Annotated in this window: 51 protein-coding genes and 1 pseudogene (2 of these 52 only partly in view); 25 read left to right on the top strand and 27 right to left on the bottom strand. The window is 33.6% G+C overall.

Features of this window, described 5'->3' with window-relative positions; genetic code table 11:
* From ACVCXO_RS15440 to ACVCXO_RS15410, 7 genes are all read right to left on the bottom strand, one after another.
* A protein-coding gene (locus ACVCXO_RS15440) for a prolyl oligopeptidase family serine peptidase (RefSeq protein ID WP_452230490.1) crosses the window boundary here: on the bottom strand, nucleotides 1-1,756 show its 5' portion. The gene continues 413 nt to the left of window position 1, outside the view; the window shows 1,756 of its 2,169 coding nt (coding positions 1-1,756); its start codon is at nucleotides 1,754-1,756; its stop codon lies beyond the left edge, outside the window.
* A gap of 87 nt (nucleotides 1,757-1,843) precedes the next feature.
* Nucleotides 1,844-4,303, bottom strand: coding sequence for an FG-GAP-like repeat-containing protein (locus ACVCXO_RS15435; protein WP_452230489.1), 2,460 nt, complete (start codon nucleotides 4,301-4,303; stop codon nucleotides 1,844-1,846).
* 11 nt (nucleotides 4,304-4,314) lie between these two features.
* Entirely contained in the window at nucleotides 4,315-5,406 is a 1,092-nt protein-coding gene (locus tag ACVCXO_RS15430) for a hypothetical protein (protein WP_452230488.1), read from the bottom strand.
* A gap of 98 nt (nucleotides 5,407-5,504) precedes the next feature.
* Nucleotides 5,505-6,494, bottom strand: coding sequence for an aspartate-semialdehyde dehydrogenase (locus ACVCXO_RS15425; protein ID WP_452230487.1), 990 nt, complete (start codon nucleotides 6,492-6,494; stop codon nucleotides 5,505-5,507).
* Nucleotides 6,495-6,665: 171 nt separating this feature from the next.
* Nucleotides 6,666-7,070, bottom strand: coding sequence for a large conductance mechanosensitive channel protein MscL (gene mscL / locus ACVCXO_RS15420; protein ID WP_452230486.1), 405 nt, complete (start codon nucleotides 7,068-7,070; stop codon nucleotides 6,666-6,668).
* An 86-nt stretch (nucleotides 7,071-7,156) separates the two neighbouring features.
* On the bottom strand, nucleotides 7,157-8,263 hold the full coding sequence (gene alr, locus ACVCXO_RS15415; RefSeq protein WP_452230485.1) for an alanine racemase: 1,107 nt from the start codon (nucleotides 8,261-8,263) through the stop codon (nucleotides 7,157-7,159).
* A complete protein-coding gene (locus ACVCXO_RS15410; protein WP_452230484.1) occupies nucleotides 8,256-8,903 on the bottom strand; it encodes a thymidine kinase in 648 nt (215 codons plus the stop codon). Before ACVCXO_RS15410 ends, alr begins: the two co-directional genes overlap by 8 nt.
* A 117-nt stretch (nucleotides 8,904-9,020) precedes the next feature.
* On the opposite strand from ACVCXO_RS15410, the gene ACVCXO_RS15405 reads away from it, so the two are divergent.
* The 4 genes from ACVCXO_RS15405 to ACVCXO_RS15390 are packed head-to-tail and all read left to right on the top strand — an operon-like array spanning nucleotide 9,021 to nucleotide 11,403.
* Nucleotides 9,021-9,749 carry a hypothetical protein gene (locus ACVCXO_RS15405; RefSeq protein ID WP_452230483.1) on the top strand — a complete coding sequence of 243 codons (729 nt, stop codon included), beginning with the start codon at nucleotides 9,021-9,023 and terminating at the stop codon, nucleotides 9,747-9,749.
* Nucleotides 9,749-10,426: a 16S rRNA (cytidine(1402)-2'-O)-methyltransferase gene (gene rsmI, locus ACVCXO_RS15400; protein ID WP_452230482.1), complete on the top strand. Its 678-nt coding sequence runs from the start codon at nucleotides 9,749-9,751 to the stop codon at nucleotides 10,424-10,426. Before ACVCXO_RS15405 ends, rsmI begins: the two co-directional genes overlap by 1 nt.
* 43 nt (nucleotides 10,427-10,469) lie before the next feature.
* Nucleotides 10,470-10,814 carry a HopJ type III effector protein gene (locus ACVCXO_RS15395; protein WP_452230481.1) on the top strand — a complete coding sequence of 115 codons (345 nt, stop codon included), beginning with the start codon at nucleotides 10,470-10,472 and terminating at the stop codon, nucleotides 10,812-10,814.
* Nucleotides 10,815-10,833: 19 nt separating this feature from the next.
* Nucleotides 10,834-11,403: a uracil-DNA glycosylase family protein gene (locus tag ACVCXO_RS15390; RefSeq protein ID WP_452230480.1), complete on the top strand. Its 570-nt coding sequence runs from the start codon at nucleotides 10,834-10,836 to the stop codon at nucleotides 11,401-11,403.
* 95 nt (nucleotides 11,404-11,498) lie between these two features.
* Here the strand turns inward: ACVCXO_RS15390 and ACVCXO_RS15385 are convergent, their stop codons facing one another.
* Nucleotides 11,499-12,089 carry a carboxymuconolactone decarboxylase family protein gene (locus tag ACVCXO_RS15385; protein ID WP_452230479.1) on the bottom strand — a complete coding sequence of 197 codons (591 nt, stop codon included), beginning with the start codon at nucleotides 12,087-12,089 and terminating at the stop codon, nucleotides 11,499-11,501.
* 141 nt (nucleotides 12,090-12,230) lie between these two features.
* On the opposite strand from ACVCXO_RS15385, the gene ACVCXO_RS15380 reads away from it, so the two are divergent.
* The 6 genes from ACVCXO_RS15380 (at nucleotide 12,231) to ACVCXO_RS15355 (ending at nucleotide 17,331) form a co-directional block, all read left to right on the top strand.
* The gene (locus ACVCXO_RS15380; RefSeq protein WP_452230478.1) at nucleotides 12,231-12,653 is read left to right on the top strand and encodes an OsmC family protein; all 423 of its coding nucleotides are present in this window, start codon (nucleotides 12,231-12,233) and stop codon (nucleotides 12,651-12,653) included.
* Nucleotides 12,654-13,265: a GNAT family N-acetyltransferase gene (locus ACVCXO_RS15375; protein WP_452230477.1), complete on the top strand. Its 612-nt coding sequence runs from the start codon at nucleotides 12,654-12,656 to the stop codon at nucleotides 13,263-13,265.
* A 26-nt stretch (nucleotides 13,266-13,291) separates the two neighbouring features.
* A complete protein-coding gene (recJ, locus tag ACVCXO_RS15370; RefSeq protein WP_452230476.1) occupies nucleotides 13,292-14,983 on the top strand; it encodes a single-stranded-DNA-specific exonuclease RecJ in 1,692 nt (563 codons plus the stop codon).
* Between the two features lie 3 nt (nucleotides 14,984-14,986).
* Nucleotides 14,987-16,255 carry an MFS transporter gene (locus tag ACVCXO_RS15365; protein WP_452230475.1) on the top strand — a complete coding sequence of 423 codons (1,269 nt, stop codon included), beginning with the start codon at nucleotides 14,987-14,989 and terminating at the stop codon, nucleotides 16,253-16,255.
* A 66-nt stretch (nucleotides 16,256-16,321) separates the two neighbouring features.
* Nucleotides 16,322-16,561: a nitrate/nitrite transporter NrtS gene (nrtS, locus tag ACVCXO_RS15360; RefSeq protein WP_452230474.1), complete on the top strand. Its 240-nt coding sequence runs from the start codon at nucleotides 16,322-16,324 to the stop codon at nucleotides 16,559-16,561.
* Between the two features lie 146 nt (nucleotides 16,562-16,707).
* On the top strand, nucleotides 16,708-17,331 hold the full coding sequence (locus ACVCXO_RS15355) for a hypothetical protein (protein ID WP_452230473.1): 624 nt from the start codon (nucleotides 16,708-16,710) through the stop codon (nucleotides 17,329-17,331).
* Nucleotides 17,332-17,338: 7 nt separating this feature from the next.
* On the opposite strand, the gene ACVCXO_RS15350 is transcribed toward ACVCXO_RS15355, so the two are convergent.
* From ACVCXO_RS15350 to ACVCXO_RS15340, 3 genes are all read right to left on the bottom strand, one after another.
* A complete protein-coding gene (locus tag ACVCXO_RS15350) occupies nucleotides 17,339-17,641 on the bottom strand; it encodes a DUF3784 domain-containing protein (protein WP_452230472.1) in 303 nt (100 codons plus the stop codon).
* Nucleotides 17,642-17,645: 4 nt separating this feature from the next.
* Entirely contained in the window at nucleotides 17,646-18,407 is a 762-nt protein-coding gene (locus ACVCXO_RS15345; RefSeq protein WP_452230471.1) for a UDP-2,3-diacylglucosamine diphosphatase, read from the bottom strand.
* A 129-nt stretch (nucleotides 18,408-18,536) separates the two neighbouring features.
* A complete protein-coding gene (locus tag ACVCXO_RS15340) occupies nucleotides 18,537-18,989 on the bottom strand; it encodes a 6-pyruvoyl trahydropterin synthase family protein (protein WP_452230470.1) in 453 nt (150 codons plus the stop codon).
* Between the two features lie 106 nt (nucleotides 18,990-19,095).
* Between ACVCXO_RS15340 and ACVCXO_RS15335 the strand changes: the two genes are divergently transcribed.
* Nucleotides 19,096-19,737 carry a 2OG-Fe(II) oxygenase gene (locus ACVCXO_RS15335; protein ID WP_452230469.1) on the top strand — a complete coding sequence of 214 codons (642 nt, stop codon included), beginning with the start codon at nucleotides 19,096-19,098 and terminating at the stop codon, nucleotides 19,735-19,737.
* A 110-nt stretch (nucleotides 19,738-19,847) separates the two neighbouring features.
* On the opposite strand, the gene ACVCXO_RS15330 is transcribed toward ACVCXO_RS15335, so the two are convergent.
* Both ACVCXO_RS15330 and ACVCXO_RS15325 read right to left on the bottom strand, forming a co-directional pair.
* Nucleotides 19,848-20,015 (bottom strand): hypothetical protein, encoded by a 168-nt coding sequence (locus tag ACVCXO_RS15330; protein WP_162838502.1) that lies wholly within the window; start codon nucleotides 20,013-20,015, stop codon nucleotides 19,848-19,850.
* A gap of 27 nt (nucleotides 20,016-20,042) precedes the next feature.
* Entirely contained in the window at nucleotides 20,043-21,377 is a 1,335-nt protein-coding gene (locus tag ACVCXO_RS15325) for an MATE family efflux transporter (RefSeq protein WP_452230468.1), read from the bottom strand.
* 84 nt (nucleotides 21,378-21,461) lie between these two features.
* Here ACVCXO_RS15325 and ACVCXO_RS15320 point away from each other — a divergent pair, with 84 nt between their 5' ends.
* The 3 genes and pseudogenes from ACVCXO_RS15320 (at nucleotide 21,462) to ACVCXO_RS15310 (ending at nucleotide 22,907) form a co-directional block, all read left to right on the top strand.
* A complete protein-coding gene (locus tag ACVCXO_RS15320) occupies nucleotides 21,462-22,256 on the top strand; it encodes a universal stress protein (protein ID WP_452230467.1) in 795 nt (264 codons plus the stop codon).
* Between the two features lie 132 nt (nucleotides 22,257-22,388).
* Nucleotides 22,389-22,535: a hypothetical protein gene (locus ACVCXO_RS15315; protein WP_452230466.1), complete on the top strand. Its 147-nt coding sequence runs from the start codon at nucleotides 22,389-22,391 to the stop codon at nucleotides 22,533-22,535.
* A 24-nt stretch (nucleotides 22,536-22,559) separates the two neighbouring features.
* A pseudogene (locus ACVCXO_RS15310) lies at nucleotides 22,560-22,907 on the top strand (response regulator).
* Here ACVCXO_RS15310 and ACVCXO_RS15305 read toward each other — a convergent pair.
* The 5 genes from ACVCXO_RS15305 to ACVCXO_RS15285 all read right to left on the bottom strand — a co-directional run bounded on the left by ACVCXO_RS15305 (nucleotide 22,904) and on the right by ACVCXO_RS15285 (nucleotide 32,623).
* Complete coding sequence (locus ACVCXO_RS15305) at nucleotides 22,904-23,746, bottom strand: alpha/beta hydrolase family protein (RefSeq protein ID WP_452230465.1); 843 nt, start codon at nucleotides 23,744-23,746, stop codon at nucleotides 22,904-22,906. The pseudogene ACVCXO_RS15310 and the gene ACVCXO_RS15305 sit on opposite strands and share 4 nt — an antisense overlap.
* Complete coding sequence (locus ACVCXO_RS15300; RefSeq protein WP_452230464.1) at nucleotides 23,746-26,493, bottom strand: PD-(D/E)XK nuclease family protein; 2,748 nt, start codon at nucleotides 26,491-26,493, stop codon at nucleotides 23,746-23,748. Before ACVCXO_RS15300 ends, ACVCXO_RS15305 begins: the two co-directional genes overlap by 1 nt.
* 70 nt (nucleotides 26,494-26,563) lie before the next feature.
* A complete protein-coding gene (locus ACVCXO_RS15295; protein WP_452230463.1) occupies nucleotides 26,564-27,952 on the bottom strand; it encodes an OmpA family protein in 1,389 nt (462 codons plus the stop codon).
* Between the two features lie 123 nt (nucleotides 27,953-28,075).
* Nucleotides 28,076-29,269, bottom strand: a complete 1,194-nt coding sequence (gene kbl / locus ACVCXO_RS15290) for a glycine C-acetyltransferase (protein ID WP_452230462.1) — start codon at nucleotides 29,267-29,269, stop codon at nucleotides 28,076-28,078.
* Nucleotides 29,270-29,473: 204 nt separating this feature from the next.
* Nucleotides 29,474-32,623 (bottom strand): UvrD-helicase domain-containing protein, encoded by a 3,150-nt coding sequence (locus ACVCXO_RS15285; RefSeq protein WP_452230461.1) that lies wholly within the window; start codon nucleotides 32,621-32,623, stop codon nucleotides 29,474-29,476.
* Nucleotides 32,624-32,745: 122 nt separating this feature from the next.
* Here ACVCXO_RS15285 and ACVCXO_RS15280 point away from each other — a divergent pair, with 122 nt between their 5' ends.
* The gene (locus tag ACVCXO_RS15280) at nucleotides 32,746-33,354 is read left to right on the top strand and encodes a superoxide dismutase (protein ID WP_452230460.1); all 609 of its coding nucleotides are present in this window, start codon (nucleotides 32,746-32,748) and stop codon (nucleotides 33,352-33,354) included.
* 563 nt (nucleotides 33,355-33,917) lie between these two features.
* On the opposite strand, the gene ACVCXO_RS15275 is transcribed toward ACVCXO_RS15280, so the two are convergent.
* The 4 genes from ACVCXO_RS15275 to purN form a co-directional block, all read right to left on the bottom strand.
* Nucleotides 33,918-35,816 (bottom strand): amidophosphoribosyltransferase, encoded by a 1,899-nt coding sequence (locus tag ACVCXO_RS15275; RefSeq protein WP_452230459.1) that lies wholly within the window; start codon nucleotides 35,814-35,816, stop codon nucleotides 33,918-33,920.
* A gap of 124 nt (nucleotides 35,817-35,940) precedes the next feature.
* Nucleotides 35,941-36,870, bottom strand: a complete 930-nt coding sequence (locus ACVCXO_RS15270) for a PfkB family carbohydrate kinase (protein ID WP_452230458.1) — start codon at nucleotides 36,868-36,870, stop codon at nucleotides 35,941-35,943.
* A gap of 56 nt (nucleotides 36,871-36,926) precedes the next feature.
* Complete coding sequence (locus ACVCXO_RS15265) at nucleotides 36,927-37,568, bottom strand: ribonuclease H1 domain-containing protein (protein WP_452230457.1); 642 nt, start codon at nucleotides 37,566-37,568, stop codon at nucleotides 36,927-36,929.
* 71 nt (nucleotides 37,569-37,639) lie between these two features.
* Nucleotides 37,640-38,209 carry a phosphoribosylglycinamide formyltransferase gene (gene purN / locus ACVCXO_RS15260; protein WP_452230456.1) on the bottom strand — a complete coding sequence of 190 codons (570 nt, stop codon included), beginning with the start codon at nucleotides 38,207-38,209 and terminating at the stop codon, nucleotides 37,640-37,642.
* A gap of 182 nt (nucleotides 38,210-38,391) precedes the next feature.
* Between purN and ACVCXO_RS15255 the strand changes: the two genes are divergently transcribed.
* From ACVCXO_RS15255 to pyk, 5 genes are all read left to right on the top strand, one after another.
* Nucleotides 38,392-38,625 carry an acyl carrier protein gene (locus ACVCXO_RS15255; RefSeq protein ID WP_013869581.1) on the top strand — a complete coding sequence of 78 codons (234 nt, stop codon included), beginning with the start codon at nucleotides 38,392-38,394 and terminating at the stop codon, nucleotides 38,623-38,625.
* A 12-nt stretch (nucleotides 38,626-38,637) separates the two neighbouring features.
* Nucleotides 38,638-39,888 carry a beta-ketoacyl-ACP synthase II gene (fabF, locus tag ACVCXO_RS15250; RefSeq protein WP_452230455.1) on the top strand — a complete coding sequence of 417 codons (1,251 nt, stop codon included), beginning with the start codon at nucleotides 38,638-38,640 and terminating at the stop codon, nucleotides 39,886-39,888.
* Between the two features lie 7 nt (nucleotides 39,889-39,895).
* Nucleotides 39,896-40,642, top strand: a complete 747-nt coding sequence (rnc, locus tag ACVCXO_RS15245) for a ribonuclease III (RefSeq protein ID WP_452230454.1) — start codon at nucleotides 39,896-39,898, stop codon at nucleotides 40,640-40,642.
* Nucleotides 40,643-40,760: 118 nt separating this feature from the next.
* Complete coding sequence (locus ACVCXO_RS15240; protein WP_452230453.1) at nucleotides 40,761-41,237, top strand: IPExxxVDY family protein; 477 nt, start codon at nucleotides 40,761-40,763, stop codon at nucleotides 41,235-41,237.
* A 44-nt stretch (nucleotides 41,238-41,281) separates the two neighbouring features.
* Complete coding sequence (gene pyk, locus ACVCXO_RS15235; RefSeq protein ID WP_452230452.1) at nucleotides 41,282-42,724, top strand: pyruvate kinase; 1,443 nt, start codon at nucleotides 41,282-41,284, stop codon at nucleotides 42,722-42,724.
* 182 nt (nucleotides 42,725-42,906) lie between these two features.
* On the opposite strand, the gene ACVCXO_RS15230 is transcribed toward pyk, so the two are convergent.
* Nucleotides 42,907-44,475 carry a T9SS type A sorting domain-containing protein gene (locus tag ACVCXO_RS15230; RefSeq protein WP_452230451.1) on the bottom strand — a complete coding sequence of 523 codons (1,569 nt, stop codon included), beginning with the start codon at nucleotides 44,473-44,475 and terminating at the stop codon, nucleotides 42,907-42,909.
* Between the two features lie 213 nt (nucleotides 44,476-44,688).
* Here ACVCXO_RS15230 and ACVCXO_RS15225 point away from each other — a divergent pair, with 213 nt between their 5' ends.
* Nucleotides 44,689-45,090 (top strand): hypothetical protein, encoded by a 402-nt coding sequence (locus ACVCXO_RS15225; RefSeq protein ID WP_452230450.1) that lies wholly within the window; start codon nucleotides 44,689-44,691, stop codon nucleotides 45,088-45,090.
* Nucleotides 45,091-45,292: 202 nt separating this feature from the next.
* Entirely contained in the window at nucleotides 45,293-46,300 is a 1,008-nt protein-coding gene (locus tag ACVCXO_RS15220; RefSeq protein WP_452230449.1) for a lipase family protein, read from the top strand.
* Nucleotides 46,301-46,429: 129 nt separating this feature from the next.
* Here ACVCXO_RS15220 and dinB read toward each other — a convergent pair whose 3' ends face one another.
* On the bottom strand, nucleotides 46,430-47,527 hold the full coding sequence (gene dinB, locus ACVCXO_RS15215) for a DNA polymerase IV (RefSeq protein WP_452230448.1): 1,098 nt from the start codon (nucleotides 47,525-47,527) through the stop codon (nucleotides 46,430-46,432).
* Between the two features lie 36 nt (nucleotides 47,528-47,563).
* Here dinB and ACVCXO_RS15210 point away from each other — a divergent pair, with 36 nt between their 5' ends.
* The 3 genes from ACVCXO_RS15210 to ACVCXO_RS15200 are packed head-to-tail and all read left to right on the top strand — an operon-like array spanning nucleotide 47,564 to nucleotide 49,243.
* Complete coding sequence (locus tag ACVCXO_RS15210; RefSeq protein ID WP_452230447.1) at nucleotides 47,564-48,226, top strand: lysoplasmalogenase; 663 nt, start codon at nucleotides 47,564-47,566, stop codon at nucleotides 48,224-48,226.
* Nucleotides 48,213-48,698, top strand: coding sequence for a CYTH domain-containing protein (locus tag ACVCXO_RS15205; protein WP_452230446.1), 486 nt, complete (start codon nucleotides 48,213-48,215; stop codon nucleotides 48,696-48,698). Before ACVCXO_RS15210 ends, ACVCXO_RS15205 begins: the two co-directional genes overlap by 14 nt.
* Nucleotides 48,699-48,709: 11 nt before the next feature.
* Nucleotides 48,710-49,243 carry a YciI family protein gene (locus ACVCXO_RS15200; protein ID WP_452230445.1) on the top strand — a complete coding sequence of 178 codons (534 nt, stop codon included), beginning with the start codon at nucleotides 48,710-48,712 and terminating at the stop codon, nucleotides 49,241-49,243.
* On the opposite strand, the gene pbpC is transcribed toward ACVCXO_RS15200, so the two are convergent.
* The 3 genes from pbpC to ACVCXO_RS15185 form a co-directional block, all read right to left on the bottom strand.
* Complete coding sequence (gene pbpC, locus ACVCXO_RS15195; RefSeq protein ID WP_452230444.1) at nucleotides 49,244-51,592, bottom strand: penicillin-binding protein 1C; 2,349 nt, start codon at nucleotides 51,590-51,592, stop codon at nucleotides 49,244-49,246. It lies immediately after the preceding gene.
* A 40-nt stretch (nucleotides 51,593-51,632) separates the two neighbouring features.
* Nucleotides 51,633-51,944: an antibiotic biosynthesis monooxygenase family protein gene (locus ACVCXO_RS15190; RefSeq protein ID WP_452230443.1), complete on the bottom strand. Its 312-nt coding sequence runs from the start codon at nucleotides 51,942-51,944 to the stop codon at nucleotides 51,633-51,635.
* A 210-nt stretch (nucleotides 51,945-52,154) separates the two neighbouring features.
* Nucleotides 52,155-57,671 carry the 3' portion of an alpha-2-macroglobulin family protein gene (locus tag ACVCXO_RS15185; RefSeq protein ID WP_452230442.1) on the bottom strand. It continues 51 nt past the right edge of the window, so only the last 5,517 of its 5,568 coding nucleotides appear in the window; its start codon lies beyond the right edge, outside the window — the gene reads right to left on this strand; the stop codon is at nucleotides 52,155-52,157.

Here is a 57,671-nt window from a genome sequence, read left to right as displayed (position 1 = left end):
GTAGCGCCACTTTCATTAGATCAGGACGTTGCGTCATGGTTGCTCCAACTAATAAACCACCATTAGAACCTCCTCGTATTGCTAAATAGTTGGAAGAAGTATATTTATTTTCTATTAGGTATTCGGCAGCAGCAATAAAGTCATCAAATACATTTTGTTTTTGCAATTTTGTTCCTGCTTTGTGCCATTCTTTTCCATATTCTCCACCACCACGAAGGTTTGGAACCGCGTAAATTCCGCCTTGTTCCATCCAAACCGCATTGGCAATACTAAAAGCTGGGTTTAAGCTAATGTTGAATCCGCCATAACCATAAAGAATGGTTGGGTTTTTTCCGTTGCGTTCTACACCTTTCTTGTAGGTGATTATCATAGGTACTTTGGTTCCATCTTTAGAACTGTAAAACACCTGTTCACTGGTATAGTTTTCTGGATTGAAATCGATGTTTGGTTTCCAGTATAATTCGGATACACCAGTATCTATATTGAATTTATAAATACTGGCAGGTGTATTGTAATTTGTAAAGGAATAGTAATCTACTTTCTCTTCCTTTTTTCCACCAAAACCACCAGCATTTCCTACTCCTGGAAGTTGGATGTCTCTAATGAATTTTCCTTCGTAATCATATTGCTTTATTTTTGAAATAGCATCTACCATGTATTCCGTAAAGAAATATCCACCTCCTTTTGAAGGACTTAAAACATACCCCGTTTCTGGAATTAAATCTACCCAATTATCTGGTGTTGGATTAGTTGCGTCCACAGTTACTATTTTTTGATTGGGTGCATTTAAATTGGTAACTAAGTATAACTTGCTTCCAATATTATCTATAACATAGGTGTCACTATCTGTATGATCTATAATGGTTACTAATGGATTTTTTGGATTGGATAAGTCTTTGATATAAAGTTTGTTTCCAGAGGTAGAAACTCTTGGTGAGATTAATAAGTATTTATCATCTTCGGTAACGCTTCCATAAATATATCTGTGTTTTTCGGAAGGAGTACCACCAAAAATAAGTGCATCTTCTTTTTGAGGAGTGCCAAGTTTGTGATAGTATACTTTATGCTGATCTGTTTTTGCAGAAAGTTCGCTTCCTTTCGGTTTATCATAACTGGAGTAATAGAACCCTTCGTTTTTATACCAAGACATACCGCTAAATTTAATATCGACTAAAGTGTCTTCCGTAATTTCTTTGGTTTCGGTATTCAGGATTAAAACTTTTCTCCAATCGCTTCCTCCTTCAGAAATAGAATATGCCAACGTTTTTCCATCTTTAGAAAAGCTTGTACCTCCTAAGGAAACGGTACCATCTTCCGAAAAATTATTAGGGTCTAGAAATACTTCAGCAGTATCTGGATTACTTCCTTTTTTATGTCTGTAAATGACATATTGGTTTTGCAAACCATTGTTTTTGTAAAAATAAGTGTAATCTCCTTCGGTAAATGGAGCGCCTACTTTTTCATAATTCCAAAGTTTTTCAAGACGTTCTTTTAGTTCGTTTCGATATGGAATATGGTCTAAATACCCGAATGTTGCTTGGTTTTGCGACTTAACCCAGTTTTCTGTTTCTGTGCTTTTATCGTCTTCAAGCCAGCGGTAAGGATCTTTTACATCTACACCAAAATAGTTTGTAATAGTATCTGCTTTTTTTGTTTCTGGGTAGTTAACAGAAATGTTTCTTTCTACTTGTTTCTTTTCTTCTTTACAAGCCATTATGGTAATTAGTGTAATTAAACAAAGGGTTATTTTTTGCATTATATGTAAAATTTAAATCGGTATAAAAATAGCATAAAAAAAGCTCTAATAAATGAATAGTAGAGCTTTTAAGAAAGATTTATCGTTTTACTCCTTGATTAATTTTTGTGTTTTGTGCTTTCCGTCTACGGTAATTTTTAAGATATATATTCCAGAATTTAATTTGGACACATGAATAGTATTCTCTTTTAAGTTTCCGTTTAAAATTTGTTTTCCTGTTATATCATATATCGTATACACAGCATTGTTTAATTCTATGGAAGAATTAATCGTAACCAAATCTTTTGCAGGATTTGGATAGATATTAAGGTCGGCTTCTAGCACATTATTATTTACACTAAGCGGGTTTTCACCCTCAATAACTGTGATAGTTTCATTAATATTTGGATTGAAAATTACATCTACTGTTCCAGAAGGCCAAGTAATAGTTAGGTTTGTAATTTCTGTGTCTGTTCCAAGTCCAAAATGCGCATTTAAAGTACTCATATATTGAAAACCTTCACCACTTCTTACATCTCTAATTTGATTTCCGGAAGGGGTTTGTATTTTAATTCTTGCGCCAATACCATTCGCATTACTTATATTTCCTTGCGTTCTTATTTTAATCCAATTATTATCATTCGGATTATTTAAATACAAACTTCCTCTAAATACATCTAGAAATCCATCATTATTAAGATCTCCAATAGCGCCACTTGGGGGCATACCACTATTCATAACAGAGAAAGAATTATCTCCATTATTTAGTAAAATTCTTCCGTTCGATAAAATATCGACATAACCATCATTGTTAAAATCTGCCGGAGCATTTTCAATTCCGTAAGGAGCGTCGCCTACATTTGCAGCAGCAGTAGCATCTGAAAAAGTACCATCTCCATTATTTATCATGTATTTGTGTCCTCCATCAGAACCAGAACTTGCACCAATATAGGCATCCATATCGCCATCATTATCATAATCTGCCCAAGCTGAAGACCAGGTTTGTACAGGATCTGCAAGGTTTACTCCAGGATCTCCAGCAACATTGTTAAATACACCATTACCATCATTTCTCCAAAGTTCATTAATTTTATGAGTAACGTTTCCTCCTCTGCATTTGGCAATAAACATATCGGAATCCCCATCATTATCATAATCTACCCACACCGTTCCATAGTTTCCGCCATTGGGATGTACTCCTAATCCATTTGGTAAAACACCAGCAGAAGCTCCTTGATAATAATCTAGTCCGCCAGCTCCATCATTAATAAAGTATACGTTTGGCTCGACATCATGACAAACAAATGCATCTAAATTTCCATCATTATTAATATCGACAAAATTAGACCGTTGCGAGAAAACATAATCGGAGGTATTAAACGTTTGCGAATATGCAGTACCATCGGCATTGGCTGTTATAAAGGATACGCCGTTTCCAGCAGCATATAATAAATCGTTGTAGCCATTACCGTCTAAATCACCAGCCGCGATGCTCCATCCTGGACCATAATTAGCAGGTGCAGAATAAACAACTTCATCAAAACAACTACCATCGTTTTGGTAGGTTATATTAAGTGTAGAGGATGATGCCGCAATTAAATCATCTAGGCCATCACTATTCATGTCTACTACCGCATAACTTGTTCCAGACATCGAAATACTATTATCTTGTGTAAATATAAAAGTTCCAGGTGTTGGCGGTGTGTTTTCTGTTGAAAACGGGATGCTGACCCAAGAACTAAAACCACTTCCGTCAAGACATTGCCCTCTAACATAAGCCTCGTAATTAGAATTAGTGGATAAAGCAGTAACCACATATGGGTTGTTAGTAGCTGTTGTTGTTCCAGAAGTTGGTATTCCAGAGCCTAATGTTTGTATTGCAATTTGATAAGAAACCTCATCACTTCCTGGAGTCCAATATATATCTGCGGTATTTTCTGTTAAATTACAAGCTCTTAAGTCCGCAATGTTTGGGCAATTAGGAGGTGGTACCGAGGAAATATTTGGAGAATCGAAACAAATTCCATAACCAAAAGAATCGTTGTCATCATAATAAATTCTATATCTAAAGTTTTGAAGCTGATTACTCGTAAAACTTGAAAAGTCTAATTCACCGCTGTTAAAAGCTTGAGACACACCAGCACAATAATCTACAATTGGCGCATTTGCTGTGTCATTGGTATATGTTGCTCCCCAATTTACCCAAGCATTCGCATCTGCATTCCAGTATTGCATCTGTAACGATTCATTATCATAAACGTTAAGAACATAAGTAGCGGATACAATTAAGGTTGTTTCTCCAGCATTAAATGCGTTCGTTAAATTAATGGTAGGAGATTGTACTCCTATATTATTATCTGAACTTCCACCTCCTTCGTCGTCGTCAAAAGAAAAGCTTGAAGCTCCTCCAGCTACCGTTGGGTTTCCAGTAAATATTAGAGGTGCTGGATTATAAGTGCCATCTAAATCCCAATTCGTGTTTGGCCAGTTTGCATTTTGGTTTAATACTTGACCTGTAGCAAAAAAGCTACATAGAATTAGTATAAGTACAAGTGTAATTTTTTTCATTTTTTTTGGTTTTAGTTACATTGTATAGTTAATGAGTTTATCCACGCTTCAACTAATTGAAGCCCTTCAATATGTCTAAGTGTTCTGCCTAATAGTGGCATTCTAATAGATTCTTCTGTTTCGTTTAATCTATAGAACAATACAGATTTTCTTATGTCTCGTGGTTCTACGATATGTGTTAATCCACCATCAATATTGTCATCTGGCACAACGCAAACCCCAAAATTTGTAGGGTTTGAAGTAGCATCGAAATTGAATCGAATAGGTCTATAAGCACAATGTGATTCTTCTGAATGGCAATGCGCGCAATTAATATCTAGATAGGCTCTTGCTCTCAAAGATGATGAAAGTGTTTCGTCTTCCCAATTAGGAAGTGTTGTTATATTAGAAGGATAGTTTTCTGCTAAGTAGCCAAATGCTGCCCATTTTTGTAATTGATTAATCGCTCCATTTCCATAATTATAAGCGATATTTAAATTTCTAGGTTTTGGGCCAATGGGTATAGAAGTGTCTCCTGTTTTGTGGCAAGTATGACATTGCGATGCGCTTGGTATTCTGTATTCTACGTGCTTTGTTTCTGCCCCTTCATTCCAGTCTGTGGGTACTACACCTCCAGATAAGTCGAAAATAGCTTCCGTTTGCGTGTCGTTCCAAATGTAATTTAAAAAGCTCCAACCATCTGCTTTATTGATCAGTAATCTAGTTTCTATTAGCTTTGTTTCATTACTAGGTAGCACGTTATTGTAATAGAAGTTTTTAATTAAGATGGTGCCAATAGGAAATTTAAGAATGTTATCGTCACCATTGTATGCTGCTTTCACATTTTTAGGCATCCAGATAAAGCGTTTTTTTTGTGCATAATCTGAAAAAAGAGCGGAACTTAAATCGTAGGGTAATACACCATATACTGGATTTAGGTTTTTTATATCTCCTTCAAAAAAATGATACTCAGAAAGTGTGGCATATGGTACTTGCGTAATATCAAAAACTACAGGTGAAATTTCTGGTTCTTCGTTTGGAATATAATTATCATCTGCCCCACAAGAATAAAAAAGTGTGCAGAGAAAAAAACAATAAAAAACAGAAAGTAAATTTTTAGCCATAGGTTTAAAAATGGCTATTAAGATAGTGCTTTTTCTAGAAACTAAAGATTAAACAAGTTGAATTACAGTAATTTATCTGTAAAAGTTGCTTTGCCGACTTAAACCAAATGATTTTCTACTAAATACTCAGCAATCTGAACCGCATTAGTTGCAGCACCTTTTCGTAAATTATCTGCAACAATCCACATGTTTAATGTATTGGGTTGTGTTTCATCTCTTCTAATTCTACCAACAAAAACGTCATCTTTTCCGTGTGCAAAAATTGGCATTGGATAGGTGTTTGTAGCTGGATTATCTTGAACAACAATACCTGAAGATTCACTTAGTAGTTGTCTAACGTCTTTTAAATCGAAATCTTTTTCAAACTCTACATTCACCGATTCTGAATGTCCACCAGCAGTTGGTATTCTAACAGCGGTTGCGGTTACAGAAAAAGTTCTGTCATTAAATATTTTTTGAGGTTCTCTAGCGAGTTTCATTTCCTCTTTTGTGTATCCGTTTTCTTCAAATACATCACAATGTGGTAATGCATTTCTGCCAATAGGATATGGATAAGCCATTTCTCCTTCAATTCCGTTTATTTCATTTTCTAATTGCTGTACCGCTTTAACTCCTGTACCAGAAACCGATTGATAGGTAGAGATAACAACGCGTTTCATTTTGTATTTAGCGTGTAATGGCGCTAATGCTAATACTAATTGAATAGTAGAGCAATTAGGGTTTGCTATAATTTTATCTTCTTTAGTAAGTTCTTTTGCATTAATTTCTGGAACTACTAATTTTTTTGTTGGATCCATTCTCCAAGCAGAAGAATTATCTATAACTACCGTTCCTACTTCTGCAAATTTTGGAGCCCAATCTAAAGAGGTGCTTCCTCCTGCAGAAAATATTGCAATGTCTGGTTTCATGTCTACAGCTGTTTGTAAACCAACAATGGTATAGTTTTTTCCGTGGAATTCAATTTCTTTACCAACAGATCTTTCCGATGCAACAGGAATAAATTCTGTTACTGGAAAATTACGTTCTACTAGTACTTGTCTCATCACTTCGCCAACCATTCCTGTGGCACCAACTACAGCTACTTTCATTTTAATACAATTTAGTATGCAAAATTATAGCATTTATTAATGCAAACACTTAATATACAAGGTTTTTTTTGTTAAAAATAGGGAGTAAAAAAAGCCCCATTTTAAATAAAAGGAGGCTTTTTTAGTAATTATATGAATATTATATAATTATGGTGTTTTTATTAAAATAGATTACTTTTTTAATAAATCTCTAATTTCTGCAAGTAAATCTTCTTGAGATGGTCCTGCAGGAGCAGCAGCTTCTACTGGTTTTTTAGTTTTATTGTATGCTTTTACAAGTAAGAACATTACAAAACCAACTACTAGTAAGCTAATAATAGTGTCAATCCATGCGCCATATTCTACAGCAGCAACACCTGCTTCTTTAGCAGCAGCAACAGTTTTGTATACTTCATCCCCAGGAGTCCAAAAGTTGTCAGAGAAACTTTTTCCTCCAGTTACTAAACCAATAAGAGGCATTGCAATTTTAGATACAAATCCGTTAATAACCGCGCCTAAAGCTCCAGCCATGATTACCGCAACTGCGAAATCAATAACGTTTCCTGTCATAATGAAATTCTTAAATTCTTTTAACATGATATGTGTTTTATAGTTAATTATTTAATGTAAAATTAGTTAAAATTTTAACAAAATATAAGAATTTAATTCGCTACAAGCAGTTTTTAACGATGAAATACTCTTTTTACACGTTGAGATATAGAAGTTAGTAACTCGTAAGAAATAGAATTGGTTTTATTTGCTAAAATTTCGGCAGTTGGGTGCTTTCCAAAAACAATAACTTCATCTCCTTCATTACAGTTTAAATTGGTTACATCTACCATGATCATGTCCATACAAACATTACCTACAATAGGCGCTTTTTGGTCGTTTATAGTAACAAAACCAACGCCATTTCCATATTGTCTACCAATACCATCTGCATGACCAATTGGTATGGTTGCCGTGTTTGTAGTTTTAGTTGCTGTATATGCTCTGTTATAACCCAAAGATTCTCCTTTATTTATAGTGTGAATTTGTGAAATGACAGATTTAAGGGCAGAAATAGGTTTAAAATTTTGGTTCTCTTTTTCCGAATTACCAAAACCATATAAACCAATTCCACTTCTAACCATATCAAAATGTGCTTCTGGATAATTTAATATTCCGGAAGTATTGCACATATGAAGTAAAGGCTGATATTCTATTTTTTTACTGAAAATTGCAGCAATATTTTTAAATTTCTCTATTTGATTTAAAGTAAACTCCTTTTCATTTAAATCTTCGCTAGCAGCTAAATGCGAAAAGATAGAGGTTACTTTTACCGAAGCATTACTTTTTAATAGCGGAATGATTTCATCTATTTCTTCGGCATTAAAACCTAATCTATTTAATCCGGTATTGAATTTTATATGAATAGGATAATTTTGTTGTTTTTCTTCGGCAGCAACCGCTATAAATTCTTTTAAAATTTTAAGGCTATAAATACTGGGTTCTAAACAACGATCCAAAAGGGTTTGAAAATTTACAGACAGTGGATGTAATACCAGAATTGGTTTAGTAATTCCTGCATCCCGAAGCGCAACACCTTCGTTAATATAAGCTACTGCAAAATAATCGACATCTAGATCTTGAAGATGTTTTGCTACTTCTTCCGCATCGCTACCATAAGCAAAGGCTTTAACAACAGCTAAAAATTTGGTTTTAGGTTGAAGCTTAGATTTAAGATGTTTGTGGTTATGGGAAAGCGCTTTTAAATCTATTTCAAGGGTTGTTTCTTGAACTTTAGACATTGGGTTTGTTTTCTTTAGTAGAAACCTCTTCGGCATCTTCCACTTTCATAGATTTTATTTTTTCACGCATAGTAGCTTTGTAGTATGCAGCACGACTTAAAGGTTCATATTCTTCTGTTTCACCAAGTAAAACCAACTTGTCATTCAGTGATTTTCTAAAACTGTATTGTGCCAAATTACCGGTTCTTGTACAAACAGCATGTACTTTGGTAACATATTCTGCTGTTGCCATAAGGTTTGGCATTGGTCCAAAAGGATTTCCTTTAAAATCCATATCTAAACCGGCTACAATAACACGAATACCTTTGTTTGCTAAATCGTTACAAACACGTACAATTTCATCATCAAAAAACTGTGCTTCGTCAATACCAACCACATCACAACCGTCTGCTAAAATAGGAATATTAGCAGCTGCTGGAACTGGAGTAGAGCGAATTTCGTTAGCATCGTGAGATACTACCATTTCTTCGTCATAACGCACATCTATAGTTGGTTTGAAAATCTCGACTTTTTGCTTTGCAAATTGTGCGCGTTTAAGTCTTCGAATTAGTTCTTCGGTTTTACCAGAGAACATGGATCCGCAGATTACTTCAATCCAACCAAATTGTTCTTTTTGATTTACTGTATTTTCAAGAAACATTTTGTAATTTTATCACTGCAACGAAACTTGTTTTTCGTTTGCATAAAGGTGGCGCAAATTTATTAAAAATCAAAAGGCTAAATTGCATTATATTCGAAAAATAAAAATTAATATGTCATGAAGAAGAAGTTAGAATCTGAATTAATGAGTATTGCTCATAGAATTTTAAAACTAAAAGGAAAAGAAGATGTGAATAGAATGCATGAAGAAGTTGCTTCGCTTTATGAAAAACTGACTGTTTTAAAGTTTGCACAAGAAAACTTTGAAGATAGTTTACCAACCATTGGAAACGATTCTTCTTTTTTCGGAATGTTAGATACCGCTTTTAATAATAAAGTGAGTGATAATATAGAGATCGAAGATAGAACCTATATTAACATGGATGAGAATGAAAATGAGCCTATCATGGAGCATGCTACTGAAAAAATAAAAGATATCGTTGCGCAAATGCCTAGCGAGACACATCAAATAGATGATTTTTTAGAAACTGTAATTCCAAAAACACAATTTCATAAAAACGATTTTGAAGAAATTACTGCCGACTTCACCGAAATGCCTGTTTTTGAAAAAGTAAATAAAACCAACGAAAAAAAATCGCTAAACGAAAAACTTAAAGTGGGTGCTTTGCAAATTGGATTAAACGATAAAATAGCTTTTATAAAGCATCTTTTTGATGGTAAAAATGAAGATTACGAACGCGTAATTTCACAAATAAATACCTCTGAATCTTTTGCAGATGCACAAAATTTTATTCAAAACATGGTAAAACCAGATTATAACAATTGGATTGGTAAAGAAGATGTAGAAGCGCGTCTTTTAGAACTTATTGAAAGCAAGTTTGAATAATGAGTAAATTATATATTGTACCAACGCCAATAGGTAACCTTAAAGATATCACCTTTAGAGCTGTCGAAATTTTAAAAGAAGTAGATCTTATTTTAGCGGAAGACACTAGAACTTCAGGTAAACTCTTAAAGCACTTTGAAATTGGCACGCATATGCAAAGCCACCACATGCATAACGAGCATAAAACGGTCGAAGCATTAATTCAAAAATTAAAATCGGGAATTACTATTGCTTTAATTAGTGATGCAGGAACTCCGGCGATTTCAGATCCTGGATTTTTACTAACCAGAGCGTGTGTCGAAAATGGTATTGAGGTAGATTGTTTACCAGGAGCAACAGCATTTGTACCAGCATTAGTAAATAGTGGTTTGCCAAATGATAAGTTTGTTTTTGAAGGCTTTCTACCAGTTAAAAAAGGACGTCAAACTCGCTTTTTGATTCTTGCTGAAGAAACTAGAACCATGATTTTTTATGAAAGTCCGCACAAGCTAATAAAAACACTTGCTCATTTTTGCGAATATTTTGGGGAAGAAAGACAAGTTTCCGTTTCTAGAGAATTAACTAAACTATATGAAGAAACGATTCGTGGAACCGCAAAAGAAGTTTTAGAGCATTATACTAATAAACCACCAAAAGGCGAAATTGTAGTTGTGGTTGCCGGAAATTCAAAAAAATAAATTTCTCTTTTTGTTTTTATGAAAAGCATTGGAATAGCTAAATATGGACATCCATACATTCAAAAATAAATTAAAAACAACACCAGAATCTATTGCGTTTTCGGAAACGATGGAACTTATTGAAGCGCAGTATATATTTACACCAAAAGCCTTTAAAAATGGAGATTTGGAAAACGAAGAAGGACAAAATTCTGGATCTTGTAAATTGTTTGCTTTTGCAAAATCCGAAGGTTTATCTAAAGAAGAAACTTTAGCTTGTTTTGGCCAATTTTATTTTGAGGATGTATTAAAAAATCCAAATGGTGACGGACATCAAAATATTAGAAACTTCCTAAAAACTGGATTTGAAGGTTTGCATTTTGACGGTGCTCCTTTGGTGAAAAAGTAAAAATGTTATTTTTTATTACATGGAAGATTTACTACATAAAATAAGACAATGTGATATCTGCGAAGCACATTTACCACTTGGTCCAAGACCAATAGTAACAGCAAATCCGAAAGCCAAAATAATAATTATCGGACAAGCGCCAGGAACGAGCGTGCATAAAACAGGAATTGCATGGAATGATCCTAGCGGAAGACAATTACGAAAATGGTTGGGCGTTACCGATGAAGATTTTTATGATGAAACCAAATTTGCCATAATGCCCATGGGTTTTTGTTATCCGGGAAAAGGGAAAACAGGAGATTTACCACCAAGAAAAGAATGTGCTCCTCAATGGCATGAGGCACTTTTAAAGGAAATGCCAAATTTAGAGTTGGTGATATTAATTGGTCTGTATGCGCAGAAGTATTATTTACAAGAAGACGCTAAAAGAACACTAACCGAAACGGTTGTTAATTACAAAGGATATTTGCCAAAGTATTTTCCTATGCCGCATCCTTCACCAAATAATCGATTCTGGAAGAGTAAGAATCCTTGGTTTGAGGTAGATGTTGTTCCTGAGTTGCAGAAGGTAATTCAGAAGATTTTATAAAACAAAAACCTCACTATCTCTAGCAAGGTTTTCCTTTTTTTTTCTAAAATGAAATGTTAAATATTTATTTAAGCAGATTCCTGCCTTCGCAGGAACTACACGTGTTTCCCAACTTCAAATCCATGTTTTCCTAAAAATTGATTTCCGCTTTCAATAGCGTCTCCTTCCAAAGTGGTTCCCATAGAATCATTCCATCGGTTTAAATAACCAAATAAGGAAACAACACCAAGCATTTCTACAATTTCACCTTCGTCCCAGTGTTCATGTAAACGTTTTTGTATCGTTGCATCTACAGCATTTGGAACTTGACTAGCGGCTAAACTAAAATCTAAAGCCGCACGTTCTGCTTCGTTAAAAGCAGGATGTGTTCTGTATTCCCAAATATTATCTAGTTGTTCTTGTTCTGCACCATAACGTTCTGCGGCGCGAATAGCATGTGCTTGGCAATATCTACATCCAGTAGCATTACTGGAAACCCAAGCAATCATACGTTTTAAGGCGGAGGTTACTCTTCCTTCATTAGCCATAACGGCTTTATTTAAATTTATAAAAGCCTTGCTAATCGCAGGGCGACGTTGCATGGTTAATACAGAGTTCGGGCAAAACCCAAGTGTTTCATTAAAGAATTCTGCTAGCTTTTTGGTTTCTAAATCGTGGTCTGCAGATAATGGCGTAACTAATGGCATAATATTTTATTTAGTAGTATTTTTGAAGGTACAATAAACATCTTCTCATAGAATCTAACTTTGTTAGAATAAATAGATAGATGTAGATTGTGTCTTATTTATTAAAATAATCTTACACAAGAAACAAAAAAATCTTATAATATGTCTGATAAAATTACAACCATTTGGAATGGAAACATGCTTTTCGAATCTGATAATCCAAGTGGACACACTGTGCTAATGGATATTAGTAAAGAAAATGGAGGGAATAGTTCAGGCTTACGTCCAAAAGCAATGATGTTATCTTCTTTAGCAGGATGCTCTGGTTTAGATGTGGTTTCTGTTTTAGATAAAATGAAAGCTTCTGTGGAAGGTTTTTATATGACCGTTGAAGGAGAACTAACAGACGAACATCCAAAATATTATCATACTGTAACTGTAGAATATCATTTTACGGGTAAAGATTTAAACGAATCTAAAATTAAAAAAGCAGTCGATTTATCTGTAGATAAATACTGTGGTGTTATGGAAATGTTTCGTCAGTTTGCAACAGTAAAAACATCTATTCATTATCATAATAAGTAAATGATTGCATTTAATTTTTCTGAAGAATATATTTTAGAAGATGAAGTGGTACTGCTTCGTCCTTTAAAAATTTCGGACGTAAATCTTTTACTTGCCATTTCTGAAGAGCCTAATATTTGGGAGTATTCTTTTGTAAAAGGTAATGGGAAATTAAATCTCAAAAAATATATTACTTCAACCATTGAAGCTAGAAACAACCAAAAAGAATATCCTTTTATTGTTATCGATAAAAGAACCAATGAAGTTGCAGGTTGTACAAGATTTTGCGATATAAATAGCGACTTTAATGCAACTAGATTAGGTTTTACTTGGTATGGTGAAAAATTCCAAGGAATAGGATTAAATAAACATTGCAAGTATGTATTGTTTCAATTTGCTTTTGAAAAGATAGGATTTGAACGTATTGGTTTAGGTGCTTATGCAGATAATGTAAGAAGTATTGCTGCGATGAAAAGTGTTGGTTGCGTGGAAGAAGGTAGATTTAGAAGTCTGTTTCCTGCAGAAAATAGTAAAGATAGAAGCGATGCTGTTTTATTTAGCATTTTAAAAGAAGAATGGAAACGTTCTAAAAAAGAAGCACTCCAATTAAAGTTGATGCATTCTATAAAATAAATAGCGAAAATTTTCTATATTAGTATATGCGTTGGACATTAAAACCAAAACCGGAAGCAAAAAAACTAGAAGCTCTACAAAAAGCACTGCAAGTAGATGAGGTGGTTGCTGCTTTACTTTTACAAAGAGGAATAGAAACCTATGAAGAGGCGAAAACCTTTTTTAGACCAAACTTAAATGATTTGCATGATCCATTCTTAATGAAAGATATGGATAAAGCAGTGGCAAGAATTGAAGCCGCTTTTGCTAAAGGTGAAAATATATTGGTATTTGGCGATTATGATGTAGATGGTACGTCTTCTGTAGCATTAATGTCTTCCTATTTAAAAACTAGAATCGATAGTGTTGCAACGTATATTCCAGATCGTTATGAAGAAGGTTATGGTGTTTCTTACCTCGGAATTGATTTTGCAAATGACAATGATTTCTCCTTAATTATCGCTTTAGATTGTGGTGTAAAAGCCATCGATAAAGTGGCATACGCAAAAGAAAAAGGTGTTGATTTTATTATTTGTGATCACCACAGACCGGGAGATAAATTACCCGATGCGGTTGCTGTTTTAGATCCTAAAAGAGAAGATTGCAAGTATCCGTATAAAGAACTTTGTGGTTGTGGTGTTGGATTTAAACTCATTCAGGCTTTAGCTTCCAAAGAAAATAAAACCGTAGAAGATCTCACCGAATATCTAGATTTGGTAGCTACCGCAATTGGAGCAGATATTGTTCCTATTACAGGAGAAAACAGAGTGCTTGCGTATTTTGGAATGCAAGTTATTAATGCCAATCCGAGACCAGGAATTCAAGCCATTATCAACCAAGTTAAAAAAACAAACCTCACCATTACAGATGTAGTTTTTACCGTTGCGCCAAGAATAAATGCAGCGGGAAGAATGAAGCATGGTAATTATGCGGTTACTTTATTAACCGAAATGGATTTTCCTTTAGCGGAAAAATATGCCGCCGAAATAGAAGAATTTAATACCGACAGAAAAGATGCAGATCGACGAATTACAGAAGAAGCTCTGGAGCAAATTGAAGAACAAAAAGAACAGGAAGGTTTTACTACTGTTGTTTACCATGAAACTTGGCACAAAGGCGTTATTGGTATTGTGGCTTCTCGATTAATTGAAACCTATTATAGACCAACATTAGTTTTTACTAAAAGTGGCGATAAATTGGCAGCTTCGGCACGATCCGTTTCTGGTTTTGATGTGTACAATGCCTTGGAAGCTTGCGCGGAACACATCGAACAATTTGGGGGTCATAAATATGCTGCAGGTTTAACACTGAAAGAAGAAAACTACGAAGCTTTTAAACAGGCTTTTGAAGATGTCGTTTCTAAAACGATAGACAAATCCTTATTAACACCAGAAATTAAAATCGACAGACAGATCGATTTACATCAAGTGAATGATAAATTAATGCGTATTATGCGTCAGTTTGGACCTTTCGGACCAGGAAATATGACACCAATTTTTGTTACCGAAAATTTAAAAGATACCGGTTACGGAAAATGTGTTGGTGAAGACGATAAACATTTACGAATTACAGTAACCCAACCAAAAGCAAATAAAATGGTTTGTATTGGTTTTGGCTTAGGAAACAAAATAGATTTAGTAAAAGATAGAAAACCATTTAAAGCAGTCTATTCTGTGGATGAAAATGAGTGGAAAGGAAATGTCTCACTACAATTAAAATTAAGAGATATCAAAGCATAACTTATGGCAAAAAAAGATCCGTATGCAGCATTGCGAATTAAAGAGTTTAATATTTTTTTACTAGTTCGTTTTGCATTAATCTTTGCATGGTCTATGCAATTTATAGTAATAGAATGGCAAGTGTATGAGCTAACAAAAGACCCTTTATCTCTTGGTATTATTGGTTTAATGGAAATTATTCCAGCATTAGCCATGGCACTATTTGCAGGTCATATTGTAGACCAAAAAGAAAAACGAAATCTGCTTGCAATTTGTATTGCTGCTTTTTCGTTAATTAGCTTTTGCCTTTTCTGGTTAACCTCTCCAGAAGTTATTAGCTCTTGGTCTAAAAAGAGTATTCTCTATACTATTTACGGACTGGTGTTTTTTGGCGGATTTTTACGTTCCTTTTTCGGGCCAACCATATTTTCATTAGTTGCTTTAATTGTACCTAAAAAAATATATGCGAATGCCGCAACATGGAATAGTTCTACTTGGCAAATGTCTCGTGTTTTAGGTGTTGCTTTTGCCGGGTTCTCCATTGGTTGGCTTGGTGTACATTATTCTTTATGTATTGTTTTTGCACTCGTTTTAGTTTCCTTAGTATTCTTATTTCAAATAAAAAGGAAGCCTATTCTTAACGATAAAATTGGGGAGCCAATGATGCAAAGTTTAAAAGAAGGTGTACATTTTGTTTTTAAAACAAAAGCTGTTTTAGGTGCTTTAACATTAGATATGGTCTCCGTATTATTTGGGGGTGCAGTTGCTTTGTTGGCTATTTTTGCGCAAGATATCTTAAAAGTTGGACCACAAGGATTTGGTATTTTAGTTGCAGCACCATCCGTTGGTGCTTTTATAACCATGTTAATTACCGCGTATATACCAATTAGTAAAAATGCAGGAATGAAATTATTGGTCGCTATTTTTGGTTTCGGAATATGTATTGTTATTTTTGGGCTATCTACTTCATTTTGGTTGTCGGTTGGTGCTTTGTTTTTTAGCGGTGTCACCGATGGCGTTTCTATGGTGATACGTCAAACTATTTTACAAATTAAAACACCCGATAATATGCGAGGTCGTGTGTCTTCGGTAAACTCTATGTTTGTAGGTTCTAGTAATGAACTTGGTGCTTTTGAAAGTGGTGTAACAGCGAAACTTATGGGAACAGCAACGGCAGTTGTTTTTGGAGGAACCATGACCTTAATTACTGTTATTACGACTGCAATTGTTTCGCCTACGTTTAGAAAATTAGATTTAACCAAGGATATTGAGGAACACGAAAACGCAGAATAATTTGAAATCTATGCACAGCAATAAAAAGGAAGTTGCTTTTTTATTTAAAGTATATATCTTTGCGGCATGATACGTAAAGTAAATAAAGCAGTTAAAATTGCTTCTGAAAGGGAAATCGTTATATCCTCCATAAAAGTAGCTATAGTTGTTGGCTGCGTTTTGAATTTGATAAATCAAGGCGAAAAACTTATTGCTTTAGATTTTAAGCAATTAAATCTTTTAAAGTTTTTTGTGACTTTTTCAGTGCCTTATATGGTTTCTACTTATGCCTCGGTAAAGGTGAAATTGGAGCGTGATAAACAGTAACCTTTTTTTAAACCCATACATATTTTGGGCTTTCTTCTCTAAAACCTCGTTTGTTTTTAATACATATGTAATGAACTAAGCATACCTCATGTTTACTTTGGTATTTTTTTTACACTAATTATTATAATTATGTAAAAAAACTTAAAATGAAAATACGCTCCATTACAACATATTGCTTATTAATAGTAATACTTTCTACTAGTACATTGCAGTCGCAAGAAGCAAGTGTTGAAAAATCACTTTACGGAATCCAAACAGGGTTTTGGGGAGTTTGGGGATATAATGAATCCAAATTAAACTCGAAATGGGTGCTGCGTACCGAGTTAGGTTTGTTTGATTATTCGGGTACTATCGATGGATTATTTTTAGCACCAGTAATTTCTTTAGAACCACGCTGGTATTTTAATTTAGAAAGCAGATTAGCGAATGGGAAACGAATAGATGCAAATAGCGGTTCTTTTTTAGCGTTTCAATTAAGTTTGAAACCAGATTTTTTCAGTTTACCAAAGCGTGAAGATGCCGGTAGTGAAAACCCTAGTATTTCTTTTATCCCAACTATTGGAGCTAGGAAGAATATTGGCAAAAATTTTAATTTCGAATTAGGGTTTGGTTTTGGAATAGGATATTTTAGTAAAGGAGGTGGTAGTATTAATGCTTTTTTAGTAGATAACTCAGAAAACAATGATGGCACAGGAGATACTACGTATGGTAATGATGATTTTTTTGGAACTTCTGTTAACCTGCATGTACGAATAGGTTATAAATTATAGTAAACATCTATTTTTTATATTTTTTTGAATTGGATTTTATCAATAAATAAGGAATTCCGATACCAATAGAAATATAGAAAAAGATGTTCTGTAGATTAGCATTTTCTAACCATTTGGAAGCGAAATAACCAATGATAATTAAAATAGCCATACCAAACATCACATCTCTAAAAAGGGTTGCAATGCCTTCTATATGGTACTTTTCTTTTTCTTCTTTAGTCAAGGTATTGTAACCTGCAATTAAAAAATAGCATTTTCCGTACTTTATTAATGCACCTAAAAGAATAAATATAAAAGCAGTTATAAGCATGATTTTATGGATTATAGGTTTTTAAAATCATATTTTCCCCATCAAAAACACCATAGGTATAATATTGAATCCAATCGCCAAGATTCACGTATTTTGCGTTGTTTTCTAGGTCTATATCTAAAGGAAGATGTCTATGACCAAACACAAAAAAATCGCTGTGCTTATCTTCTAGTTTTCGTTTGCAATATTGTACCAACCATTCGTTATCATTCCCTAGAAATTTAGCGTCATCATCACCAGAAATAAGTTTGTTTTTTACCGATAGGTATTGTCCGATTCGCATGGCAAAATCTGGATGTAAAACACGTTTAAAGAACCATTGGCATATTGGGTTGGTAAATACTTTTTTCATGCGTTTGTAGCCTTTATCTTCTGGACCTAAACCATCGCCATGACCAATAAAAAAAGTTTTATTGTTAAAGGTAAATTCTTTTGGTTTGTGATACACCGGAATGTTTAGTTCTTCTTCAAAATAGCCATCCATCCATAAATCATGATTACCAACAAAGTAGTAGATTGGTATTCCGGAATCGGATATTTCGGCAAGTTTCCCTAAGGTTCTTGTAAAGCCTTTTGGAACTACGTTTTTATATTCTACCCAGAAATCAAACATATCTCCTAAAAGAAAAATAGCTGCTGCATCTTTTTTCACGTGATCTAACCAAGCGACAAACTTTTTTTCGCGAGGTAAAGAGGCTTCTTTTGTAGGAGCTCCTAAATGATTATCGCTTGCGAAATATATTTTTTTTCCTTCTGGAATTTGCATACTGTAAATATAAAAAATGTTTGTTAGTTAACTGGATGCCGCGTTAAGGATGGAGCAATTGTTGGAGCTCCTTGCAAAGAGCGACTTGCGAAAGCCTGACCTTTAGGTAACGCCATAATGATTTAATCATTACAGATTATCACTAGCATACCACTCTGCATAAGAGCTAGTTGTTTCTGACAGTTTTAGAGAATGTAATTTTATGTTTTCTGGCAAACGTCTTTTTATTTTGGCAGCAAAGTCTATCACCATCATTTCACTCGTTGGCTGGTAGTCTACCAAAAGAACATTGTGGTCTCTAGCAGATAATTCTTTTGCTAGTTCTAGATGTGGCGTGTTTTTATTAAAAACGGTCGCGTGATCAAAAACTTCGACAATATCTTCTTTCACTATTTTTTTTAGATCGCTAAAATCGATAACCATCCCAAATTTTGCATTGGTAGCATCTGTGATTGGCTTACCAATAACGGTTACAAATAATCTGTAGCTATGGCCATGTACGTTTTTACACTTACCGTCATAACCATAAAGCGCGTGTCCTGTCTCGAAAGAGAACTGTTTTGTAATTCTAATATTACTCATTGTTTTGTGCATTTCGATGCAAAGATATTCATTTTGTAAAAGGAATCGCTTTTTAGATTACATTTGCTCGCTTTTGTTAAAAATATAGATGATAAAGGCGAAAGTTATGAAGCAAATATTTGAGGAGCTTGTGTTTACTGAAAACCCTTTGTATGAAGGTGTTATTGAAGATTTATTAGCGAAACAATATAGTATTGTTGAGGATTTTTTTACTGCAGAAGAAGTTTTAATTTTTAGACAATCTTTAATTGAAAAACACGAATTAGATGCTTTTAAAAAGGCGGCTATTGGTAATCGTGTTAATGAAACCATAGAAAAAGCTATTCGTGGAGATATTATTTTGTGGATGGACGAAAGCAAAGCAGATGCTTACGAACAGTTATTTTTCAATAAAATAAATAGCCTTGTTAGTTACTTAAACAAAACCTGTTTTTTAGGGATTTTACATAAAGAGTTTCACTACGCATTGTATCCTAAAAACACATTTTATAAACGCCACATCGATACGTTTCAAAATGATGATAGACGAAAACTATCTTTTGTTTGTTATTTAAACGAAGACGGTTGGATGCCAGAAAACGGTGGCGAACTCGTATTGTATTTAGATGAAAACGGTGTAGAAACCGAAAAGATTATTTATCCGTTTCCTGGACGTGTAGTAATCTTTGAAAGCCAGATTATAGAACACGAAGTAAAACCTGTACATACAGAGCGATTGAGTATTACAGGTTGGTTAAAAACGAGATAATTATCTGCGTTTGTTTCGGTTATAAAAATAGATGATAACTAAGGCTATTCCTAGCACTAAAAAAAAACCGTTTCCGCTTAAAAAACTTAATATTTCCATGTTTTATTGTGTTATTCTTTTTTGTTTTTATTGTATCTATATATAAAATAAGCAAGTGCTACTAGTACTACAAAAGGTAGCATAGATCCAATAAATACGCCGATTCCGTAATTAGCATCTGGAGCACTATTTATTTTTTCATTGATGTCTACTTCTTGTAAAACAGCTAAAAACTTCATTTTATATTCTATTAACTTTCGGTAAAGTTACGTCTTTTGCGAAAGTGGTAAAAATTCTTTTCTAAATTTTATTATTAATGGTAATCCTCTGGCGATAATCCAAAGGGTGAAAGCAATAAAAATACCGTATAATTTATAGTCTAAAGCATCTAACCAAAACAGAATTGGCAAGAAGATTACAAAGGTAGAAAAGAGTAGTACATTTCTAAGAATCTTCATTTTACCTAAACCTTTAAACATGCCGTCAAAAATAAAGGCTAATGCACAAAGTGGTTGCATGAGTAATACGATCCAGAATATGTTGTAGAATTCTTTTAAAACTTGCGGGTCTTTCGTGAATAGGGTTCCTAAAGGATAATATAAAAGAGCGCCTAGTATTGCAATAGTGATTCCTAGAATAATGCCGTATTTTATTAACTTATTGCTCAATTGAATTAAATTTCCGTACTCTTTTCCTCCTATTAATTTTCCAGATAAAATATTTCCTGCACTCGCATAACCATCAATAATAAAAGCACCAAGAAACCATAAGTTTATAGCAATGGTATAGGCCGCAATATATTGTTTACCATAGCTTGTAGAAAAGGCACTCGCAAAATATAAGGTAACATTTAAGGCAAGTGTACGTACAAACAAATTAAGAATCATACCTATAAATCGTTTGATTTCCGGATGAAAAGGGAAGCTAAAACGTAGTGGAATATTCGTTTTTGTTAGTAGGTAATATGCCGAAAAAATAGCCATTAAAAACTGAGCAATAACACTTGCATAGGCGGCACCTTTAATGTGCATTGCAGGAATATATCCTTCGATACCATAAACCAAAATAAAATCTAAAATAATGTTTGCCGAAGCGCCAATTATTGCAATTAGCATTGGGTGATAGGTGTTTTGTAAACCTCTAAAAGTCCCAAAAACAGCAATGGTAAATAGGGTGAAAGGAAATCCGAAAACGCGAATTTTATAATAATCTACACTATAGTCAAGAATTAATCCCGAAGCATTATACAGTTTAAAAATACTTTGCGCAAAAGGATAGGTCCCTATAATTATTAAAACACTTAGAGAGGTAATAATAAATATAGCTTGTGCTGGAAGGTTTTTAACCGCTTCTACATTATCTGCACCAACATATTGTGAAACGATAGAAGATATTGCACTTCTTGTTTGTCCCAAGACCCAAATAAGCATAGATATAAAAGCGCCAACAATACCTACTGCAGCTAAAGACTCGGTGGCGTTTATATGTATATTACCTACAATAGCAGTATCTGTCAAAGATAGAATAGGTTCTGAAACGCCTGCTATTAATGCGGGAATTGCAAGTTTATTTATCTGTTTCAGGTTTATATTGGTAGGCAATAGTTTAAATTTAAATTTTAGAAAGTATAAAGGTCGCAACTATTTATTATAAAATCTGTATTTTTGCAGTCTAAATAATAAGTAATGAAGAATATTTTAGTTCCTATTGGTTCGTCTAGTAATGCAAAATTCACTTTGCAATATGCTATTGACTTTGCACAAGTTATGCAAGCAAACGTTTTTGTTTTCAGATCCTTTAGTTTGGCTCCAAAGGCAGGAACAGTTATAAATATAGATAGTATTGTTGCTAGGGAGCAGGTTGCAAATGTGAAGGAGGTTGTAGACCAAATAGATAAAAAAGATGTAACTATTAAAATAATATCTGCAAAAGGAGGCGTTGTAGATAGTATAGATGCTATACATAAAGAATTAGGAGTTGATTTAATAATTGTAGGGCAGCGACCTAATGATTTACAAGAAAGTTATTTTTTAGGAAGAACACCAGGAAGCATTGTTAAACAAACAGATATTCCTGTTTTAGTTATACCAGAAGCATATGCTTTTAAATCTATATCCAAGATTTTAACAGCAGTAAAATCTGGTGTGGTTAGAAAAAATAATGCAATATTACCATTACAAGAGATTATAAAAACTTTTGGATCTACGATGCATTTATTGCAAGTAAAAACGAAAGATTTTTCGTTAGCAGATGCGGAGATAAATAGCGATTTAAAAGCTTTAACTTCTTCTTACAATAGTTCGGAAAACGGAACGCTATTTCAGGGCGTTTTAGAGCATTTAAACCAACATAATCCAGATGTTATCTGTGTTTTTAGACGCAAAAGAGGATTCTTTAAAAAGCTTTGGGAGCAAAACACCATTAAAAAAATAGATTTTGAAAGTCGCGTACCTCTTCTAGTTTTAAAAGGAGCAGAATAAAGAATTGTAGTCGTAATCTTTTAAGTAGTGAATTATCTTTTTCTGGTAATTCATAGGTTTTATGGGGCTCTTATCTAAAATCAAGGGTTTTGTAAAACCGTTTTTTTTTTATATTCTCATAACCCAAAAACGATGAGAAACCTACTTATTTTAGCATTATTGGTGAGCACATCCGTGATTGCTCAAGAGTTATTTAATCCAGAAATAAGGGAAGATGCGTTGTATAAATCTGTTTTTTTTGCGAATGTAAAAAAGCAAGATTTAGATATTAATAGTTGAAGACAATAAGCTTAATCAAATGTGATGGGGAAACTTTTAAAGAATTTTTCAGATGTAAGTTGCACTATTGTAAATAACGGACAAGAAGCTATAGATGCTTTAAATAATGAAATATTTAATGTTATTTTAATGGATTTACAAATGCCAATTATGGATGGTTACGAAGCAACAGAAAGTATAAGAAACGGTATATTAAAAGAATCGATTACCTAAATACCAATAATTGCAGTTACCGCAGATGCTATGGAAAAAACAAGGCAGCGTGTTTTAGATATTGGGATGAATGATTATTTAACCAAACCAATTAACAAACATCTTTTATTAACAACTATTTCTGCCTGTTACCAAACCGCAGTTTTAAAAATTGCTTAATTTTTTATAAAAGAAATACTGGAATTTACAATCGTTTGTAAAGCAGAAGACATGGTGTTTTCGGTCCAAGGATGCGAACTATTAAAAACGTGGTTACAGTCTTTTATAGGAAGTAATATGCTTTCGGGTTTCCAAGCCTTTAACTGAAGTGCTTCGGTAAATTTCACGGAAGGATCTTCTTCACCATGAATAATTAAAAAAGGAATACTGTTTTTTTTAGTAGCCAATTCGATATTAAAGCGCTTTTCATTTGCTTTAAAATCTAAATAAAACTGGTAGTTGTGAGGCATTTGTTGTTTGGTTCTGCCATTTAAAACATACTTAACACCATCTTTTTTCCATTGGTCTAAATCACCGGTTGTTGTGGTTCGTTTGCCGAAACCACTAACACTTGCCCAAGTAATTAATTTGGTTATTCTAGAATCTTCAGATGCTTTAATTATTGAAATTCCGCCACCTCTTGAATGTCCGATTAAGGTAACATTTTCGGTGTCTATTTGATTTCTGAATTCATTTTCTTCGGACAGAAGGTAGTCTAATATACTATCTACATCTTCTAATTCTTTGGAATAATTATTTTCGGCGAAAGCGGCAAGATCTGGAAAATCAATAGGATTTTCTATAGTACCACCATTATGCGAAAAATTAAATTTCACGAAAAACAAATCCGCAGCACTACAAGCTTTTGCAACTAAATCCCAACTTCCCCAATCTTTAAAACCTTTGTAGCCATGACAGAAAATGACCAATGGTTTTTTATGATTGTTCTCTTTGAAGAAGGCATCCCAAACTATTGGTTTTTTTGAATCTCTTTGTAGTATTTGGTTTTTATGAATCATTAGACTTCTTTTTCAATGAAATTAGTTTCTGGGTTACAGATTTCTATAATGATCTTTTTGAGTTCTATTTCAAAATGTTGCATCGTTTCTTCCGTTATAAGTTGATTTTTAGCTCTTCCTTCTTTTACGGCAAATTTTAAAAATCCTGCACTTAAATTTTTAAAGGAAATAATACCTGCTTCCAACGGGAATGTTACTTTCTTTTCTTGCATCATCATATAAGCATACAGAAGCACTTGAAAACTTTTACTGTATTTTTTATAGTCTGTGGTTAGATCTTCCCAATTAGAAATTTCCACTTGATTAGATAATACTTTACCTGTTTTGTAGTCCATAATTCTGGTAACGCCATTGTACATATCTACACGATCTACTTTCCCTGTAAGGTTAATGGTAAATCCTAATTCTGGTATGGAAATTGGGGTTCTATTGTTGGCTTCTAAAGAGATGATTTTTATTTCATTTCCTTGTTTTACATCTGTAATTTCTAAATTTAAAAAATTAAGGACATAGCGTTTTGCAATTTCCAAAATGATGAGGTTCTTCCCGGTATTAATATCTCCTTCTTTGTATTCATTTTCAAAATGATAGGTAACTCTTTCGGTAATTTTAGATTTTTGTTTATCTAAACCTTCCGCAGTTAAAAGTTGACCAATGAAATCGGTATATAAATCTTCTAATGTATTATGTACAACGGTACCAAGTGTATTAAAAGCAATACTTTCTTCCACATCTTCCTGTTCTTTAATCCCTAATACTTTCTGATAATAGAAATCTATAGGATTCCTCATGTAGTTGGTTAATGAAGAAGGAGAGAAACCTTTTTCTGCAACAGCTTTTAACTTATTTTGTATGGCTTCCGTTTTCTTTATTTCTAATAATTCTGTAAAACAAGCTTCTACTTTTGGAGTTACAATTTGGTGATTTATGGTATGGTCTCCTTCCAATTCTAATTGCGTAATAAATCTACTTTTTTCACCGCCAGTTAATACATCGGCTTCTGTGTTATATAGAATATATACGTTTTTAGCGCGTTGTAGCAATCTGTAAAAGTGATAGGTGTAGACCGCATCTTTTTCTTTGTATGTTGGTAGTTCGTTTTCTATTTTAACATCAAAAGGAATAAAAGAGTTGTTGGTTTTCCCCGAAGGAAGTACGCCTTCATTTACGGAAGCTATAATGACCGTTTCAAAATCTAAAACACGAGATTCTAACATTCCCATAACTTGTAAGCCTTGTAACGGTTCACCTTGAAAATCTAGGGTTGCAGAACTTAAAAGCTCTTTATAAATACCGTGAAGTGTATTTAAATCTTTAATATAACTGTAACTAGCATTAAGGCTAGAAAGTTCGTTAAAGAGCTCGTTAAAGCGGAATAAATATTCTAAAGACAGTTTGTTTAATTCTTTGTTGAGATCTAAATTTTCTTTAATACCTAAAATTAGGTCGGAACAGTTTTTAAGAATGTTTTCTACACTATTTTCTTTTATAACAAATAACAATTCTAGTATATCTGTTGAGGTAACTGAAAGTTCTTTTAAACGATCTACCGTTAAATACACTAAATTATTACTTAATATGGTTTGCGTGATTTTGGAAGCTACATCTACATTATTGGTGTTGAGTAATGGTCTAATAAATTGATGCGAAATAATAGCGATAACATCTTTATAGTAAAATGTATGACTTGCTTTTTTGTGTACTTGAAAAATTTGCTCAAATAAGGAGGCTAGCGGAATGGATTGTAATGGAAAACCCATGGTGATGTTTAAGGCATCAATAGATTCTGGCAACGCGTTTAATGTTGGCGTTAGTAGATTTTCGTCGGCAAGTACAACTGCCGTTTTTTGTAAAGCGGGATCTTTTTCTTTTAATTCTTTTAAAAGCGTACCTATGTATTTGGCTTGACCTATGTTTTTAGGTATACCAACTACTTCTATGTTTTTTTGTTGTGTGTAGTTATTTGTTTTCCAGTGAAAAGGATGCGTTGTGAAGTATTTCCAGTTTTTATGGTGTTGTCTAGTAAATAAGCCAGCATCATGATATGGATTATCGAAAAATTTCTGGTCAATATCCCAAAAAATTTCGGCCATTTCATTTTGTAGTAATTCTTGGATAATATTTTCTTCGGCTTTATTTAGCGCATTAAAACCTAAAAATATATGTTGTTTTTCTGAGTTACTTTGAATGTAGGATTCTAAGTTCTCCACAGCTTCTCTATATATTAAACCTTGATATCCTGTTTTGTTTTGTAAAAGCTGTTCCGCAAACTTGGTATAGTATTGGTTTAGCTTATTCCAAAAGGAAAGATATTTTTTTATAAAATCAGATTTAGGTTCTTCTAAAGACCAATGTTTTAAATCTTGGATAGCACTTAGATAGTTGAATATTTTTTCTTGCGGAATGAGATATCTATCTATTTCATTAAAATCTTGAAGTAATATTTGGGCCCAATTGGAAAAAGAATCAAAGCCTTCCTGTTCTTCTTTTTTAGTTAATTCTAAATAGACTTTATAAAATACAAATAGAAGCTCTGTATTGGATGTTTTTTTTAATTGTGATAAATCTTCTACAAACTCTTCAATACTAATTATTTTTGGAGATAGAATTGTCTGATTGACTATTTGCGCAATTTGGTGTTTTAAGAATATACCAGCACGTTTGCTGGGTAGAACAAAGGTTAATGAAGATAAATCTTTGTTCCTTTTTTGTAAATCTTGTAATACATCTAGAATGAATGTTGTCATTCTATAAAAATAAAAAACGCTTCGATATATCGAAGCGTTTTTATAAAATATTTAGATTGTTTTGTGAAACTTATTTTCTAAGTTTTACTTCAACACGTCTGTTATTTTTCTTTCCAGCTCTTGTAGCGTTAGAATCGATTGGGTAATCTTCACCAAATCCAGCAGCAACTAATCTGTCAGCGTTAACTCCGTTAGAGATTAAGTAATCTCTTACAGCGTTAGCTCTTCTTTCAGATAATAATTGATTAGAAGATTTAGGACCATCACTATCAGTATGTCCTTCTAACGTAAAGTTAGATTCAGGATATTCTTTTAAGATAGCAGTGATTGCTTGTAATACTGGGTATGTTTCTTGTTTGAAAGAAGACTTAGCACTTGCAAATAAGATTGTTCTAGCATAGTTATTTAATGTTGCCATAACTTCAGCAGTAGGAGCAGCAATAACTTCTGGACAACCATTGTTTGCAGCTACACCAACTTCATTAGGACATTTATCATCTTTGTCTAATACACCATCACCATCAGTGTCTGCCCATGGGCAACCATTGTTAGCAGCAGGACCAGCTTCGCTAGGACATTTATCATCTCCATCAGCTACACCATCACCATCAGCATCAGGACAACCAGCTAAAGCTTTTAAACCAGCAACAGTAGGACATTTATCCTCGTTGTCAGGTACACCATCTCCGTCAGAATCAGGACATCCATTAAATTCAGCTAAACCAGCTTCATTAGGACAAGTATCTTTAGAATCTTCGATTCCATCACCATCAGCATCAGGACAACCGTTGAAAGCTTCTAAACCAGGAACTTCTGGACAAGCATCATCTTTATCATATACACCGTCACCATCTGTATCTTTTCCACCAAACTTAACAGTTAAACCTGCAGAGTGTTGGAAATGTTTAGATAAGTAATCCTCGAAAGAATGTTTATACGTAGATTGTACATTAAGACCAATGTTTTCTGTTAACCAGAAATTTAAACCTAAAGAACCGTTTAAAGTACCAGCTCCGATTTCATCAATCCAAGTGTAACCACCACCAACACCTAAATAAGGTTCAATAGTTGTACAGTTTAATAAGTCTGCAAAGCTATATTTAACAGCTCCATCAAGACCATAATAAGACATTTCGCTAACTGTTACGCTAGGTACTCCTACTGTCTCACCAATTTTTTCAATTTTGTTGATTGATCCTGTTACCCCAATAGAAAACCCATTGTTAAGGTATTTAGATACACTAATAGTCGATAAAGATGGAAGTATATTCCAGTGATCATCTACATTCAAGAATTCATCAAAGTAATCTCCTTGAGGAGCATCTTCTCCAACTGGATAAAGATCAACTGCGTTTACCCCGAAACTAATTGCCCAAGGATTGTTTTCATCTTGTGCATACGTGCTGCTAAAACCTAATACAAGCAACATAGCGAACAATAATCTGCTAAGATTTTTCATATTCAATATTTTAATTTTTAAGTGTTAATTGATAAGCAAAAGTAAGTTGTTAAATATTATTAACAAAGACAAATATAAAAAAATATTTAAAAAAACGTTTAATATTATCTGTTTGTACTGAATTTAAATAATTTCTAATGTTTTTCCAACTTTAATGAAGCTAGATATAGCCTTATCTAAATGCTCTTTTTCATGTGCAGCAGAAAGCTGTACTCTTATTCTTGCTTTTTCTTTTGGAACTACAGGAAAAAAGAACCCAATGACATAAATGCCTTCCTTGAGTAACATATTTGCCATAGTTTGCGATAATTTGGCGTCGTATAACATTACTGGAACAATAGCAGAATCGCCATCTACGATGTCAAAACCAGCTGCTTTTATACCTTTTTTGAAGTAATTTGTGTTCCATTCTAGTTTATCACGTAAGGATGTATCGTTTTGAAGCATATCAAAAACTTTTATGGATGCGCCTACTATTGCAGGAGCTAAAGAGTTTGAAAATAAATATGGTCTAGAACGTTGACGTAATATTTCAATAATTTCTTTTTTTGCAGTAGTATATCCTCCCATTGCACCACCTAAAGCTTTACCTAAGGTTCCTGTAATGATGTCTATTCTTCCTAAAACACCTTTTTCTTCTAGTGTTCCAATTCCTTTTGGTCCAATAAATCCGGTTGCATGGCATTCATCTATCATTACCATGGCATCATATTTATCTGCTAAATCACAAATTTTATCTAATGGAGCTACCAAACCATCCATAGAGAAAACACCATCTGTAACAATGATTTTATTTCTTGCTCCATTGGTATTGGCATTTATTAGTTGTTGTTCTAAATCTGCCATATCATTATTCGCATAACGATAACGAGCAGCTTTGCATAAACGCACACCATCTATTATTGATGCGTGATTTAAAGAATCGGAAATAATAGCATCTTCTTTTCCTAATAGAGGTTCAAAAACACCGCCATTAGCATCAAAGGCTGCGGCATATAATATAGTGTCTTCTGTACCATAGAAATCTGCTATTTTTTGTTCTAACTCTTTGTGAATGTCTTGTGTACCGCAAATAAAACGAACCGATGACATACCAAAACCATGCGTATCCATAGCGTCTTTTGCTGCTTGAATTACTTCTGGGTGTGACGATAAGCCTAAATAGTTATTTGCACAAAAGTTTAAAACCGTTTCTCCTGTGTTTAAGGTTATTTCTGCGCCTTGTGGCGAAGTGATAATACGCTCTTCTTTATAAAGTCCGTTATCTTTTATATCCTGTATTTCTTGTTGTAGTTGTTGTTGTATATTTCCGTACATGTTTTTTTTTTTTTACAAATTTATAATGTTTTTTTGCGTTAGTGGTAGAAACGGCATCCTTTTTTATGCGAAATTAAAAATGTCTTTTCGTTTTACTCTATAGTTTTTAAGAACTAGAAACCATAAAAGATTAGCTGGGCATAAAAAAGATATAGTGGATGACACGACGCTTTGAAGCTTTTGCGGAAAAGCGGAACGCCATCATTAAAAGTGAACTATTTTAATGTCTTCGTTTATATAAACAATAATTTTATGGGTTACTTTATATGGCATTTCTTCAATAACACGTTGGTAATTCTCTAATTGTAATTGGTATTTTTTATTTATTGCTCCGGTTTTGTAATCTATAATGGTTGCTTCGTTTTTTGAGTTTATAACAAATCTGTCTGGTCTTATAATTTCATGATTCGATATAATTTCACGTTCGTTATACACGGTGTTTCCTTCTACAAAATAATCTTTAAGCTCTGGATGCTCTACAATTTGACGTACTATTTTTTCTAAAACTATGGCTTGTTCTTTATTTATAATGGCAGATTCTTGAAAATGAGAAATGGCAAACGATACATCTTCCTTTGTTTTAATATGTGCCATAATGTTGTGAATAAGATTTCCTTTTTCTATAGCTTCTTGTTGCGCGGTGTTCCATAAATAGCCGGAATTAGTAACAATATGTATATTATGGCTTTCTTTGGTTGTGGTTATAAACTCTTGTTGCTCTATGATTTTTTTATGTGTAGTTTTTGCTTTGGATGTCTTTTTGGCTGCCCCAAAAGTGTACAGACTTTCATTATCATTGTACCTTTGAGCCTGTGTTAAATAATTTATAAATAAGCCTGCATAGGTTTTTGGTTCTGCTAATTCTTTAGGAGATATATCTCTTTTCGAAATAATATAAAGTTGTTCTTTTGGTCTGGTTAATGCGACATATAATAAGTTGATATTATCTAACTCTAATTCTGCTTGATGTTTATTATGGATTTGCAAACCAACCTCGCCGTAATTTTCAAATTCTTTACTGTAGTTTAATAAGGTACTTGAAAAACCATTGAATTTCTCTGGCTGTAATGGAAACCATTCTTTTGCTTCTATTTCTCCGTAAATATTTAAATCTGCATATGGGAAAATAACCACCGGAAACTCTAAGCCTTTAGATTTATGAATGGTCATTATCTGCACTGCATTTTGCCCTTGCGGTGAAACAATACTTAGATTTCCTTTTTTATTGGTTGCATGTTCTAAAAACCCAGAAAGGCTGGAGCCTTGTTTTTGGGAGTATTCTAAAACAAAGTCTAAGTAATACTGCACGTAGGCGTTAGATGTTTCTACAAGATTGAAATTTCTAACAATACTTTCTGCCAACTCATACAATGGTAATTGTAGTAATTGATTTGGCGTTAGGTAAATGTTGTAATCTTCTAAACTTTTAAAGGTTTGAAAAAGCGATTGCTTTAAATGTGTGCTAAAAAAAGCATGCTTGTCTTCTATTTTGAATTTTTCGGATAAATAATTTAACGCTTTAACCTTTATTTCTTCATTTTCAGATTGTACCAAAAGGGTTAGTAGATGGTCTATAAACTGAACTTCTGGACTATTAAAAATTAGCATCGTTTCGGACGACATAATAGGTACACCTTCTCCATTTAAATACTCTGCAATGGCGATACCTTCCTTTTTCTTACGGACTAAGATGCAAATATCTTGATAGGTAAAACCGTTGGTCTCACAAGTTCTAATGGTTTCTAGTACTTTCTGCGGAAAGATTTCATCTCTCTCTTCGTCTTTAAGATCTAAAAATTCTAATTGAATATAACCTTCACTTTCATTAAAGGTGTTTTGGTTGGAGCCTTCTTGATATAAGTCGCTATATGCTGGATTGCTGAAAAAAGTTTCGGCTAGATGTTTAAAAAAGTTATTATTAAAATGAATGATCTCTTTATAGCTCCTGTAGTTTGTTGGTAAATTATCGACATGCTGCTCTACTTGAAAAGGATGTGTTTTTTTAGAATATAAGTCTATAAACTGGTCTGCTTCTCCGCCTCGCCATCTATAAATAGCCTGTTTGGCATCACCAACTAGCATTGCGGTTCCCTGTTCTTGTTTTAAGTTATGACCTGAAAGGGAATTATCTATTAGCGGAATTAAATTCTGCCATTGTAATTTGGAGGTGTCCTGAAACTCATCGATAAAATAGTGTCTAAATTTTTCACCTAATCGCTCATAAATAAAAGGCGTTGGTTGGTCTTTAATTTCTTTACTTATTAACGTGTTGAATTCGGAGATTAATAATTTATTCTGATCTATTTTTATGTTAGTTAACTCTTGATTTATGGCGCTTAAAACAGATAATGGAGTGATGTTTCTATAAAATGCTTTCGAGAATTTTAATTGAAAAATAAGTTTTTTACTCTCTTCAAATGCGCTAATTAAAATAGGTTGCATGCCGTCTATAACAGCACCAAGTTCTGGAGACAGACGTTTAGGGTAAAGCATTTCGTTACTTACTAATGCTATTTGCCATTTCGGATCAAAACTTACACTGAAATTTTTGTTTGCTAATTTTTCAAAATGTTTAGGTAAATAACTACTTGAAAAATCTTTAAATTCTAAACCAGAATCCCGTATTAAATCTATAACCTTTTTTGCAAGTTCTATAATTTGTTCTTCTGCAACTTTAATATCTTTTCTTAATTTCGCTTTAAGGATTTTAAAATCTTCAAGTGATTTGTCTTTTAATTTTTCAATATGTGCGACATCATTTTCTTTAACTAATAGTTTTGCAATCTTATTAAAGTCGAAAGAAATATCCCAGCTTTTATCATCATCTGCTTTTTCAATTGCAAAATCCACTAAAATTTTAGTCAGTTCTTTATTGGTTCCTGCTTTCGCAATGAGACTATCTACCGCTTCTTGTAAAAGGGAATCTTGATCTAATTCGACTTCAAAATTTAATGGCAGTTTTAAATCGTGCGCAAAAGTTCTAATTATTTTGTGTGTAAATCCGTCAATAGTAGAAACATCAAAAGCGGCATAATTATAAATAATACTGTTTAATATTTTTTTAGACTTGCTATGAAGTATTTCTGGTTTTAATTGTAATTCTTCCAAAAGAGTAGAAAACATGCTGTTTGGGTTTTCTATGATTTCTACCGAAGAAAACGCGGTAAGCATTTCGATAATACGTTCTTTCATTTCGCCAACCGCTTTGTTGGTGAATGTAATAGCAAGAATGTTCTTGTATTGTTGCGTATTATTAGATTGTAATAAAATTTTTAAATACTCTTTTACTAATGTAAATGTTTTTCCGCTTCCTGCAGATGCATTATAAATAGTGAAAGGATGTTGGTTAGCCATGCGTTAAATTTTAGACAAGATAAAGATTATCGATAATTTGATAACTATTTATTATTTTTAATTGAAGGCATTTATGCGTAAATTTGAATTAAATTTAATATTAACAACTAAAAATAAATATTATGGCTTTCGAATTACCGAAATTAAAATATGCTTATGATGCTTTAGAACCAAACATTGATGCTCGCACAATGGAAATACACTATACTAAACATCATCAAGGTTATACTACAAAATTAAATGCTGCAATTGAAGGAACAGATTTAGAAGGAAAATCTATTGAAGATATTCTTGGTAATCTAGATATGAAAAATGGAGCGGTTAGAAATAATGGAGGAGGTTTTTACAACCATTCTTTATTTTGGGAAGTAATGAATCCAGAAGGAAAAGGACGTTTGTCTGGAGATTTAAAAGATGCTATTGAAGCGGCTTATGGTTCTGTAGATGCTTTTAAAGATACTTTTAGTAAAGCAGCTGCTACGCAATTTGGTTCTGGTTGGGCTTGGTTGTGTGTACATAAAGGAGGAAAAGTAGAAGTTTGTTCTACACCAAACCAAGATAATCCATTAATGCCGGGAGTTACTTGTGAAGGAACACCAATTTTAGGATTAGATGTTTGGGAACATGCTTACTATTTAAACTACCAAAACAGAAGACCAGATTATATTGAAGCTTTCTTTAATGTTATTAACTGGAATGAAGTAGAAAGACGTTATGCAGAAGCTAAATAAGCTTTAAAATAGTACCAAGTCCTATAGGAAATAGGCATATATAAAAAAAGGTGAACTTGCGTTCACCTTTTTTCGTCCCAAATCTACCATAAACTTAACCTACTTAAATTATGGAGATATTGATATAACGTAAATTTATTGTGAATATTGTAAAATGTAGAAAAATATTTCGTTCTAGAAAATGAAAAAAGGTGAACGAGAGTTCACCTTTTTTGCCCCAAATCTACCATAAACTTAACCTACTTATGTTATGGTCTAGCAAATATAAGCTTGCTTTAAGGAAATAGAGGAAATTATTAGATAAACTACTAATATATTAGTCTAAAGGAGGAAAGGGTCTGTTTTAGAAGGAAATGTCGTATAAAATGAGATGAAATGAAAAAAGGCGAACTTACGTTCACCTTTTTTGCCCCAAATCTACCATGAACTTAACCTACTTATGTTATGGTAGTACTAATGTAGTTTTATTTATTTTTCTAATAAAATCTTTTAGACGAAAAGCTTTTATTATAGATTAAATGTTTAAAAATTAGGTATATACGGAAAACCCGTAAGAAATTATGCTAGTAGGCACGTTCTTCATTTCCTTCATAGAAATTAATAAAAGCTTTATTTACAACTCTATTTCCTCCTGCTGTTGGATAATCTCCTGTAAAATACCAATCCCCTAAGTTTTTAGGGCAAGCTTTATGTAAGTTAGCTACAGGTTGAAATATTATTTTCACCTCTGCATGTACACTTTCATCGCTCAATAACGCTGCGATTTTATCTGAAATTTCATCATCTGTAAAATGATCATATAGTTCTTTTACAAAGTTTTTTACCTCCGTATCTTTTATATCTATTTGTTTTTTACACTTTTTATAGACTTCTTCAATCAAGTGATACTTGTTGTTATCTTTTAAAAGAGAGAGCATTGCTTTAAAGGCTATTAACCCTTCAATTCTTGCCATATCAATACCATAACAATCGGGATAACGTATTTGTGGAGCAGAAGAAACAACCACTATTTTTTTAGGATGTAGTCGATCCATCATTTTAATGATACTCTTCTTTAATGTAGTACCTCTTACAATACTATCATCTATAATAACCAGATTATCTGTTGGTTTAATTACCCCATAAGTAACATCGTATACGTGGGCAACTAGATCATCTCTACTACTATCTTCTGTAATAAAGGTTCTTAGTTTAACATCTTTAATCGCGATTTTTTCAATTCTTGTTCTTTCCGATAAGATTTCAATAACGCGTTCTTTAGAAAGTTTTCCGTCTCCATCTAAAATGGCTTGTGTTTTCTTTTGGTTTAGATGTTCATCAACAGCTTCTATCATTCCGAAAAAGGAAGTTTCCGCCGTATTTGGAATGTATGAGAAAACCGAATTTTCGGTATCATTATCAATAGCTTCTAAAACTTTAGGCATTAACAATTTACCAAGTTCTTTACGTTCTTGATATATTTCTGCATCACTTCCTCTAGAGAAATAAATACGTTCAAAAGAACATGCTTTTCTTTCTAAAGGCTTTAATATTTGTTGAATAGAAACTTCACCAGATTTTTTTGTAATAATAGCGTGGCCTGGTTCTAGCTCTTTAACGTCATCAAAATCTACATTAAAAACAGTTTGTATTACTGGTCTTTCGGAAGCTACAACTACCACTTCATCATCTTGGTAATAGTAGGTTGGTCGTATTCCTGCAGGATCACGAAGCACAAAAGAATCTCCATGCCCTAAAAGGCCAGCCATTGCATAACCACCATCCCAGTTTTTTGCTGCTTTTCTTAAAATTTTAGCTACGTTTAGTCGGTCTGCGATTAGAGGCGAACACTCGTTTTTATTATAGCCTTCTTTTTTAAGGTTCTTGTATATTTTGGCAACAGCATCATCTAAGAAGTGACCAATTTTTTCCATTATAGTAATGGTATCTGTGTATTCTTTTGGATGTTGTCCTAAATCGATCAGGTTTTTAAATAACTCTTTAACATTCGTCATGTTAAAATTTCCAGCAAGAATAAGGTTTCTGTGCATCCAGTTATTTTGTCTTAAAAAAGGATGTACACTTTCTACGCTATTTTTACCAAAGGTACCATAACGAACATGCCCTAAAAGAACCTCTCCTATATATGGAATGTTCTTTTTTTGTAAGGCAACATCATCTTGATATTCTGGGTGCTCGGTAAGTTCTTTATTTATTCTACCGTTTATTTGAGCAAAGATATCTTGAATAGGTTGCTGCGCAATAGAGCGAACTCTACTTATATAGCGTTCTCCCGGTTTGGTATCTAATTTAATACTTGCAAAACCAGCGCCATCTTGTCCGCGATTGTGCTGTTTTTCCATTAGTAGATACATTTTGTTTACACCGTAAAATGCAGTACCATATTTCTCTTTGTAAAATTCTAATGGTTTTAAAAGTCTAATGTGTGCAATTCCACATTCATGTTTTAAAGCATCGCTCATTTTTAGTTGTATTTGTTGTTTCTTATTAGGTTGTCGCTTTACGCATGAATTCCTAATATAAAAATCAGGAATCTTTTATTTAGCGGAAATAAAAAAACGCGCTCCATTTTGAGCGCGTTTATGTTTATTTTAATTCAATATCAAATTGTGTTAAATCCTTGAACTGCTGCAAGCGCTCGAAGATTTCTTTATCTGTTAAGGTTAGCATACGTTCCGTTCCAAATTTCTCTACACAAAAGGAGGCTAAGGCAGAGCCGTAGATTACCGCTTTCTTCATGTTTTCAAAAGAAATGTTTCCTGTTTTAGCAATATAGCCTGCAAATCCACCTGCAAAAGTGTCTCCTGCTCCTGTTGGATCAAAAACTTCGGCTAATGGTAAAGCTGGTGCATAAAACATGTTGCCTTCACTAAATAGTAAAGCACCATGCTCTCCTTTTTTAATTACGACATATTTAGGTCCCATTGCATGAATCTTCTTCGCTGCATTAACTAAAGAATATTCTCCAGATAACTGGCGAGCTTCTTCATCATTAATGGTGATTACATCTATATTTTTTATAACTGCTTTTAAATCATCCATAGCAATATCCATCCAGAAGTTCATGGTATCTAAAATGGCTAATTTTGGTTTTTTAGACATTTGATCCAGAACACTCTGTTGTGTTAAAGGATGTAAGTTACCAAGCATTACAACATCTGCATCTTTATAGCTTTCAGGAACAACTGGCGTAAAATGTTCTAGTACATTTAATTCGGTTGCTAAAGTATCTCTAGTGTTCATATCATTATGATATTTACCGCTCCAAAAGAAAGTTTTACCATCTTTTACTACTTCTATTCCTTCAATGTTTATTTTCCTATCGGTTAAAAGGTCTAAGTATTCTTGCGGAAAATCTCCTCCAACTACAGAAACTGCTGCTGCATCCACATTATCAAAATTGGCTGCAGAAAAACCTATATATGTTGCTGCGCCTCCAAGAATTTTATCGGTTTTACCAAAAGGAGTTTCAATAGCGTCAAAAGCTACTGTACCTACAATGACTAATTTGCTCATAAAGCGATATTAATTTTTTTTGCAAATATACGTTATTTTAAGACGAGTATAATAACTTATTTTCTGCCAAAATCTGCAGGTATTTCTCCCCATGCTTTGGTTTCCCATTTTACAATGGTTGTTTTGTATGTATTATTGTTTAACCATGCCAAGGCGCGATCTACTAAATCATAAACAGGTTTGTTTTTAGCATTGCGTTCTAATTTAGAATTACAGGTCTTTTTACGCACCCAACTCATCGCGGTTTTTGAATCGGTGTATATAAGGAGATCACTATTGTGTTTTTTTAAAAAACTTAATCCATGAACCAATGCTAAAAATTCACCAATATTATTTGTGCCTTCTGCAAAAGGTCCTTGAATGAATAATTGTTTTTTAGATTTTGTTTCTACACCTCGGTATTCCATAATGCCAGGATTTCCAGAGGAGGCAGCATCTACAGAAATAGAATTATAATTTGGTAGTCCTATTTTTTTTAATTGCTCTGCAGAAAGTTCACTTTTAAATTTCTTGTTGGTACCTATATAATCTTTATAGCTTCCATTTAAAGCTTTTTTTGCAGCATCAAAAGTGGCAAAAGATTTGTATTGTGCGCTAGGATAATCTTTTATTTGTGCTTTACAGTCATTCCATGTTTCAAAAACACCAACATGGTGTCCTTTCCAGACGGTATAATATTTTTTTTTCTTTTTTGACATCTTGAGCTTCCGCCTTTCGGTTTCGCTCAAGATATACTCTAGCGAAAACCTCATTATTTATCGTTTTATTTTTATTCTGGAGATAAAAGCTGGTTTACCACCTCAGGAAAGTGCTTCATTTCTAATAAATGAATCTTTTTTGCAACATCTTCGGCACAATCTGTAGTCTTTACCTTACATTTTGCTTGAAAAATGATGGCTCCTTCGTCATAATGTTCATTTACGTAATGAATAGTGATCCCAGTTTCTTTTTCTTTATTGTTTACAACAGCTTCGTGAACATGCATCCCATACATGCCTTTTCCACCATATTTTGGTAGCAAAGCGGGATGTATATTTATCACTTTATTAGGGAAATATGCAAGTATGTTTTCAGGGAATTTCCATAGAAACCCAGCCAGTACAATTAGGTCTGGTTGCTTACTTTTAAGTAAATCTAGCACATCATTCGTTTTAGTGAAAGCTGTTTTGTTGAATGATAAAGCGCTAACATTCAGTTTTTTACACCGATCTAAAACTTTGGCATGGGGATTGTTAGTTAGAACCTGAATAACAGAAGCATTTTCTCTGTTGTGAAAAAACTTAATTAAATTTTCAGCATTAGTTCCACTTCCGGAAGCAAAAATTACAATACGTTTCATTTACAGATATAATGTTAAATTTATTCGAACAAAAAAAAGAATAATTATTAACAATTAGAGGTAAAAAAACAAATATTCAGCTTTATTTATTAAATTACAACCACATTTTTAAACTAAAGGTGTGTTTTAAAATAAAGTTTTTTATTTTTGCCATCTAATTAAAACTTAAAATTAAAAAGATTATGTCAGACATTGCATCAAGAGTAAAAGCGATTATCGTAGACAAACTGGGAGTTGATGAAAACGAAGTTGTTACTGAAGCTAGCTTTACAAACGACTTAGGAGCAGATTCATTAGATACTGTAGAATTAATTATGGAGTTCGAAAAAGAATTCGATATCCAAATACCAGACGATCAAGCAGAAAATATTGCAACAGTTGGTCAAGCAGTTTCTTATATCGAAGCAGCTAAATAAGAACAAATTTTTATGGAACTAAAGCGAGTTGTAGTTACGGGTCTTGGCGCATTAACACCAATTGGTAATACCAAAGACGAATATTGGGAGGCCTTATTAAGTGGTAAAAGTGGGGCAGCACCTATAACATATTTTGATACGGAAAAGTTCAAAACCAAGTTCGCTTGTGAAATAAAAAACTTTAACGCTACCGATTTTTTTGATAGAAAAGAGGCGCGTAAAATGGACAAGTTCGCTCAGTACGCTATGGTAGCTTCCGATGAAGCTATCATAGATGCTAAGCTAAACTTAGATACCATCAACAAATTACGTGTTGGTGTTATTTGGGGAGCAGGAATTGGTGGTCTAGAAACATTTCAAAACGAAGTACTAAACTTTGCAGAAGGAGATGGTACCCCTAGATTTAATCCTTTCTTTATCCCAAAGATGATTGCAGATATTGCACCAGGAAACATATCTATTAAACATGGATTTATGGGACCTAATTACACAACAGTTTCGGCTTGTGCCTCTTCAGCTAACGCTATGATAGATGCTTTAAACTATATTCGTTTAGGACATTGTGATGTTATCGTTACAGGAGGAAGTGAAGCAGCAGTTACTATTGCTGGAATGGGTGGCTTTAATGCTATGCATGCTTTGTCTACTAGAAATGAAAGCCCAGAAACGGCATCTAGACCTTTTGACGCGACCAGAGATGGTTTTGTTTTAGGGGAAGGAGCAGGAGCTATTGTTTTAGAAGAATACGAGCACGCAAAAGCAAGAGGAGCAAAAATATATGCGGAAGTATTAGGAGGCGGAATGTCTTCCGATGCATATCACATGACAGCACCGCATCCAGAAGGAATTGGCGTTATTGCTGTTATGAAAAACTGTTTAGAAAACGCAGGCGTTAAACCAGAAGAAGTAGACCATATTAATACACATGGTACCTCAACACCTTTAGGGGATGTTGCAGAACTTAAGGCTATTTCTAAAGTATTTGGAGCGCATGCCAAAAACATAAACATTAATTCTACAAAATCTATGACTGGCCATTTGTTAGGTGCAGCAGGTGCTATTGAATCGATTGCATGTATACTTGCAATGGAACATGGTATTGTGCCGCCAACAATAAACCATACTACCGTGGATGACAAAATAGATCCCGAATTAAACTTAACACTTAATACACCTCAAAAAAGAGATGTTAAAGTAGCTATGAGTAATACCTTTGGCTTTGGTGGCCATAATGCTTGCGTATTATTTAAGAAGTTAGATTAATTTTTGAATGAAATACATTCGTAACATATTTAATTCTCGTTCTAAAGATAACGGGGATTTCTTTACGTCTATAACAAAGATTTTAAGCTTTAAGCCGAAGCAAATAAAGTTTTACCAAACAGCCTTTACACATCGTTCTATGAACATAAAAAATAGCAAAGGGCATGCTATTAATTATGAGCGATTAGAATTTTTAGGAGATGCTATGTTAAGCGCTGTAGTAGCGCATCACCTATATATAGAAGTTCCAAGTGGAGATGAAGGCTATCTTACCAAAATGCGCTCTAAAATTGTTAGTCGTGAGCATTTAAACGATCTAGGAAGAGACCTTAAGCTAATAAAATTAGTAGAAAGTAAAATACCAAAAGGTCAATTTGGTGATAATATTCATGGAAATTTATTTGAAGCTGTAGTAGGCGCTATTTTTCTAGATAGAGGCTATAAATATTGCGAGAAATTTATCTACAAACGTGTGATTACACCACATGTAGATATAGAAACTCTAGAAGGCAAAGTGATAAGCTATAAAAGTTTACTTATAGAATGGTGCCAAAAAGAGAAGAAAAATTTTAATTATGAGGTCTATGAAGACACCGGAAATGATGAAATTAGACATTTTTCTGTAAAACTTTCTATAGATAAAAAAGTGATTTCTAAAGGACGAGCAACTTCAAAAAAGAAAGCCGAAGAAAAAGCCTCAAAACGTGCGTTTTTTGCTTTACAAAAACAAATTCCTAGAGGAGCTAACGTTTAAAAAAATAATATAGCTACTATAACGTTTTCGTTAAAAACTACTGTTAATATTACCTTTAGCTTAACATAATTCTTCGTTTTAAATACTATATTTACAATAATTAAACGGAATTAACATTTTGCGAAAACTAATTCTTGAAGATTTTATAGAAGACATAGACTATGCTTTAATTGGCATACATTGCGCTATTGAAGACTACAGAATAGCCTATTTTTTAAACAAACATTTAGGTCTAAATCTTAAAAGAAAACGAGTAGATATAGAATATATAGATACTTCTAGTTATTCTATTTTTGAATGGAAAGACGAAACACAATTAACCGTTTGGAACTTAGTTTCTAACATTAGCAAAATAGAAGTTAATGCTGCGGTAGATGTTACTTCCCTTTTTATAAACGAAGAGAAATTCACAAAAACGAAGCACTTAATTCCCGAATATAAAAAGGTGAATTTTATTTTAAAGATAAGTGTCGATCCGAATCAATATTTAGAAAAACAAATCTTAAGTAAAATTTTAGAAATACCACAAGTAGTAACTGCTTTTGCTATAGACGCAAACGATTTAAAAACTACAGACCAATTAATATTTAATTAAAAGGATTATCTCCCAATACCTATTGGGATTCAAGGAAAACGAATATGATAAAAAGAAAAAAAACCAAAATAGTAGCAACTTTAGGACCAGCAACAAGCACTAAAGAAGTTTTAAAAGCAATGCTTGAAGAAGGAGTAGATGTCTTTAGAATTAATTTTTCGCATGCAGATTATGCAGATGTAAAAGAACGTATTCAAATGATACGTGATCTTAATGAAGAGTTTGGATACAATGCTGCCATTTTAGGAGATTTACAAGGGCCAAAACTTCGTGTAGGAGTGATGAAAGGAGATGTCATTGTAAAAACTGGAGACGAAATTATTTTTGCAACTGGAGAACGTTTCGAAGGTACAAAAGAACGTGTTTATATGACCTATGATCGTTTTCCTCAAGATGCAAAACCAGGAGAACGCATTCTTTTAGACGATGGAAAACTTATTTTTGAAGTCGTTTCTACAGATAAAAAAACCGAAGTTAAAGCAAGAGTAATACAAGGTGGACCGCTTAAATCTAAAAAAGGGGTTAATCTACCAAATACAGATATTTCACAACCCGCTTTAACCGAAAAAGATATAGAAGACGCTATTTTTGCTATCGAACAAAAAGTAGATTGGATGGCTTTATCTTTTGTACGTCATGCAGAAGATTTAATGCAACTTCAAGATTTAATAGCGAAACATAGCGAACATAAAATTCCAATTATAGCAAAAATTGAAAAACCAGAAGCAGTAGAAAACATAGATAAAATTGTTGCTTATTGTGATGGTTTAATGGTTGCACGTGGTGATTTAGGAGTAGAAGTGCCTGCAGAACAAGTGCCACTTATTCAAAAACAATTAGTTCTACGTGCTAAAAAAGCTAGAATTCCAGTAATCATTGCAACGCAAATGATGGAAACCATGATTTCTAGCCTTACACCAACAAGAGCAGAAGTTAATGATGTTGCAAACTCGGTAATGGATGGCGCAGATGCAGTAATGCTTTCTGGTGAAACTTCTGTCGGGCAATATCCGGTGCAAGTAATCACACAAATGTCTAACATTATTAAAAGTGTAGAAGATTCTCCGCTTATTCAGGTACCACAATTGCCTCCACATATTCGTACCAAAAGATACATCACCAAATCGATATGTTATCACGCGGCAAATATGGCAAATGAGATTAATGCAAAAGGAATTTCAACATTAACAAATAGTGGTTATACGGCGTTTCAAATTTCCGCTTGGCGACCATCAGCACACATATTAGTATTTACTTCAAACAAACGTATTTTAACGCAACTAAATTTACTTTGGGGCGTGAAGGCGTTCTTTTATGATAAGTTTGTAAGCACAGACGAAACCATAGAAGATGTTAATGCTATTGCCTGTAAAAAAGGATATCTGGAAACAGGAGACATGCTAGTAAGTCTGGCAGCAATGCCAATACAAGAAAAAGGAATGGTGAACACTTTACGTGTAACCGAAATTACAAGTTGTAGCTTTTAAATAACTTGGGCGTTACCGCAAGGGTCGCGCTTTCACTACTCGCTCTCTGCGAGGAGCTCAAACATACCGTTCCATCGCTAACGCGAAATCAGAATAATAATATAAAAAAACCAGTTACAGGATTGTAACTGGTTTTTTGTTCTGTATTTATTAAACTTAGTACTAGTCTAAAGTCTCTATGTTTATTTAATAAATTTTAAAGTTTTCGTGGTATTATCTTTAGTCAGTAAAGCAAAATAAACACCAGATTTTAGAGTTGTTGTCGTTATTTTATTTGCATTAGACTGCAATACCAATTGTCCTAATGTGTTATATATTTTAGTGTTAATTTTATTTGTATTATCCTTAATGTGTATGGCATTATCATAATGCTTTACAGCTATGTCATTACTAAATTTATCGACACTTAATGTGTTTGGATTGTATTTAAACAATGCAAAACCAGAGGTAGCATTTTGAGCTTTAAAGTATAGTTCGTTATTGTAAATGGTAAGTAATTCTGGGAAAGAAGCAGAATAACCAGGGTAAATATCTTCTACTAATGTTACTGTAACGTCATCATAAACATACAATTCTTGACCAAGAGCACTATTATCTGTTCTTCCTCCAAGGTATAATTTGTTATCCATTTCAACGATGTCATCTACGTAAATACTATTAAAACCTGTAGGAGCTAATTCTGTAAGCACATCGGTATCGTCATTGTAAGCATATAAAGCATTAAGTCCAAGATTTGGGTTTGTAGCCTTAAAAAATAGTCTACCATTAAAGCTAAAAAAGGAGTTTGGAGACGAACTCTGTTGGCCTGTTCTTAGGTCTCTTACTAAAGTATCTTCACCTGTTGCTGCATCAAAACTATGAAATTCAACACCCGTATCTACGCTATTCTTTGCTTGATAATATAGTTTGTTGTTATGTACAAAAAGATCCTTTAAAGAAGATTGATAATTACCCGGAAGTATATCTGCAACTAAAACAACGTCGTCTGCAATAGGATCGTATTTAAACAATTCATATCCTACAGCTTCTTGAAAAGCACCAAAGTATAGTTCATTATTATAAACCGTAAAATCTCTTGGTGTTCCGTCTCCATTATTTTGATTACTTGTGTTAATGTTTTCTACTAGCCTGGTTATTCCTGTGCCTGCATCAAATTCAAAAAGTTCTTTACCAACAACTACTGTTTTTGCAGAAAAATATAGTTTATTATTAAATAAGATAAATTCATTTGGAGAACTTCCTTCACCATTAAAATTATTTATATCGCTAACTAAATCTACTGTATTCGTTACGCTATCATAGCTGTAAAGTTCATAATCTGTGGTTGCATTTTCATATCCGTTCATATAGATCTTGTTGTTATAGATTATCATTTCTCCAATTACATATATGTTAGGAATTAAGCTTAATGTCTCGCTGCTGGATTCATATTTATATAATTGTGATGAGATAACCAGATAAAGACTTCCATTATACTCTATGGTGCTTTCTAAATCGCTACTAGAATAAGAAGAGCCAGGAGTTATGTCTTGTACCAAAGTTGTGGTATTGGTCATTGCGTTATGTTTATATAATTCATAACCTATGGTTCCATTGTTTGCCATAAAAAAAAGATCATCACCAAATACCGTTAAATGTGCTGGGTTAGAACCATGTCCATCCGGATTTAAATTGGTAACTTGAATAGATTGTGCATGCACGTTTATTATGCAAAAGCAGGCAAGGAATAATTTAATGTAAACTTTTTTCATATTTAAAAATGTAAGGGTTTTACTCTTTATTATTAAAAACCTTAAAAGGTTAACATCTTTATTTCTTATTTAGACATATCGGTATTTATCTTTTCGTTTTAATGGACCAATTATTTAGATTGTTTCATTTCTATGTATTACAAACCATTTAGTAATTGAATTATAAATGGTACTTTTGTAGACTCAAATTGTTTATCCTTAATCCATAGTTTTATGCCATACCAAGATGTTTTAGTTCTTTTCTGGGAACAAGTAAAAGAAAGTGTTCAAGAAGGTCGCTTTGCAAAATTAACCATGGCTAAAACCATTGGGAAACTCGAATTGAAAAACATATTTGTAAGACCAATCTATTCCGAAGATGATTTTAAAGTCTTAGTAAAATTACGATACCGACCTAGAGAAGTAGAAGATGAAGAACAAGAACTTACATTAGAAGAAGCTTTTGTGTTTTTAAAACAATATTTACCAAAGCCTTTTATCTCTATTATTTTATTTACTACGACCAAGGACGTCATTTTTAAAATTAATAAAAAAGGAGTAGCTAGTATTACCGAGAATCCACCAACATTTCATGATGTTATAGAAGCTAAGAGTGATGGTTCCACTTCAGAATAAACCCGATTTTTGCTAGCAAATTCACAAATCATAGTCAGCCCAAAAATAAAAGCATCAATAATTTTGTATGTCTTTGTTTTTCAACGACTTGTGTTTTAAAATAATTTTATTTCTTATAATAGTCTAGGCTCTTTAATTTTATAAAGCATTCTTAGTATCTCCATTTTAAGTTATTTTACGTAGAAATAAACAACTAAAAGCCATGAAAAACTATCTCTACATTGTCAATTTGTTACTATTAATAACTGTATTCCTTGGATGTGAAACCGATGAAGATGCATTTACCAATCCAAATCAATCAGCCATCACACAACTTAAAAGTAGTGTAATAATCGAAGATGGCATTACTAGCAATTTTCAATCCTGGTTACAAGCCAATGGTTATGCGAATTATGACTTTTTAAGAGATGATTTAGTAGGTGGTAGTTTTGGAGGTAAAATTAATGCAACAGACCAAATTGTTAATCAACCAGTTATATTTATTCATGGAAATTCAGACAAAGCGCTTGGAGATGTTTTTGGGCAATCAGGCTGGACAGATTCTCGCGATTATTTTGTGTCACAAGGTTACAAAAATGTCGAATTATATGGATTTACTTGGGGTCCTGCAGATGCGTATCAATCTGGTTCGCAATACCATTCCTATGCATATCTTTCGCAAATAAGAGCATTTATTCAAGCCGTAAAAGCATATACTGGAGCTTCAAAAGTAGATATTATTGGGCATTCCATGGGAGTTACCTTAGGTCGAAAAGCTATTAAAGGAGGAACTGGTTATGATGCTGCAGTTGGTAATTACAATTTAGGAAGTTCATTAACTGCTTCTATAGATACGTTTGTTGGTGTTGCAGGAGCAAATCAAGGTTTGGTTTCTTGTTATCAGGTAAATGGTGCAACACCTACTTGTGATAATGATAATGGGTTGTATCCAGGATATTTATGGTGGGGTTTTGGTCCTTATGGTGTTTCCGACTATTTAGTGGATATTAATAGTACTACAGATTATGAAGGATCTCATGTATACTCCATTTGGTCTACTGTTGATGAAATTATTGGTTATGGAAACATGGTTTACGGCAAATATACTTCTAGAATTCCTGGGCAAGATGGAGAAAAGAAATATAGTTCAGTTCCTTATGGACATTTTAACTTAAAAGATATGACGGCAGCGGTTCAGTATCAAATGGTGAAAAATCATAATATACCATAAATTCGCTCTACTAAAAAAATGGTCAGAATTTGTATGGGTTCTGACTTTTTTATATTTAGAATTAGTTTGTAATTTTCATAAATGACACCTATTTCCAAGTTCGTATATTTTTCTCAAAAACCCTACTGCTTAAAAATCAAACCGCAACTGCACACTTACCTCTTTCTCAACCTTCTTTACTTTTTTTTCTGTATTGAGGTTAGATAAAGAAATACCAAGCAATCGTACCGAATTACTCATTTTTTCTTGATACAATAAATCTTTTGCAGTTTCTAAAATGATACTGGCATCACTTATAAAGTAGGGCAGGGTTTTACTTCTAGTTTGTAGTGTGAAATCACTGTATTTAATTTTTAGGGTTACCGTTTTTCCGGCAACGTTACTTTTATTTAAACGTCTAGAAACTTCTTCGGCAATATGTTCTAGTTTCTCCAACATAAAAACTTCGGAAGAAAGGTTTTCAGTAAACGTACGTTCTGCAGCAAGGGATTTTCTAATTCTATTTGGTTTTACTTCACTATTGTGTATTCCTCGAACAATATAATAATAGTAACGTCCCGATTTTCCGAAGTTTTCATCTAGAAATTCGAGCGTTTTCGATTTTAAATCCTTTCCTGTAAAGATGCCTTTTTGATACATTTTTTCCGCAGTAACTTTTCCAACGCCATAAAATTTCCGAATATCTAATACTTCTAAAAAGGCCAAAACATCTTCGGGATTCACTGTTTTTTGTCCGTTAGGTTTATTGTAATCACTAGCAACTTTGGCCACAAATTTATTAATGCTAATTCCTGCTGAAGCCGTTAAACCAACCTCATTAAAAATACGTTCTCTAATTTCTTCAGCAAGTTTGGTAGCACTTGGGTTTCCTTTTTTATTTTCGGTAACATCTAAATACGCTTCATCTAAAGAAAGTGGTTCTACCAAATCGGTATAATCGAAAAAAATCTTTTTTACTTGTTTCGATATTTCGGTATATCTATCAAATCTAGGTTTTACAAAAATAAGATGCGGACAGTTTCGTTTTGCTTGTGCGCCACTAATAGCACTTCGTACACCAAATTTTCTAGCTTCATAGCTTGCAGCACTTACCACACCACGAGTTCCGCCACCACCAACAGCAACTGGTTTTCCGCGTAGTTCTGGGTTATCCATTTGCTCTACAGAAGCATAAAATGCATCCATATCGACATGAATAATTTTTCGTATTGGTAAATCGCTTGACATGATGTAAATTTAGACAATAATAGAATGACACGATTCATGAAAAAAAGTATTCTTCTAATTTTAATAGTAATTTCTGTAATCTGCACGATCGTTTCGTCTTATACGGATATAGAAATAATGCATTATATTTTTAAACCATTGTCTACCATACTAGTTATCTTATTACCTGTGTTGTATGCTAAAAACGGATTAAAGCCATATAAAAATATCATACTTATTGGTTTGGTGTTTTGCCTAATTGGAGATATATTTTTAATGTTTGATACGTATTTTATTTTTGGTTTAGCATCGTTTTTAATTGGTCACGTGTTTTTTATATATGCATTTGCTAGCATTCGAGGATTTTCTTGGAATGTAAAAACCTTAATACCGTTAGTGCTTGTTGCGGGTCTTATCTTTTTTAATTTAAAAGACCATTTAGGCGACTTACTAATTCCAGTAATTCTATATGTAACGTGTATTGTGCTCATGGCCTGGCAAGCAATAAATGTATATGTGTGGAAAAAAGAATATGGCTTTTTGCTCATCGCCATTGGTGCATCTTTGTTTCTGGTTTCGGATGCTGTTTTATCCTATAGAAAATTTATTGGTGATTTTACTATCGCACAATTTTTGGTTTCTAGTACCTATTGGACAGCAATTACCTTAATTTCGCTTTCTACAATTTATATTAATAAGAAATCAAGTGCAGCAATCTAATTTAGAAATAGAACGTAAGTTTTTAGTGAGATCTACTGCGTTTAAAACGGAAGCCTTTAAACATACAAAAATTGTTCAAGGGTTTTTAAGTACGAATAAAAAACGAACCGTTCGCGTAAGGCTAAAAGGAGAACAAGGTTTTCTAACCATAAAAGGAGCGTCTTCTAAAAACGGTTTATCTCGTTTTGAATGGGAAAAAGAAATCTCTAAAATGGAAGCAGAAGACCTTTTAAAATTATGTAAAAAAGGAATTATTGATAAAATACGATATGAAATTAAAGTAGAAAACCATATTTTTGAAGTAGACGAATTTTTCGGTAAAAACGAAGGTTTAATTGTAGCTGAAGTAGAATTAGAAGCAGAAGAGGAAATCTTCACAAAACCAAATTGGCTTGGTAAAGAAGTTACAGGAAATATAAAATATTACAATTCACAACTAAGTAGCAAACCATTTACTACTTGGGAAAAATAAAAATGAAATCCATGAAACAATTTATAATTTTAATTTTTGCTTTAGCAACTGTTGTCGCTTGTAAAAAAGAAAATAAAGAGGCTATAGACCAAATTTCAACGGTTCCTAATACCGAAGTGGTAGAAGAAGTAATAGATGCCGTTGTAGAAGTAAAACAATCTGCTGCAGCTCTTAAAGCAGAATTAAAAGCGAAAGGATATGAGACTTTTGATTACGTAGATAAAAAAACACAAGACACCGTAATCATGCAAAAGTACTTTATGGCATTTTTAAAAACCGGACCAATAAGAAGTCAGAATGAAGAGGTAGATAAAGGGTTACAAGAAGAACACTTAGAACATTTAAGTAGAATGTACGACGAAGGCTTTGCTGATTTAATAGGTCCTTTTGGAGACGATGGCGATATTCGTGGTATTGCTGTATATAACGTACCAACTAAAAAAATGGCAGATAGCTTGGCTAATTTAGATCCTATGGTGCAAGCTGGTCGTTTAAAAATTGAAATGCATCCTTGGTGGTGTGCAAAAGGACAATCTTTACGCTAGTTATTTAGAGATAGTAATCTGGCGCTTGGTTTCATTACCAAAAGTATCGACAACAGTAATCACATGTTTTCCTACTTTGGGCAAAATAGCCAAATCGTGAATATCTTTTGTAGTGCCAACAAAAACCGCGTCGACATACCAAAATAAAGTAGTTTCTGGTTTAGAATGCGCAATTTTTAAAACCAACTCATTCGTGTTCCCATCAAAATCCTTTGGTAAAAAAACGGTTGTATTTTCTTTCGGATAAATAAACTGCATCGAAATACTATTATCGCCCATACAATCCCTTCTAAATCTAGGTAAAGGTTTGTAAAAAGGGTTTTTCGTTTTGTAATAAAACGCCATTAAAGGGGGAAGCACAAACCAGGATTTGTTCTCTATATTACTAATGTCTTCGCAAGAGGAATTTACTTGGTATTGCAGGTTTTTATCTAAATGTACTAACACGTGATACGGACAAGGTTTTGTTTTTAATCCGCTAACTTGTATGAATTTATTTTGGGTTTCTTCACAGTTTTCTGTCGCTCTGTAACCACTTTTTGCGCAAATAGAAACTTCTTGCATCTCATCAAAAGGTTTTGCAAACCAATCGCTATTTGGTAGTACATCAAAAACATCAAATAAAATTGGAGCAGCAGTTTGCACACCAACCAAACCAGGACGTCCTTCGCCATCTGCATTTCCAACCCAAACGCCTACCACGTAATCTTTGGTGGTTCCAATAGCCCAAGCATCCCGAAAACCAAAACTAGTTCCTGTTTTCCAAGCTATTTGTTTCGAGCCGTCAAAAAACTCCCAACTCTCATCACTTTCTGGCCGGTTTACTTCTTTTAAACTTTCGTAAGTAAGATAAATGGAAGCTGCATCAAATACTATTTTGCCAGAAGTTTTCTTTCCGAAATCTATTTCTTCCGAAGCTAAAAAAGTAGGTTCACAAAATTCATTGGTAAAATATTGACTCGAATTTTCGCTGTAATGATTTACAGTGGAAGATAATGACGCGTAACTTTTACACAAATCCCAAAGATTACTTTCTGCACCACCAAGAACTAAGGTGAGTCCGTAATGATTGGCGTTGTATTTTAAATCTTTCAGCTTTAATTCTTTTAAATAATGGTGAAATCTATCTAAACCAAACTCCTGAAGCATACGAACAGCAGGAACGTTTAAAGAACGCGATAACGCTCGGCTCGCAGGAACTGCACCATCATATTCCTTATTAAAATTCACTGGAGAATAGCTGCCGTATTGCGTTGGCACATCGGCAATTAATGTGTTTGGTAACAAGTCGCCAGAATCTAACATCGCGGCATACAAAAAGGGTTTTAAAATGCTTCCTGTACTTCTCGGTTTATCTATAATATCTACATCTTTTTGATGCGCTCTATCGGTTGGCGCGTTACCAACATAAGCTAAAACTTGTCGGGTTTTTACATCTAAAACTAAAACAGACATGTTATAGATCTCGTTTTGCTTTAACAAGTTGTAATGATTTTTTACAATGGCATTGGTTTGTTTTTGTAATCTAGAATTAATGGTCGTTTGTGTCCGTTTTCCATAATTCGTTTGCGCTACTTTTTGTAATAAATGTGGTGCAGTTTGTGGTAACGGATATGGCTTTTGTGGCAAACCTTCTGCAATAGATAAATTATAGGTTAACGAATCTATAATCTCTTTTTCTAATAATTTTTTAAGTAAACGGTTTCGTTTTTTAAGTAAACGTTCTTGATTTTTTCCGGGATAAATAAGGCTTGGTGCATTTGGTAACACAGCTAAAGTGGCACTTTCTGCCCAAGATAATTGGTTAGCATTTCTATTAAAATATCGCCAAGAAGCGGCATCTATACCAACTACATTTCCGCCAAAAGGAGCATGACTACTATAATATGCTAAAATCTGTTCTTTGCTTTCGCGGAATTCTAATCGCGTCGCTAGAATCATTTCTTTAATTTTTTCAAAATAGGTTCTAGACTGCCCTTTTCTAGAAAGTCGGATCACTTGCTGTGTAATCGTACTTCCTCCTCGTTTTACTTCTCCAGATTGCATGTTTTGTTTCAATGCCTTAAAAATAGAAATAGGATTGAACCCTGGATGCTTGTAAAAATATTCATCTTCAAACTGAATAATACAGGTTTTAAATTTTTCTGGTACGCTATCGTTTTGTGGAAATCGCCATTGTCCATCTTTAGCAATTTGTGCACCAAGCAATTGGTTGTTCGCACTGGTTATTACGGTTGCGGTTGGATCTTTAAAAAGCTGTTTTGGTAAACAGAAATAATAGGCAAGTAAAAGCACAGTAAGAATTACTGTTTTTATTTTATGTTTTTTTATGAAGTTTATTATTTTCAATATAAAAGATTACCACGTTGTTTCTTTCCTAATAAAAGGATTAACTATTAAAATCATACTCACGTTCTACTTTGCAAATCCGAACGTTATACCGGCTGTACCAATCTTGCCTTCCTTTTCGTTGTGCTTGTACATGTTCACTTTGTTGTTTCCAGTTTTTAATATCTTCTAGAGTTTCCCAATAACTTACTGTAATACCAATTTCATTTCTAGCAGATTCTATACCAATAAAACCCTTTTGATGTTTGGCAAGTGTTTCCATTTTATCAGCCATTTCGGCATAGCCTTCTGTATTTTTATTTTGTGTGGAAGTGAAAATTACGGCGTAATAGGCTTTCAGTTTATTATTCATAAAGACAATTTCTTTTTATCCCAAGTTAAAATGGGGTGCAATTTTTTTAATTTATTTTGGCGTTACCTAAAGGTCAGGCTTTCACTTCTCGCTCTCTGCGAGGAGCTCAAACAAACCGTTCTATCCTTAACGCACTAATCAGCCTTATTTTTTTTAAAATTAAAAACCAGTGCTTTTCTGTTATGAGATTCCCGCCTGCGCAGGAATTGGTTACTTCTCAACGACAACCCAACGCCCTTTATTCCTTACTAAAAACTCATTATCATACATCGCTTCTGCTTGGACTCCAGGTAAATAGTACGTTCCTAAGTATGCTGCATTCAGCATGACATTAAAGGTATTGGTATCGTATTTTCCTTTTTTATTTAAATCGAAATAGAAATTCACGCGATCATCACGAATATCTGTAAACCTAGCTTGGCTAGTAGTACTGCTTCCAAAGGCTGTAAAACGTGTGTTTACAATTTCCCAGCCAGAAGGAAAAATCTGTGTAAGCGCCACATCATTTACTTTTTCATTTTTAAGATTACTCACTTTAACGGTTGCCACAAAATCTTGACCTTGATGTAGTTTAGAAATATCAATAGTATTTCCTTGTAAATCTTTATACACCACAGAAACACTCAAACCACGTTGTTCTGTGAGCTCTTTTCCTAAAGGCAGTTTACCAGAATTTAATACACGAACATAAACCACATTCGCTTGGTTGTTTTTTAAGGTAAACGAATTACTGCCGTCTTTAACTACTAAATCACGTTGGGCAATAGCGCTTTTTGTATCTATTTCTTCTGTTTTTCCGTTTAATGTATATTGGACTTTAAGTGCTTTTCCGCCATTAGCTTCCACCATTTTTGCCACTGCTAATAAACTATATGCAGTGGTTTGTGTACTCATCCATCTATCTTTAGATAATTCTTTCGCAATGGTTTTAGCCAATTCTCTAGCGCGTGGATCTTTGGTGATTACCATGGTTTCTAAAGCCATAGCACGATTTCTGTTTACAGAACCATAGGTATAGTAATTATACTTTGGGGTTAAGAATTCAATATTTGCTGTTTTAGAAATTTGAGTACTTGCTTCGCTCTGCCCTGCTAATGCATAAGCAGCCGCCAAACGCCATTTTGCTTCGTTAGAGATTTCAGTAAATTCACGAAGTCTATTCATCGCAGCTAAATCTGGACTACCAGCTAAAGCCAACGTATATAATCTATACGCTTGCGCAAGATCGGAGTTATAGTTTTTATAACTTGGTCTCCAGTCACGAGCAGCTTGTTTTTGGTAGGCAATCCAATTACTTTTAAAGGTAAGCGGAAGCACAAACCCTTTCTTTTCGGCTTCTATCATAAAATGTCCAGCGTAACTTGTTCCCCAATTGTTCGCATTATTTTCTCCCATCCAATAGCTCATTCCGCCATTTGGTCTTTGAAAGAATCCTAAACGTTTAATACCATCTTCAATATTCGATTGTATTTCCTGTTTCTTTTTAAAGGTTAAATCAAAAATTTCTTGCAAGTATAACTGCGGAAAAACGCCTGATGTTGTTTGTTCTACACACCCATGCGGATATTGAACAAGATATTGTAATCTTCTAGAGAAATCCATTGGCGGCATGGTGGAAAACTCAACCGTTGCACTATTGGTTCCAACAACTCCGAAGGTTGTAAAATCTATATTTTCGGAAGCATTTGCTGCTAACGTTTTATCTAAAGCTACAGAAGAAATCGGATTGGTGTTTACCACATCTAATTCTACTTTATATGTAGATTTTTCACCATTTCCACTAGCAATTACTTCTACAGTATTTATACCTTTTGCTTTACTAACATCTAGTTCAAAATAAACCATTTGTTCATCCGGTTTTGCAAAAGTTAATGCTTGGGTTTTACTACCAACGACTTTGATTCCATCGCTTAATTTTAAGCTTATGTTTACGTTTTTAATATTTGGTTCCATAGCAAAAACAGTAACTGGAAGTGTTACTTTTTCGCCCGGACTTAATTTCCGCGGAAGCGTTGCCAATACCATTAAAGGTTTTTTTACCTGTACGGTTTTGTCTGTGCTACCATACGCTTCATTCGTTATATCTCCTGCAACTACCATCGTTCTTACCGAGCCAATATAGTTTGGCATTTTAATTTTATGCACTTTATTGTCACCAGCATTTAGTTGAAAAGGGCCTAAAAAGGTTACCACAGGTTTGAATCTATTTGCTTTTTTATTTTTCCCATCTGCAGCAGCGCCATCTCCACCGATAGCAAATATTTGATCTATACTTCCAGAATAGGCACCAATTACATCATCAAAAACATCCCAAGTTTTTACACCTAAAGCTTCCCGTTTGTAAAATTCACTCCATGCATTTGGTGTTTTAAAACGTGTTAAGTCTAGCAAACCTTCCTCTACCATTGCGATAGTATAGGTCATTGCTTTGTTGTTTTTTTCAGAAACAAAAACTTCAAATTCTTGTTCTGGACGCAATACACTTGCCATTTTTAATTGTGGTTCTAATTTGGTATTTGGATCTTCCACCATAATTGGAATCACACCATACAAACGAATTGGTAAATCGTTAGCGGTAATAGCGTGTGGTTGTAATAGCGAAATATTTACAAACACATTAGGAGCCATTTTTGCTGTGATGGGAATCGTGACTGTCGTTTCTCCTTTGGTGGTTTTTACCCATTTATGTTCTAGTACTTCTGTGCCATTTTCTATGCTTACCAATGCACGACCTTCGCTACCAGAAGGAAATGTAATAGTAGCTGTTTCACCAACATTATAGTTTTCTTTATCGGAAGCAAAAGCTAACATTTTTGCAGCTTCTTTGTCTCCAGAAGGTGTATACCAGTTTTTATAAAAGTACGCTGTTCGCCCTGTTGCATGTCCGCTTATTGGATCGAATACACGAATAAGGAAACGTCCTTTATCATTTTCAGGAATGTTTAATGTGAAACTAGTTTTACCATTCGCATCGGTATTTAGCTTCATGTTTTTATACGCTTGATGGTATGTGCTTGAAGTGTATGAGGATAAATTATCATAAGAAGAGTTCCACCACCAACGCCAGTTTATTTTGTACACTTTTACCTCTAAGCCATTTCGTTTTACTGGTTTTCCTTTTGCGTCTACTACAACAATATCAAATTTTTGATTTTCGTTGGTCACAAAAGAGCCATAGCCTTTTCCTTTAGGTGATTTTAAACCGACAAAAGAATTATAAGGCGCATATTGTTTTGTGAAAGCATCCATAGAGAAATCGCCACCATTTTCGAAAGCACGGACTAAAAATTGAGCATTTAACATTCCTGGGGCATTACTACCAACAGTTAGCTTATTGGTGATATCTGCCAATCCTTCTTCGTTAACATTACTATCAAAAATGACGATTTCTTCCGTAGAAAAAGAACGGGAAGGATCTCTAAACACATAATCAGAATAATTTTTAAAGCTGGTATACGCATTGCTGAATTTTGCTTTAATTTCGGTTCTAACATTTTTTGCAGGAGCACCATGTAGCCATTTTACATCTAGTTTTCCGTTTAACGGATTTTCTCCAGAAAGCACCTCATCTTCAAAGTCGATTTTAATCTTTAAACGATTTGGTTTTACCGTTTCAATGTTTAAGTTCTTATAAAAAGTAGCTCCACCAACCGAAACTTTGGCATTCCAGTTTCCTGTTTTATCTTCAGTAGAAGTAGGAATCGGAAAAGTATAGAGATTGTTGAGGTTGTTAGAGGTAACCTTTCTGTACGCTAGTTTCCCGTTAGCATCTGTAATTTCCATTTTTACAGGATGCGCTTTTGGGAGTTTGTTTCCTGCATCATTCAACATAAAAGATAAATGCAAAGTATCTCCAGGTCGCCAAACACCGCGTTCGCCATAAATGTAGCCTTTTAATCCACGTTGTATGTGGTTTCCAGAAACATCAAACTTGCTTAAGGATAATGAATTACCATCGTTTAGTTTGATATAACTCGTGTTATTCCCTTTGGAGATGATTGCAAAAGCAGCATGATTTTCTACAAGAATAGTAGCTAGTCCTTCTGTATCTGTTTTGGTTTTTGCAATTTCTTGTTGCTGAAAATTATAGATGGCAACCGTTGCACCAGCTTCTGGATTGGTATCTAAAATATTAGTTACGGCGAAGTAATAATTGTTGTTTGCACCTTTTTTAGCAATCACACCAATATTGGATGCCAATAAGTTTTGTGCAACTGTTTGGTTGTTGTAATACGCTTCTTTACAGGGATTGTTTCTATCGTTCCAACGGTAATAATCATTGCGATAGCTGTAGGTTAGATTGTCCCAGTATGCTTCTTCGCGAAGGTCTTCATCTTCGGTTGAAGATTCATTATAGTCATTATAATAGTCTTCTTCGTAGTATTCGTCTTCATAATAATCGTCGTTGTCTTCCGAATTTGTAATGTTTTGATTGCCATCACAATTGTACAAAGCGTATTCCTTTTTCATTTCTAATTCTACACGATAGATTGCTCCGGGATCGGCTTTCATGTATTTTGATAAATCGATGCTATAGGTTTTCCATTTCCCAGTGTTTTGTGATTCATCTTGCAATGTAATGGTTTGCTTTGCTATTCTTCTTCCAACACGTCTTACGTCATTTCTATTGGTATTGTTTAGGTTGTTGTCTTGTAAAAACTGAAGCACATTGTCTTCAAAAATCTTAATAATTCGAACATCTACCGCTTTTAAATTTACCGCTTCAAAATTGAATTTTAGCTCTTTTGAGTTTGGTAAAATAACACCATTACTTATGAGTCTAATTTGTGGTTTTTCGTCTTCAAAAGCAATTGTTTCAGAAAATGGTTTCTTTAGTTTATAGCCTTCGGTATTTATTATTCCTTGAAAAACATCTACTTGAATATTACCAACAATTTTAGTGTTTGGATATACTTTTAAAACATTACCATCTACAATATATTTCGGGTTTTTCACATTCTGAATCGTTACCAAGCCATCAAAATTTTGTTGCTTCTTTAAAGGATCTGAAAAATTGATAGATACGTATTGTTCTGGAGTTTGTACAACATCAACTTTAGTAATGGTGAAGTTGTTTTTACCAGGAATGTTAACGGTGTTTTCTCCAGAATTATCTGCTTTAATACTTTTTCCGTTCCAGGTTACTAGTATCTGCCTGTCTTCTGTCAAGCGATGAATACTGTCAATTTTAAATTCGAAAATTTTCTCTTTTTTATAAGGTTCATTCCAAACTATGGCTAAATCTTTTCCGCTTTGCGATGCTTCTACAAGTTGTTTTGCTTCTTCCAAAGAAATAATATCTGCAGCACGAACAACCCCTTCTAAATATTGCCACTCTTTGCTATAGGATTGTAAATTATTGGTAACGATATTAAAATTTGGGGTAATGGTTTTAAACTGAAACGTGTATGTTTTAAAGTCTGCAGGAATGTTATTGAAAATCTTATCCAGTTTCACATCTACCGTATATTCTGTGTCTGCATCTAAAGCTTCATCTGGAACAAAACGTAACGAATGTTTATTGTTTACTAGTAGTTTTCCAGAAACAGAAGGTTTAATAGAAACGATGTTTTCTGTGATCTCTTGGTTTATTTCCCAAGCTTCTACATCATTTGCTAAATTAATTTCAATAGCATTTGCCACAGAAACACGACCAGAAGTGGTATAACTTATGTAGTCTTTAAATTGGAATAGATTATCTGTTTCTACAACCTTCTTTTTACATGA

The organism is Lacinutrix sp. MEBiC02404 (assembly GCF_053601575.1).
Note: the sequence above shows the minus strand (reverse complement) of the source record. Positions and strands in the feature narration are given on the sequence as shown.

Coding starts and splice junctions, on each gene's coding strand:
- ACVCXO_RS15435 (WP_452230489.1), bottom strand. CDS start 4,303: ATGAAAAAAATTACACTTGTACTTATACTAATTCTATGTAGCTTTTTT.
- ACVCXO_RS15430 (WP_452230488.1), bottom strand. CDS start 5,406: ATGGCTAAAAATTTACTTTCTGTTTTTTATTGTTTTTTTCTCTGCACA.
- ACVCXO_RS15425 (WP_452230487.1), bottom strand. CDS start 6,494: ATGAAAGTAGCTGTAGTTGGTGCCACAGGAATGGTTGGCGAAGTGATG.
- mscL (WP_452230486.1), bottom strand. CDS start 7,070: ATGTTAAAAGAATTTAAGAATTTCATTATGACAGGAAACGTTATTGAT.
- alr (WP_452230485.1), bottom strand. CDS start 8,263: ATGTCTAAAGTTCAAGAAACAACCCTTGAAATAGATTTAAAAGCGCTT.
- ACVCXO_RS15410 (WP_452230484.1), bottom strand. CDS start 8,903: ATGTTTCTTGAAAATACAGTAAATCAAAAAGAACAATTTGGTTGGATT.
- ACVCXO_RS15405 (WP_452230483.1), top strand. CDS start 9,021: ATGAAGAAGAAGTTAGAATCTGAATTAATGAGTATTGCTCATAGAATT.
- rsmI (WP_452230482.1), top strand. CDS start 9,749: ATGAGTAAATTATATATTGTACCAACGCCAATAGGTAACCTTAAAGAT.
- ACVCXO_RS15395 (WP_452230481.1), top strand. CDS start 10,470: ATGGACATCCATACATTCAAAAATAAATTAAAAACAACACCAGAATCT.
- ACVCXO_RS15390 (WP_452230480.1), top strand. CDS start 10,834: ATGGAAGATTTACTACATAAAATAAGACAATGTGATATCTGCGAAGCA.
- ACVCXO_RS15385 (WP_452230479.1), bottom strand. CDS start 12,089: ATGCCATTAGTTACGCCATTATCTGCAGACCACGATTTAGAAACCAAA.
- ACVCXO_RS15380 (WP_452230478.1), top strand. CDS start 12,231: ATGTCTGATAAAATTACAACCATTTGGAATGGAAACATGCTTTTCGAA.
- ACVCXO_RS15375 (WP_452230477.1), top strand. CDS start 12,654: ATGATTGCATTTAATTTTTCTGAAGAATATATTTTAGAAGATGAAGTG.
- recJ (WP_452230476.1), top strand. CDS start 13,292: ATGCGTTGGACATTAAAACCAAAACCGGAAGCAAAAAAACTAGAAGCT.
- ACVCXO_RS15365 (WP_452230475.1), top strand. CDS start 14,987: ATGGCAAAAAAAGATCCGTATGCAGCATTGCGAATTAAAGAGTTTAAT.
- nrtS (WP_452230474.1), top strand. CDS start 16,322: ATGATACGTAAAGTAAATAAAGCAGTTAAAATTGCTTCTGAAAGGGAA.
- ACVCXO_RS15355 (WP_452230473.1), top strand. CDS start 16,708: ATGAAAATACGCTCCATTACAACATATTGCTTATTAATAGTAATACTT.
- ACVCXO_RS15350 (WP_452230472.1), bottom strand. CDS start 17,641: ATGCTTATAACTGCTTTTATATTTATTCTTTTAGGTGCATTAATAAAG.
- ACVCXO_RS15345 (WP_452230471.1), bottom strand. CDS start 18,407: ATGCAAATTCCAGAAGGAAAAAAAATATATTTCGCAAGCGATAATCAT.
- ACVCXO_RS15340 (WP_452230470.1), bottom strand. CDS start 18,989: ATGAGTAATATTAGAATTACAAAACAGTTCTCTTTCGAGACAGGACAC.
- ACVCXO_RS15335 (WP_452230469.1), top strand. CDS start 19,096: ATGAAGCAAATATTTGAGGAGCTTGTGTTTACTGAAAACCCTTTGTAT.
- ACVCXO_RS15330 (WP_162838502.1), bottom strand. CDS start 20,015: ATGAAGTTTTTAGCTGTTTTACAAGAAGTAGACATCAATGAAAAAATA.
- ACVCXO_RS15320 (WP_452230467.1), top strand. CDS start 21,462: ATGAAGAATATTTTAGTTCCTATTGGTTCGTCTAGTAATGCAAAATTC.
- ACVCXO_RS15315 (WP_452230466.1), top strand. CDS start 22,389: ATGAGAAACCTACTTATTTTAGCATTATTGGTGAGCACATCCGTGATT.
- ACVCXO_RS15305 (WP_452230465.1), bottom strand. CDS start 23,746: ATGATTCATAAAAACCAAATACTACAAAGAGATTCAAAAAAACCAATA.
- ACVCXO_RS15300 (WP_452230464.1), bottom strand. CDS start 26,493: ATGACAACATTCATTCTAGATGTATTACAAGATTTACAAAAAAGGAAC.
- ACVCXO_RS15295 (WP_452230463.1), bottom strand. CDS start 27,952: ATGAAAAATCTTAGCAGATTATTGTTCGCTATGTTGCTTGTATTAGGT.
- kbl (WP_452230462.1), bottom strand. CDS start 29,269: ATGTACGGAAATATACAACAACAACTACAACAAGAAATACAGGATATA.
- ACVCXO_RS15285 (WP_452230461.1), bottom strand. CDS start 32,623: ATGGCTAACCAACATCCTTTCACTATTTATAATGCATCTGCAGGAAGC.
- ACVCXO_RS15280 (WP_452230460.1), top strand. CDS start 32,746: ATGGCTTTCGAATTACCGAAATTAAAATATGCTTATGATGCTTTAGAA.
- ACVCXO_RS15275 (WP_452230459.1), bottom strand. CDS start 35,816: ATGAGCGATGCTTTAAAACATGAATGTGGAATTGCACACATTAGACTT.
- ACVCXO_RS15270 (WP_452230458.1), bottom strand. CDS start 36,870: ATGAGCAAATTAGTCATTGTAGGTACAGTAGCTTTTGACGCTATTGAA.
- ACVCXO_RS15265 (WP_452230457.1), bottom strand. CDS start 37,568: ATGTCAAAAAAGAAAAAAAAATATTATACCGTCTGGAAAGGACACCAT.
- purN (WP_452230456.1), bottom strand. CDS start 38,209: ATGAAACGTATTGTAATTTTTGCTTCCGGAAGTGGAACTAATGCTGAA.
- ACVCXO_RS15255 (WP_013869581.1), top strand. CDS start 38,392: ATGTCAGACATTGCATCAAGAGTAAAAGCGATTATCGTAGACAAACTG.
- fabF (WP_452230455.1), top strand. CDS start 38,638: ATGGAACTAAAGCGAGTTGTAGTTACGGGTCTTGGCGCATTAACACCA.
- rnc (WP_452230454.1), top strand. CDS start 39,896: ATGAAATACATTCGTAACATATTTAATTCTCGTTCTAAAGATAACGGG.
- pyk (WP_452230452.1), top strand. CDS start 41,282: ATGATAAAAAGAAAAAAAACCAAAATAGTAGCAACTTTAGGACCAGCA.
- ACVCXO_RS15230 (WP_452230451.1), bottom strand. CDS start 44,475: ATGAAAAAAGTTTACATTAAATTATTCCTTGCCTGCTTTTGCATAATA.
- ACVCXO_RS15225 (WP_452230450.1), top strand. CDS start 44,689: ATGCCATACCAAGATGTTTTAGTTCTTTTCTGGGAACAAGTAAAAGAA.
- ACVCXO_RS15220 (WP_452230449.1), top strand. CDS start 45,293: ATGAAAAACTATCTCTACATTGTCAATTTGTTACTATTAATAACTGTA.
- dinB (WP_452230448.1), bottom strand. CDS start 47,527: ATGTCAAGCGATTTACCAATACGAAAAATTATTCATGTCGATATGGAT.
- ACVCXO_RS15210 (WP_452230447.1), top strand. CDS start 47,564: ATGAAAAAAAGTATTCTTCTAATTTTAATAGTAATTTCTGTAATCTGC.
- ACVCXO_RS15200 (WP_452230445.1), top strand. CDS start 48,710: ATGAAACAATTTATAATTTTAATTTTTGCTTTAGCAACTGTTGTCGCT.
- ACVCXO_RS15190 (WP_452230443.1), bottom strand. CDS start 51,944: ATGAATAATAAACTGAAAGCCTATTACGCCGTAATTTTCACTTCCACA.